Genomic DNA, 46264 nt, shown 5'->3' with positions numbered 1-46264 from the left:
CTTCGGGAGCCTCGCCGTCGGGCCATCTTCATAACGGCGTTATGAAGAGCTCGGGTGCCGAGCAGAGCGGCGCTTCGGGAGCCTCGCCGTCGGGCCATCTTCATAACGGCGTTATGAAGAGCTCGGGTGCCGAGCAGAGCGGCGCTTCGGGAGCCTCGCCGTCGGGCGACCTTCATAACGGCGTTATGAAGAACCCGGCCGTCGACCAGAGCGGCGCTTCAGGAACCTCCCTGCCCGTCCACCTTCATAACGCCGTTATGAAGTCCGGTGCCCAGGCCGTTCCCGAGCCTCGGGAGAACCCGGTCGTTGCCGGGCGGGTGGCGGGTGGTGCCCCCGAGTCGTCGTTGCAGGTGGGGCTGCGGATTCCCTGGCACGACGGTGAGGCCGTCGCCGACCTGCTGCTGCGCAGGATGGACCGGGAGCAGCAGTCGATCCTCCTTGCGCGGCTTCGTGCCGCGCACGACGCCGAGTCCTAGCCTCCGACGCGGATCAGGCTGTCTCGTAGGCAAGGATCACCAGTTGGGCGCGGTCGCGGACGCCGAGTTTCGCGATCGCGCGGGTGACGTGGGTCTTGGCGGTGAGCGGGCTGACGAAGAGCTGTGCGGCGATCTGGGCGTTGGACAGGCCGGTCGCGATCAGGCGGGTCACCTCGCGTTCCCAGGCGGTGAGCACCGCGAGCCGTTCGGCGGTGTCGCCGGGGGCCGCCGGGCGGTGCGCGAACTGCTCGATCACCCGCCGGGCCGTGACCGAGACGGCGGTGAGGGTGGTCAGGGCCGTACGGAGGCCTGGTCGTCGAGCGGCGAGTGTCCCGTGGAGCAGTACGGCGGCGGTCGGCAGGGCGGCGAAGGCGAGGAAGGCGGCGTTGCCGTGGACGAGTTCGGAGGGGGAGGGGCGGTTCCAGTGGCCGGGCGGGTCCGCCGGGAAGAGGACGGCGAGCAGGAGGCCGGCCGTCCACACGAGGAGCGCCGCCCTGCCCGTACGCCGGAACCCTGCGCCGAGCCGTATCGCTAGGACGGCGGAGGCGGTGGCGGCAGCCAGCAGTCCCACTGGGAGGAGCCAGCCCGCCGTGCCGTGTACGTACCGGCTGAGGGTCTCGCTCACCAGGTCGTACCCCGGGTTCAGCATCTCCAGTGTGGCCATCGCGAGCGCCCCGGTGGCCAGCAGGGGGAGCGGGGCCCGTAGTCCCGGTCCCGGTCCCGGTGCCGTGTTTGTCGACGTCATGGCGTCCTCCTCCGTGTTTTTGCGGTGATCCAGAACCTACGGAGGGCGGGTGAGCGGTCACGTCGACCTGATGCAGACATCCGGTCGTACACCGGATGGTGTCCTCCGGTCGGTCGGCTGCACCGTTCGGTGTACGGGCCCGGGGACCGTCGGTACAGCTGGCGGTTCCGGATATAACCCGGTTATGAAGAGCTCGTTCCACGGGCGGAGTGACGCTCCGGGAGACTCGGTACCGGTCTTCATAACGGCGTTATGAAGACCGGTACCGGTGGTGGTCGGTGGCCCGGAGTTATGAGACGGCCGGCACCGAGTCCTCGAAGGTGGTGCCCGCCGAGCGGTACGCGCCGATCCTGGCCGCCACCTGTGCCGGGGTCAGCACCTGGTCCTTGACGTGCAGGACGTAGTCCACCTTCTGGTCGTAGGCGCGCGGGGTCGTCGAGGTCTGGCCGGCCAGGTCGATCAGCCACTGGTTGAAGTTGATGGACATGGGCCGCTCGGGCAGGTACCGGGCGTCGTGGCGGCCGAACTCCTGGCCGTCGACGTAGTAGACGATCGTGTTGTCGTCGATGGTCAGGACGAGGTCGTGCCAGCCCGCGTAGCTCGCCCGGACCTCCGAGTGCTGGTTGACGGCCTCCCAGGGATCGGGCCGGTACGTCTCCCACGACGTCGTGTAGAGGATGTTGGCGGGCTCGCCCCAGCCGCCGTTGGGCAGGTACTCGAAGTCGTACTCGGCGTAGTCGTCCGCCATCGGGGCCTTGAGGTCGTTGATGGTGAAGAAGGTCTGGACGACGCGGTCGCCGTCCGGCCCGGACAGCGGCGCGTCGGAGAAGCGCACGCGCGCCGCGTACGTGCCGTTCTTGAACTTGCTCGCACGGGTGAGGATCTCGGTGTGCTTGGTCGATTCGCCCGTCCCGGCGGTCGAACTCCTGAGGTTCATGATGGAGTTCGTGCCCTCCTTGGCGAAGGTGACGTTCTCCGGGGCCCAGGTGGCACCCGGCACTCCGGGGCCGCCGGAGTTGGACCGCACGCTCCAGCCGTGGGTCGCGATGGCCGGGTCCGTGTGACCGGTGTAGTCGAAGTCGTCGAAGAGCGTGGCTCCCGTGGGCGGGGGAGTGGTCGGATCGGTCGGCGTCGGCGTGGGTTCGTTGCCCGCGGGGGCCGTCCCCCAGACCTGGACGCCGCCGACGGTCGCGGTGACCTTCGACCAGTTGGCGTACGTGGTCTGGGCCGGCCCGAAGGAGTAGTCGTCGTTCTGGTTCAGCGGCTGCCAGTTGGAGCGGTGGAAGCGCAGCTGCATGTCGCCGGTGTCCGCGCCGGGCGCGAGGGAACCGGCGCCGGCGGTGAAGCCGACCTCCAGATAGCGGTCGGCTGTCGCGGTCGGGTTGGCCGGCGTCCCGAAGGTACCGGTCAGGTTCGCGCAGCCCTTCACGGCCCAGGAGCAGGCGTAGGTGTACGAGGCTCCCGCGTCGGCCTTGAAGTAGTACCGCACCTTCACCAGGCTCAACGGCACGCTCGACGTGCCGGTGTTGACCACCTTGAACCAGGGCTCGACCTGGTCGCTGCCGGTCGCGCTCTGCCGGTACTGGACGGTGACGGCCTCACCGGCCGCGGCCGCCGGCAGCGCGGTGAGCGCGGTGGCACCGAGCCCGGTCACCGCGGCCACGGCGAGGGCGGCGCGGATCCGCAGGCCGCCCGCGGTCTTCTTCGTGGGGTCGTTCATGGTGGTGGTTCCTCTCCTCAGGTGGGGACTGATGTGGGCGAGAGACGGCGCGGCACCCCGAGGGCGTCGAGCCGGGTCCTGTGGTGGCTGAGGCGTTCCTGAAAACCGGGCCAGTCGTGGCGGCCGGTCCAGACGACCTCGGCGAGGGCGCAGAGCCGGGGGAACGTCAGGTACTCGGCGTGCGCGGCGGTGGGCACGTACTCGGTCCAGAGCTGGACCTGGGAGCCGAGCACCCGGGCCGACTCCTCGGGGCTCCAGTCCGCCGGCGCCGGATCGTTGCCGTGGACCGCGTGGAGGTCGACGACCTCCCCCGCCTGACCGGGCGGCTCTGCGGGACTGGCGGACTGGGGGTAGTCGAGGTACGTGGTGCGGTGGGGTGCCATGACGACGCGGTGTCCGCGCCGGACGGCGACCCGGCCGTGGTCGGAGTCGCGCCAGGGCATGACGGTGAAGTACGGCGGGAGGTCGGCGCCGTTCTCGGTCCAGCCGAGCGGCTGCCGGCCGGCGTCGAGGAGGTGCCGTCCGATCCGTTCCATGAACCAGCCGTGCAACGCCTCGGGGCCCGCGAGTCCCTCCTCGGCGGCCCGTCGCCGCGCCGCCGGGGAGGCGTGCCACTCGGTGGTGGGGCACTCCTCGCCGCCGATGTGGACGTACGAGGAGGGGAAGACGTCCATGACCTCGTCCAGGACCGTGCGGCAGAAGTCGAGGGCCTCGTCGTGGACGCCGAGGATGTTCTCGCAGACGCCCCACCGGTCCCAGACGTCATAGGTGCGGCCCGGGTGGTTGCCGAGCTCCGGGTAGGCGGCGAGGGCGGCCCGGACATGGCCGGGCATCTCGATCTCGGGCACGACGGTGACGCCGCGCTCCGCCGCGTACGCGACCAGTCCGGTGAGGTCGGCGCGGGTGTAGGCACCGCCGTGCGGCACCCCGCCCATCTCGGTGAGCCGGGGGAGTGCGGCGACCGGCATGCGCCAGCCCTGGTCGTCGGTGAGGTGGAGGTGGAGGACGTTGAGCTTGTGGAGGGCGAGCAGGTCGACGTACCGGCGCAGGTAGGAGACGGGGCGGAAGCGGCGGGCCACGTCGAGCATCGAGCCGCGCCAGGGGAAGCGCGGGGTGTCGGTGATCTGCACGCAGGGCACGGACCACACGACGCCGGGCGCGGGCTCGCCGCCGAAGGCGTCCACGGGCAGGAGCTGGCGCAGCGTCTGGACCCCGGCGAGGAGCCCGCCGGGGCGGGCGGCCCGCAGCAGGATGCCCTCCGTGCCGACGGTGAGGCCGTACCCCTCCTCGCCGAGACCGGTGAGCGCGCTGTCGAGGGCGAGCACGACGGAGCCGTCCGGGCGGGCGGGCAGGGGCAGGCCGGTGGCCGGCCCGAGCAGGGTGCGCAGCAGCCGGGCGGCGGCGTCGGCGCCGGGTGTGACCTTCAGCGCGGTCGTCGTGTCGAAGGTGAACAGGCCCGGCAGCCGCGAGAGATGGGTGGGTTCGGGGACGAGTCGGGGCAGGGGCATCGAGGTGCGTTATCCCTTCACGGCTCCGCCGGTCATTCCGGCGGCGACCCGGCCCTGGAGGACCAGGAAGAGGACGAGGACGGGCAGGGCGAACAGCGTGGAGGCGGCCATGGTGGCGCCCCAGTCGGTGCCGAAGACGTTCGAGAAGGACGAGAGCCAGACGGGCAGGGTGCGGTCGTCCTGGTTCTTGATGATCAACATGTTGGCGAAGGCGAACTCGTTCCAGGCGGTGATGAATCCGAAGAGCGAGGTCGCGAGCAGCCCGGGGGCGAGCAGGGGGAGCGTCACGCGGCGGAAGGCGACGGCGCGGGTGCAGCCGTCGACCTGCGCGGCCTCCTCCAGCTCGGCCGGGACGGCGGTCAGGAAGGAGCGGAGGGTGACGATGGTGAAGGGCAGCGTGATCATGAAGTAGACGAGGCTCAGGGTCACCAGCCGGTCGAGCAGGCCGGCGTCCCGGGCGATGACGTACATCGGGATCAGAAGCGCTTCCCAGGGCGCCACTTGCGCGAGGAACACCATCAGGATGAAGCCCCGTCGGCCGCGCCAGCGCATCCGGGCGACGGCGAAGGCCGCGGCGAGCGCCACGACCAGCGCGAGCAGCACGCACCCGGCGGTCACGAGCAGGCTGTTGCGCCAGAAGATCCAGAAGCCGTCCGCCGCCATGGCCTTCCCGAAGTGCTCCAGGGTGACGGACACCGGGAGGAAGCGGGGGGTCTCGGACTGGATGTCGCGGGTGGGCCGGAAGGCGGTGAGGAGCATCCAGTACACCGGGAAGACGGCCAGGACGAAGACGAGCGCCGCCGCCGTGTTCAGGGGGAGTCGGCGCAGGGCGCGCGGGGTCACCGGTCGGCCTCCTGTCGGAGCAGCTGGCGGAAGTAGGCGATCAGCACCGCCACGAGGAGGAGGACGGTGAGCGTGGACACGGCGGCGCCGAGGTCGTAGCGGTGCAGGGACTGGGCGACCCGGTAGGCGTAGACGGGCAGGGTGGTCGTCGCCTCGCCCGGGCCGCCCTTGGTGACGGCCCAGATCTGGGCGAAGCAGCGGAAGACCCAGATGACTTCGAGGCACAGGACGAGACCGAAGATCGGCCGGAGGATCGGCAGCGTGATCGAGCGGAAGATCCGCCGGCTGCCGGCGCCGTCGAGGCGGGCCGACTCGTACAGCTCGGCGGGGACGGTCAGCAGCGCCGAGTGCAGGGTGATCGCGGCGAAGGGGACCGACTGCCAGACCACGAGCAGGACGAGGACGGTGAAGGCGGCGGGGCCGTCGGCCAGCCACGAGTACCCCTCGAAGGACTCGAAGCCGAGCCGGACGAGCAGCCAGTTGACCACGCCCAGGCGGGAGGCGAAGAGCCATTGGAAGACGGTGGTCGTGGCGATGACGGGGCTCGCCCACGCGAGGACGAGGCCGCTCGTCACCAGGATCCGCATCCACCGGCCGAGCCTCAGCATCATCAGGGCGACCAGTGTGCCGATCACCATGATCAGGACGACGTTGACGACGGTCCACCAGAGGGTGCGGTGCACGACCTCCCAGAACTCGGGGTCGGAGAGGACGGTCGTGTAGTTGCGGAGGCCGACGAAGGGGGCGTCGCCGCGGATGAGTTCGCCCAGGCCGTACCGCTGGAAGGAGATCAGCAGGTTGCGGACGAGGGGGTAGCCGAGGAGGAGGACGCCGCCGAGGACGGTGGGGGCGACGAGGAGGTACGGCCAGAGGGCCTGCCGGTGGGGGAGGCGGGGGAGTCGGGCGGGTCGGGGGAGTCGGGCGGGTCGGAGGGGACTCGGGGGTGCGGGCGGCCTGGCGGGGCGGGGGCCATCGGTGGGCCGGGGGCGCTGATCCGGCAAGGGGCGCTGGTCCGGCAGGGGGCCATCGGCGGGCCGGGGGCCATCGGTGGGCCGGGGGCCATCGGTGGGCCGGGGGCGCTGGTCGGGCTCGGGGACCCTGCGTCTGCTCTTCGGTTCCGGTCGGCTCACGAGCCGAGGGTCTTCGTGATGCTCCGGGACGCGGTCGCCGCCGCCGTCGCGGGATCGGCGCCGGTCAGCACGGCGGTCATGTACTGCTTGATCGGGTTGGTGGCCTCGACGGCCGCCCATTGCGGGGAGTTGGGCGTCGCCCGGCCCCGCGTCGCCCCGGCGGCCATCGCGGCCGTGCCCGCGTCGTCCTGGATGACATGGGCGAGCGAGGTGCGGTTGGGGACGTAGCTCATCGTTCTCGCCATGTCCGTCTGCCACGTGTCGCCCGCCAGCGCCGCCACGACCTCGTACGCGGCCTCCGGGTGGGTGGAGGCCTCCGGGACGATCAGGTCGGAGCCACCGGTGAAGACCGCACCCGGCCGGCCGGCCGTCTTGCCGGGAACGGGGAAGAAGCCGAGCTTGCCCTTGAGCGCGGGGTTGAGCTCCTCGACGATCTTCGCTCCGCCCGGCACGGCGATGATCTGGGCGACGTCGCCCTTGGCGAAGACCTCGGCCTGCGGGGGTTTCGCCTCGTCGGCGTCCTTGGGTCCTTTGCCGAGTGCCTGGAGCCGGCGGTAGAAGTCCATGCCGGCGAGGGCCTGCGGGGTGTCGAGTGCGCCCTTCCACGCCGTGCCGTCCTGGACGGCGAGGTCGCCGCCCTCCTCCCAGACGAAGCCGGAGAGGACGAACCAGTTCTGGCCGGGGAGGTAGATGCCCTGGGTCTTGCCGCGGTTGAGCTTCTCGGTGACGGCGAGCCACTCGGCCTGCGTCTTCGGAGGAGCGGTGACGCCCGCTCGGGAGAAGAGGTCCTTGTGGTAGATCACGACGCGGTTGGCGGCGTACCAGGGGATGCCGTACTGCCTGCCGTCGACCTTCCCCGGCTCGGCGAGCCCCGGCAGCCAGTCCGCGCCGTTCAGCTCGCTCACCTTGTCGCTGAGATCGCGGACGCCGCCGCTCGCCGCGTACTGCGCGACCTGGGTGTTGCCGACCTCGATCACGTCCGGGGCGTCCTTGCTGGCGAGGGCGGCCGTGACCTTCTCGCCGATGCCGTCCCACTCCTGGATCTGGATGTCGAGGTCGATGTCCTCGTGCTCCGCCTCGAAGGCCGTGCGGAAGCGGGCGAGGAAGGAGTCGGTGACGCTGTCCTTCATGATCCAGACGGTGACCTTGTCGGCACCGCCGGACGCCGCGGGGTCGCCCGAGCCGCTGCAGGCGGTGGCGGCGAGGACGGCGGCCACCGCGAGGGCGGCACTACGGGGCAGGGTCTTCACAGGCACCTCGATGGAGAGTTGACCAATTGGTCAAGTGGTCAGGTGTGTGACCAGAAGGTGGCATGGACCAATCGTGCCGTCAATCCCCATGAATAGATGGGCTGTTCAGTCAGTGACAGGTCAACACCACCGACTAATATCCGGCTTACCAGTTGACCAGTGGGGAGAGCGGCATGACGGACGGCACAGCATGAAGGACGGCTCATCCAGCGGAGTGCTGAAGAGGGAACGGGTACGGGAACACCTCCTCGGCCTGATCGAAAGCGGCGGCCCCGGCGACCCCATCCCGTCCGAGCGGACCCTCTGCGCCGCGCTCGGCGTCTCGCGCCCCACCCTGCGCGCCGCCGTCGGCGAACTCGTCGCCACGGGCGCGCTGGTGCGGGAGCACGGCCGCGGCATGTTCGTCGCACCCGCCAAGATCACCCAGCGTCTCGCCCCGGACGACGCGGCCTTCGCCGTCCCCCGCGCCTCCGGCAGCTGGTCCAGCACCGTCCTGGAATCCGCCACGATCCGGGCCGGCGCCCGGATCGGCCGCAGACTCCGTCTCTCGCCAGCCGCCGAGCTGCTCTACATCGCTCGCCTCCGCCTCGTCGACGGCGCGCCCATGGCCATCGAGCACCTGCACATCCCGGTGGACCTGGTGGGCGCCGCGCTCACTCCGGAGGAGCTCGAAGCGGGCGACCTCTACGACCACCTGCGCGACCGCCACCAGGTCCACGTCCAGGAGGCCACCCAGTCGATCGAACCCACCGTCGTCAGCGAGGACGAGGCCGCGCTCCTCGACGTCCCCGTGCTCTCGCCGGCCCTCCTGATCGAACGCCTCACCCTCGACACCGCCGGCCGCCCCGTCGAGTACGTCCACTCCGTCTACCGGGGCGACCGCTACCGCATCGTCTCCCGCCTCGACCTCACGCGCGACGGCCTCGTGACCCCCGCCGCCGAGGGAGATGCATACTGACGCGCAGCCGACCAAACGACGGGGAGGGACCGGGATGGGGCCCAGCGGAGGGGACCGGCCGCGGCCGGACGCGGGAGACACCGTGCGGCCGGACGCGGGGGCCGGGCCGCTGCCGGGCGCCGCCCGGCAGGACGCCGGAGGTCGGACGGAGCTCAAGCGCGAGCGCGTCCGGGAGCACCTCCTCACCGTCATCGACGCGCGCCGCCCCGGCGACGCCATCCCGTCCGAGCGGACCCTCTGCGCCACTCTCGGCGTCTCCCGTCCCACTCTGCGCGCCGCCGTCGACGAACTGGTGGCCACGGGCCTGCTGGTGCGGGAGCACGGCCGCGGCATGTTCGTCGCGCCCGACAAGATCACCCAGGAGCTGGTCGCCGAGCACCACGCCGCCGCAGTGCCCCGCAGCCGGGGCAGCTGGACGAGCACGGTGCTCGAACTCCGTACCGTGCGTGCCGGTGCGCGGATCGGCCGCAAGCTCACGATCTCCCCAGCGGCCGAGCTGGTGCGCGTGACCCGCCTCCGGTACGTCGACGGCGACCCGATCGCCCTGGAGCACCTGCACGTCCCGGCGGACCTGGTGCCCGGCCTCACAATCGCGGACATGGAGGGCGGCTTCTACGCCCACCTGCGCGAGAAGCGCGGGATCCGGACCGCGCAGGCGGTCCAGTCCATCGAGCCGACGGTGCTGAGCGAGGAGGAGGCGGTCCTGCTGACCGTGCCGGTGCTCTCGCCCGCGCTGCTGTTCGACCGGATCACCTCCGACACGGTGGGCAGACCGGTCGAGTACGTGCGCTCCCTCTACCGGGGCGACCGCTACCGCATCGTCTCCCGGCTCGCGCTGCGCGACGGCGCGACCGACCACCCGGCGGCGGACGCGGCCCGCGCCGGAGCGTGGTGGGGGACGGTGGAGTGACGTGAGGGTGGCCCCACCACGTGAGTGACCGGGCGGCTCGGGGCACGGGCACCGCCCCAGGCTGCCGGCTCCCATCCTGCCGGCCCCGGCCTCCGGCAGGATGGTGATCATGAATCACGTGGGGGGAAGCAGGGGAAGCAGTCACACGAGGGCCGAACTGGTCGCCCTGCTGGACCGTGCGGGTCTGGAGATCGCGGGCCGGTGGGGACCGGAGAACGTCCTGACGCCCGCGGCCGCCTGGCGGCCGGTCACCTCGTACGAGACCGTGCCCACGGCGGTCGTACGCGACGACCGTCCCGACCTCGTCCCCGCGCTCAACGCTCAATGGCACCGTCTCGCGCGCGAGCACGGAATCCTCGACACCAAGGGTGAGTTCCTCATCCACGTCGCAGGCGACGACACCTGGGCCAGGGTCCGCCTTACCCCGGACTGGGACCTCGCGGGCGTCCTCGGCGACCGACCGGGGCGGCCCGAGTTCGTGACCCTCTCCCTGGACGGAGAGACCCTGCTCGGAGTGACCGGCGAGGAGTACGAGGTCTGGCTCGTCGCCGTGGGCGGACTCCGGGAGCGGCGCGAGGAGGCGGCCCGCGCGGCGGCACGGGAGACCCCCGAGGGCCGCGAGGCCGCGTGGGAGAGCCTGACAGGCGCTCGGCTGCGGCCCCCGAAGCGGCTCTGGGGGGAGTGGGTGGAGGGGCTCGGCTTCAATGCCGGCGCGAGCGACGAGGTGCTGATCCGGCTGCTCGACCTGGGTGTCGTCCACTTCCTGCACCGCACGCTGTCCGCCACCGTCCTGGACGCCGCTGTCGCCCACCCCGACCGGAGGGTCCGGGGAGCGCTCGCGGAGTACCAGCGGTCCATGGCGCCCGAGCGATGGACCGCGCTGGTCCTGGGCGAGGAGAGCGCGGCACGCCGCGCGCTCCTGGTCGAGATCGCCGCCACCCGTGGGGGCCTGACGGCCGACGGCCACGACAGGATCGCCACCGACCCGTCCCCGCTCGTACGCGCCGAAGCCGCCCGGACCCCGGGCCTTCCGGCGCACCTCCTGGCGGACCTGGCCGACGACCCGATCGCGTCCGTACGGAGAGCCGCCCGCGGAGCGAGCGACGGGGAGAACGGGCGCGACGGGGACGGCAGGGACGGCAGGGACTGGCTTGACGCCGAGCAGGAGGACGGCGGCCAGGACGACCGGGGACGAGCCGGCCGGGGGCGACACGACCACACCACGCATCAGGCCGCGTACGAGGCCCTCGCCGCGGATCGTGGAGCCGTCGCCTCCCGCCGTATCGCCCCCGAGGTCGCCGCGCTGCTCGCGGCGCACCAGGACCCGTACGTACGACGGGCCCTGGCAGCCAACCCGTACGCGGGACCCGAGGCACTCACACTGCTCGCCGCCGACGAGGACGAGGACGTCCGGCGGACCCTTGCCGCTCATCCCTGCCTCCCGGCCGACGCCCTCGCCGCGCTCATCGAGGACGAGAGCGAGCTGGTGCGCCGGGCGGCGTCCGTGCACCCCGAACTCTCGGAGGCGCAACGGTCGAAGTGCCTCACGGGTCTCGATCTGGACGGCATGCGGCGCGACGTGCGGTGGGTGCGGGACCTCCACGGCGACGCAGAGGCCATGCGACGGATCGCCGCCTCCTGCCACCCGCTGCTGCGCTCCACCGTAGCCCGCGCCCGGCGCCTCCCACCGGACGTCGTCGCCCGCCTCGCGCGGGACGAGGACAGGGTGGTGCGCCTCTTCCTCGCGGAGTCCTGCGACGACGCCCCGGCCGACATGCTCCTGGAGGTCTGGCTGTGGTGGAACGGCAGCCTCAGCTTCCCGGGGCGGCCCCGCACGCACCCTAACTTCCCCCGCACCGGCCTGCTCCCCTATGCGACGCACCCCCACCCTCGGCTGCGTCAACTGGCGCTGGACGACCCCGGCTCCACCTCCGCTCTGGTGGAGAGGTTCAGCCGGGACGAGGACGGTGAGGTCCGGCTCCGGGCCGCTGTCGACCCGCGGCTCTCGGCTGCCTCGGCGGTCCGCCTCCTCGACGACGGGAGCGACGCCGTGCGGTACACGGCGGCCCGCCATCCCGCGCTGCCCGCACGGGCGCTGGTCCGAGCGCTGCGCGACGGCGACCTCCGGCGGTGCGCCGTCATGAACCCGGCACTGCCCGAGCCCGTGATGCACTGGATGATCGACACCGCCCTGTCCGGACTGAGGGAGCTCCGAAGGTGACCCCAGCGACCGAAAAAGGCGGCCTGGGTGGATGAGACCGAAGAACAGCTACTGGGGGAGTTTCGGTCGCTTTTGGGTCGCTGAGATGAAAGTGCAGGTCAGGGGGGTCCAGTAAGGCCAAACAGCGACTGAAGCGACTGAAGGCTTCTATCTATGACGCGCACACGCGCACGCGAATGTCCTTATAAAGTCCGAGCTTGGGTCGCTTCGGTCGCTCTTGGGGGGCTGACACGGCTCTGACCTGGGATTTTGTGAAAGCGACTCAACGAAAACTCAGTCGCTGAGGCGCTGGATTCTTCGGTCGCTGGGGGGCCTGCGCCGGGATCGACCCGAGCGACCGAAGGGGAAGAGGGCGGGGGCAGCGACCGAACAGTCGCTGCCCCCGCCCTCTTCTGCAGCAGGTCTCAGGTCTCAGGTCTCAGGCCTCAGGCAGGATCATGCCTAGTTCCCGCATCGCCGCCGACTCCGGGCCGCCCTCGGAGCGCTGGGTCTTGTAGCCCTTGATGCCGGGAGCCACCGTGCGCGGGTCGACGGCCTCGGAGGGCGCGCCGGACGCGTACAGGCCCGTGGGCTGCCCGTCACGGTCGTGGGGGAGCAGCCAGAACACCCGGCGCACGAACGTGCCCGAGGCGCGTGAGGAGCGGGCCTTCGGGCCGAGGATCGCGTAGCCGACCATCCGGCCCGCCCGGTGGTAGGCCGGCTTGCCCCGGCGGGTCGGCAGCCGGTCCAGGGTCTGCCGGACGTAGTCGAGTGGCTCGATGTCCTCCAGCCACACGAGTTCCGTCTCGGAGCTGAGCTGCTCGGGCTCGATGAGCGCGCTCATACCGTCTCTCCCATTTCGGCGTTGAGTCCGATGCCCGGGTAGAACTTCCGCTGGTTCGACAGAATCATCTGCTTGGGCGTGCTGATGCCGATGGTTTCACGTACCCGGGCGGCGAAGGCCCTGGACGACACCGGGTTGGCTCCTTCCAGACGGCACCACCCGGTATAGCTGCTGTACAGCTGGCTCTGTTCCGCCCGCATGGCGGGATCCAGTGTGCAGCACTCGCCCAGGAACCGTCCGGTGTGGTCCTCGGTCTCGGCGTAGGCCGTGGTCGCGGTACGGACCTGCTGCGGGCCGGTCAGGTCGCGGGGGCCGCTCAGGTAGCGGCGGGCGCCAGCGATGAGCCAGTGGAGGATGCCGGGGCCCTCCTCCGTGACCAGGACGTCCGCGAGGTTGTCGATCTGCCGGTCCGCCGCGACGACCCGTTCGAACGGGATCAGCTTCATACGGCGCCAGAAGGCGTATCCGCCGGTGCCGACCTCGGGACGGTGGTTGCCCAGCAGCCACAGCTTGTGGGTCGGGGTGAAGCTGAAGAAGTCCTGCCGCATCCGGCGGGCCTTGATCCGGTCGCCGCCGGTGAGCAGCTTCACCCGGGCCTCGTCGAACCGGTCGCCGGGCTTCAGCTCGGAGCACACGATGATGCGGCGGCCGTGGAGCTCGGCCAGGTCCGTGGGGTGTCCCTCGAAGGGTCGGGCCATGAGGAAGCCGGGCGGGGCGGCGTCCGCGTAGTCCCCGAGGAGCTTGACCATCACGTCCAGGAGGACGCTTTTGCCGTTCTTCCCCTGCCCGTACAGGAACGGCATGATCTGCGCGCCGACGTCCCCGGTGATCGAGTACCCCAGGAGCTCGTGCAGGAAGTCGATGAGCGCCCGGCCGTCCTCGTCGTCGCCGAAGGTGTCGGTGAGGAACCGGTCCCAGCGCGGTGTCGACATCGCGCGGGCGGAGACGCTCGTCGCCCGCGAGTGGAAGTGCTTCTCCGGGTCCGGCGCCGACAGCTGCCCGGTGGCCAGGTCGACCACCCCGTTCGGCGTGCACAGGGCGTACGGGTCGGCGTCCAGGCGTGCCGCGTTGAGCACCATGCCGGGGGCGGCCTTCGCCTGGAGCAGCATCGCCTTCATGCCGGACGTGGACAGGGCCCGGCGCTGGTGGCGGCGGAGCTCCGCGGTGCTGCACCGGCCGCTCGGGTCGTTCTCCGCGAGGGACTCGGCCATCTCGCCGGCGGCCCACACCACGGTGTCGTCCTCGTCCAGGGCCCAGCGGTAGCCGGACCAGCGGTACCAGCCGATGCCCGGGACGTGCCGGAAGTCCCGTCCGTACAGGGCGACGAACAGCTTCGCGTTGCCCCGGTCGCTGAGACTGTCGGGGAGCAGGCCGTGCTCGGTCGCGTGCGGCGGCACGGTGGTGTTCGGCGCCTGGGCCGGTACGGCGGGGTGCGGGGTCGAGCGCAGGATCTGCCGGGCGATCTCCGCCGGGTCGAACAACTCCTCCTGGGGCTCGGGTACTCGGGTCACGAATGGTCTCCCGGCATGAGAGGACGCTGTTGGCCGGCGCTCATTCCGCTGCGGATGATCTGCAGGGCCCTTCGTTCTTGCGTGGGGCGGGCGTGGAGGGCGGCGGCGAGCAGCGCGGACTCGGCGGCGGAGGCGGTCAGATGACCGGCGCTCACCAGCCCGCCCGCGGTGTAGGCGGCCCGGTTGAGTTTGTCGCTGAAGGCGGCCCCCTCGGGGACGGACGCGCAGCCGGACACCGCGGCCAGGACCGTGGCGAGGGTGCGCCCCGCGACCGCCCGGCCGCCGCCCGCCGCGATGACCGCGGCGCGGGCGCGCTGCGGGACGGGGGAGCCGGTGCGCTGGGCCGGCGGTGCGGGCAGGTGCCCGGTGCGGGCGAGTTCCAGGGCCAGCCAGGACGGCAGCGGCGCGGGGCGGCGGGCGCTGCCCACCGCCGTGTACGTCCCCGCGTCGGTGGTGGTGCCGGGGGCGATGATGTAGCCGCCGTGCGCGCGGACGTCGACCTGCCAGGCCAGGGCCCGCGAGGGGCTGGACCCTGCCGAGCACTGCCACGCCTGCCCGGGCTCGGCCGCGTACCAGACGTGCATGCCGCCGGAGGGGGTCCGGACCCGCAGGGTGCTCGTGTCCTCCGCCGGGTCGGGCTGGCCGCGCAGCGCCGCGAGGAGGGCGAGGCTGTGGTACCCGTGGCGCAGCCCGTTGAGGGAGACGGACGGGGGGATGGGGATCCCCGGCAGGAGCCGCTCCCGCTGCGGGGGCAGGGCCTCGTGGGCGTCCACGTCGATGACGACGAGGCCCGCGCCGCCGCAGGCCACGCCCACGCCGAAACCGGGCTGCTGTCCCCACCACTTCTCGATGCGGGCGGGGTCGGTGGTCGCCGCGTGGAAGCCGTGGCACCAGCGGCCGGAGGGGATGCAGGGGCAGTCCTGCGCACTGTGGCTGCGGACCTGACACTGCCGACAATTCGCGCTGGGTGTCTTGCGCCGGGGTGCGAGAGGATGCACGGGCCATCCCTGGCCGGCGCACCACAGGGCGATCTCCAGGGGAGTACCGGGGTGGTCGGCGCGATCCGTGCGAGTGCCGTGGCTGTCGGGGTGGTCGGCGTGGTGAGTGCCCCGGCGATCGGCGTGGCGGTCCGCGTGGTGATCGGCGTGGGTGCCGGGCTGAGCGCGCCGTCTTGAGTCGCTGGTGGATTTCCCCAGGTCAGGGGTCATGCGGAGTTCCTCTCAGCGACCGAAGCGACTCAAAGTCAAAACATGCTTCGAGTAGGTTAGCGGAGGCCGGGACGGAATCCCGTGAGCCCCTGCGGAAACCACGGGTCGCGAAAGGCCGGATGGACCCGACGAGCGGGGGGAAGGCCGGGTCCACCCGGCGGCCCGGCCGATGCCCCGACGGGGAGGCCGGATGTGTCGGGTCAGCTCCAACTACCTCGCACGAGTGGCATGGAGGAGGCGCCGTCACCCTCCGTGCGTACAGCGAGGACCTGGTTGACGCCGATGCTGTTGCGCTCGAAGCCCAGGGCCGATGCCGCCATGTACAGGCGCCAGACCCTGGCCCTGCCCCGCGAGGTGAGACGTTCCGCCTCGGCGAAGTGCTCCTCCAGGTTCCGCACCCACGCCCGCAGCGTCAGCGCGTAGTGCTCGCGCAGCGCCTCCAGGTCACGCACCTCGAAGCCGGCCTGCTCCAGGGAGGAGACCGTCGACCCGACGGGGGAGAGCTCGCCGTCCGGGAAGACGTACCGGTCGATGAACTCGTCCACCCGGTACCCGGCTTCGTCGGCCAGCGGGCGGCGCGCGATCTGGTGGTTGAGGAGACGGCCGCCGGGCTTGACCAGCCGGTGCAGGATCTCCGCGTACTCCCGGTACCGGACCTGGCCGACGTGCTCGGCCATCCCGACCGAGGAGATCGCGTCGTACGGCCCGTCGTGGACGTCCCGGTAGTCCTGGACACGGATCTCCACCCGGTCCGTCAGACCCGCCTCCGCCGCCCGCTTCCGGGCAAGGTCGGCCTGCTCGACGGAGATGGTGATGCCGGTGGCGCGGACGCCGTAGTGCTGGGCCGCGTGCAGGACGAGCGAGCCCCAGCCGCACCCGATGTCGAGCAGGTGCTGCCCGGGGCGCAGCGCGAGCTTGCGGCAGATGAGGTCGAGCTTCGCGTACTGGGCGTCCTCGAGGCTGCCGTCGGCCCGGTCCCAGTAGGCGCACGAGTAGACCATCGAGGGCCCCAGGACGTGCGCGTAGAACTCGTTGCCCACGTCGTAGTGGTGGCTGATGGCCGCCCGGTCCCGGCGCTTGGTGTGCGCCTCGCCCCTGCGCCGGGACTCCTCGGCCGGGGGCGGCGGCGGTACGCCGGGACCCGCGAGCCGGATCAGGCCCGCCGCGATCCGCAGGGCCGTACCTTCGCGGACCATCCGGCGGCCCAGTTCGCGGCCGCCACCGTCCGGGACGACGGCGGTGAGCCGGTCCAGGGCGTCGTACAGGTCGCCCTCGACGTCTATCTCCCCGGCCACCCACGCGCGGGCCAGACCGAGTTCGCCCGGGTGCCACAGCAGACGGCGCAGGGCGCGGCGGCTGCGGACGACCAGGACGGGGGTGTCCTGCGGCCCGGTCTCGCTGCCGTCCCAGGCGCGGAGCCGGAGCGGCAGCGGGGTGCCCAACGCCTGTGCGGCGAGGGCGGCCAGTCGGTGTGCGGCGTCAGGAGCCACGGGGTTGCCTTTCTGTCTCGTCCTCTTCGGAACAGCGGTTGGTACGGGGTGAGGGGCGTGGGGCGTGGGGGGTGGGGGGTGGGGGGTGGGGTGTGGAGGGTGAGGGGGTGGGGAGTGGGGGAGTGCGGCGGCGGTCGTACGGGGTGTAAAGCGGGGGTGTCGGGCGGAGTGGGCGTCACAGTGGCGAGAGGTCCGGGCGCTTGGGGCCCATGCCGTCGCCCGCCGACTGGCCGGTCAGCCGTCGCACCAGCCACGGGAGGAAGTGCAGGCGGGCCCACTGGAGGTCCTCGACCTGGACCGCCGGCCACGGGCGGTGCTCCGGCCCCGGCAGCAAGGCGGACTTCGGTACGGAGGCGGGCTCCGGCTCCGGCGGGAGACCGAGGACCTCGGCGGCCCGCCGGGCGACGTGCTCGTGACCCTCGGAGGAGAGGTGCAGCCTGTCCTCGCTCCAGGCGCCCGGATGCTGGATCGCCCGCAGCGACCACAGGTCGACCACCACGCAGCCGTGCCGGTCGGCGATGGCCCGGATGTGGGCCGTGTAGATGGCGATCTTCCCCCGCAGCCGGCGCAGCACCGGCGTGTCGCGGGGGTCGAAGCCCGTGAAGACGAGGACCGTACCGGCCGCACCGGTCAGCTCGGTGACCGCCGCGTCGAAGCGGGCGGCGATGTCGTCGGGGGAGCTGCCGGGGTGCAGCATGTCGTTGCCGCCTGCGCACAGGCTCACCAGGTCCGGCGCGAAGTCCCGTACGCGCGACACCTGTTCCTCGACGATCTCGTCGAGGAGGCGGCCCCGGACGGCGAGGTTGGCGTAGCGGAACTCCGGCGCGGGGGAGTGCGGGGCCAGCCGGGCGGCGAGCCGGTCGGCCCAGCCGACCACGGCGCCGCCGGGGGTCTCGTCGCCGACGCCCTCCGTGAAGCTGTCGCCGAGGGCCGCGTAGGAGCTGATGCCGGGGCGTGTGTGGCGTGTGTACGGGGCGGTGCTCAGACCGGCGTACGCGCCGGGGTCGAGAGGGGGAGCGAGGACGGTGGACGGGGGCTGGTTCTCTTCCGGCACGTCGCGTCCCCCGCCTCTCGGTTCCGGCCGGCACCGTCGGAGGCACCGGAGCTGTCACGGTGAGGCGGCACGGGGCAGGGGCAGTCAGGGCATGAAAGGACCTGGCCCCGCGCCGTCTCGTGGCCAGAGCTTCACCCGGCGCCCGGCGGGGGGCCAAAGACCGCGCGGCGAGAGTGTCACATTCCGCGCGGTCGGTCTGTTTTGGTGGAGGGCCCTGAGGAGGTTTCTGTTGGTTTGCCCCGGAGGCTTCTTCTGCCGTGGAGACTTCTGTGGAAGTCTCCACGGCGGTCACGGCCGCCGCAAAGGCCTACGAGCGGCCCGTCTCTCACGGCCGCAGGACGACCTTGCCCGTCGTACGCCGCTCCAGCAGGTCGGTGTGGGCCCTGGCGGCCTCGGCGAGGGGGTACTCGGTGCCGGTCACCGGGCGCAGCCGCCCCTTGAGGGTGAGCGCGAACAGCTCCTCCAGCGGCTCGCGCAGCCCCCCGGGCCTCGCCAGGGTGGGCCGCAGCCAGAAGCCGACGACGGCCGCGTTGAGCCGGCTGAGCCGGGCCGGGTCGAGCGCGGCGAAGGCGGTACGGGAGGCGTTGCCGTACGTGACGAGCCGGCCGAAGTCGGCGAGGGAGCCGAGCGCGTGGTCGAAGAGGTCGCCGCCGGCCGCGTCCAGGATGACGTCCGCCCGCAGTGGCAGCGGATACCGCGCGACCTCGTCCGCGCCGAGCTCCAGGGCCAGCCGCTCCTTCTCCGGCGTGGACGCCTGCGCCAGGATCCGGCCCGCCCCGAACTCCCGGGCGAGCTGCACCGCCAGGCTGCCCACGCCGCCCGCGGCGGAGTGCACGACGATGCTCTCGCCCGCCTGCAGCCGGGCCGCGGAGCGCAGCAGGTGCCAGGCGGTGAGGCCCTGCATCAGCAGGGCGAGGGCACGGGGCGCGTCCAGCTCCTCGGGGACCTCGACCAGGGCGGACTCCTTCGCCACCACTTGTTCCGCGTAGCCGTGGCCGACCTTGGCGAGGACCCGGCGGCCGTCCTCGGTCCGGCCGACGACCTCGCTGCCGGGGACGTGCGGCAGCAGGCTCGGGTCGAGGTAGGAACCGTCGACCTGGAGCGTGTCGGCGAAGTTGACGCCGGCGGCCTCCACGGTGATCAGGACCTCGCCGGGCATGGGGACCGGGGCGGGCACGTCGACGGGCGTGAGGACTTCGGGACCGCCGAAACGGTCGAACCGTATAGCGAGCATGAGCAGGCACGGTACCCGCGGGCGGCGGGCGGATGCGCGCCTTCCGGTCCTGGCGCCCGGGCTGTGCGCTCCGGGTGGCGGGGTCTCCGTAGTCGGCCGCCCAGGCCTTCCGCTGCCGACCGCCCCAGCCGGTCCCGGCCGGCCGGCCCAGCCGGTTTCCCGGCCGACCGCCCCAGCCGGTCCCGGCCGGTCGCCGTGGCGCGCCCCCGCCGGTCCCGTCGCCCGGGACACTCCGGCTCCACGCGAAATTCAAGAGCGACTCGCCAAGGTGTGCTCCGACAGTGCCAGGGCGACGAGGAGCGGGGATGGTGCAGCAGCTCACCAGCGAGCGGCCGGCGACGGACACCGGGCAGGGCGACGCCGAACCCGTTCCGGCCTGGTTCGTGAACACCGTGTTCGGCAACCTGCCCCGCTCCGACCAGCGGCGTTGCGCCAAGTCGTACCTCCGGGCGCTGCTCACCTCGCCCGGCCGCAAGACCGTCCGCGCCATGGCCGGTTCCACCACGGACCTCCAGGCCCTCCAGCAGTTCGTCAACCAGAGCCCCTGGGACTGGCGGCCGGCCCGCCGGGCGCTCACCCGCCTCGCGGCGGAGTGGATGAACCCGCGGGCCACCGTCCTGGAGCTCGCCCTCGTACCCAAGTACGGCGAGCAGATCGTGGGCGTCCACCGGCGCCCCACTCCCACCGGGGGCTCCCTCAACTGTCAGGTCGCGCTCGGCATGTTCCTCACCGAACAGGACCGGAGCCTGCCCGTCGACTGGCAGCTCTACCTCAACCGCGCCTGGGGCGAGGACGAACAGCACCGGCGCCGCGCCCGGATCCCCGCCGACGTGCGCCGCCGTCCCCTGGAGGACCTGGCCCTCGACCTCCTCGACCGGGCACCGGAGCCGCGGCGGGGCCGTACGCCCCCCGTGATCCTCGACCTGCGCGGCACCGGGGACACCGCCCGCGCCGCCGCCGGCCTTATGGAGCGCGGAACCGGGTTCCTGCTGTCCCTGGGCGCCGAGGAGCAGCGGCGGGCCAACGTCCTCAAGCCGCCGGTGCGCGGACCGCTCGTCACCCTGGCCTCCCCGGCACGCCTCGACCTGCGGGGCGCCGCCGGAGCGGGACGGTTCCGGCTGCTCGCCGAGTGGTCCCCGGCGCGCGACAGGCCCCGGAAGGTGTGGCTGACGAACCTGCTGGACGGCGCGTCGAACGACCTCCTCGCGCTGCTGCGGCTCAAGGGCACGTCGGGCGCGGCGCTGAAGGCGGTCGACGAGGACTACGGAATGGGCGATTTCACGGGCCGCTCGTACCCCGGCTGGCACCACCACATGACGCTGGTCTCCGCGGCGTACGCGGTGGACACGCTGGAACTCTGCGAGCAGGACGACGGCGATTCCGGCGTTCCCGGCGAGCCCGGCTTCACCGGCCGGCTTCCCGGGGGAATGAGTAACTGACCTGGAAGTACGTACTTCCGCGCGTCTGTGCCGTGACGCATGATGAATGGGGACCCCGAACCGCATCGCCCCGGCTTCCAAGCCCCGGTCGGCCGGGGCGGTGCACGGGCCCCCGTACTCCCGCCGATTCACGCGCGGGTGTTCTTATCCTCACCCGGTGATCACCGGATTCCCCCTGTATTTCGCAGAGTTCCGGATGAGCTTCATATGACCCTGTGTCCGGGAGGATGCGGAGCACTCGCCGCTGCCTTCGGAGCGGGTTTCTCGTAGCTGAGGCAAGGGAGCGAGTCTCATACGGGAAGCGACTGCTGAGGAGTCAGGATGACCAGGAACGACAGCGGTGTCATCGCGGTACTGGACGAGGTGACGGCCCTGGTCCCGGTGCTTCGGGAGAGCGGAATCGAGGGCGAGGAGCGCCGCTGGATTCCGGACGAGAACATCGAACTTCTCGAAAAGGCCGGGGTATTCCGGCTCGCGGTTCCGCGCCGGTTCGGCGGCCTCGGCGTGCCGGTGGCGGACCAGGCCGCGGTCCTGAACGAGATAGCCCGGGCCGATTCGGCCACCGGATGGGTCTCGATGATCTGGGTGTCCAGTTCCTGGGTTCCCAGCCTTTTCCCCGAACAGGCCCAGGAGGAGGTGTACGCGGGGGGCGCGGTCCGTGTCTCCACCGGGTTCACCCCCTCCGGGACGCTGACGGCCGGCACCGCTGACATTGCCGCTGCGGACTCAGGGACCCCGGGCGACTACACCCTCGACGGTTCCTGGAAGTGGATATCCGGCTCCCGGGGCGCGGACTGGGCCGTGCTCGCCGCGCTCCTCACCGGGCCGGACGGGACCCCCGTCCCGTACGCCGCCCTCGTACCGTTCTCCGCGCTCTCCGTCGCCGACGACTGGTACTCCTCCGCGGGCGCCGGGACCGGCAGCTCCACGGTCACCGCCGCCGGCGTCACCGTCCCCGCCCACCGGGTGCTGCCCCTCGCGGACGTCCTCGCCGGCGGGGACTACGCCTTCGTGCCCTACTTCATGGCGCAGGGCGCCGCCGCCTACATCGGCATGGCCAAGGGCGCGTACGAGAGGTTCCTGGAGCGGCTGCCGGGGCGCGGCATCACGTACACCTCCTGGACCGACCAGAGCCAGTCGCCCCTGACCCAGATCCAGGTGGCCGTCGCCGCCAACAAGATCGAGGCCGCCGACGCGCTCCAGGAGCGCTGGCTGCGCCGGCTCCAGGAACACGCCGACGCCGGCACCCAGCCGGACGTGGCGGAGCGGGCCGCCGCCCGCGGCCGCGCCGCGTACGCCGTCCAGCTCGCCAAGGAGGCCGTCGACGAGCTGTTCGAGGCCGGCGGGGCGTCGGTGATCCTGCGCGACGAGCCGCTGCAGCGCTTCCACCGCGACATCCGCGGCCTGTCGCTGCACGCCCTGTTCACCTTCACCACCAACCAGGAGGTGCACGGCCGGGCCATCCTCGGCCTCGCCCCCGACACGCCGTTCCTGTGACCGCCCCGGACCATCCGAACCGGCCACCCCAGGAAGGCGCAGCGCCGCGATGACCTCCATGACGACCATGACGACGAAGACCGACGACGACCACTCCGACATGACGGTGCTCGTGCTCGGCGGGACCGGCAAGACCGGCCGCCGGCTCGTGCCCCTCCTCCAGGACCACGGCGCGAGCGTACGGGCGGCCAGCCGCCGGGGCCCGGTCCGGTTCGACTGGGACCGCCCGAACACCTGGGAGCGCGCCCTCGAAGGCGCCGACGCCGTCTACCTCGTGGACGCGCAGGACCGGCCGGGGCAGTGGGACGCCGAGGGCTGCATCCGCGCGTTCGCCGACCTCGCCGTGGACCAGGGGGTGCGCCGGATGGTGCTGCTCCAGGCCCGCGTGACCGAGCGGGTCGGCGGCAAGTCCCTGATCGCGGGGGAGCGGGCCGTGCAGGAGTGCGGGGCCGAGTGGACCGTGCTGCGGCCCAACTGGTTCTTCCAGAACTTCGACGAGGGCGTCTTCCTCGACTGCCTGCTCGCGGGCGAGCTGCCGCTGCCCGCGGGGGAGGGCCGGGAACCGTTCGTGGACGCCGAGGACGTCGCCGCGGTGGCGGCGGCCGCGCTCCTCCAGGACGGCCACGCCGGTGAGACGTACGAACTCAGCGGCCCGCGCGCCCTCAGCTTCGGCGAGGCCATCACCTCGATCGCGCACGCCACCAACCGGGACATCCGGTACTCGCCCGTCGGGCACCAGGACTACGTCGACGAACTCGTCTGCTACGACGTGGCCGCCGACTACGCCCTGTTCCTCGCGGAACTGGTCGCCCAGATCCGCGACAACAAGAACTCGGCCCCGACGGACACGGTGCGCCGGGTCCTGGGGCGCGAGCCGCGGGACTTCGAGGACTACGTGAAGGACGCGGCGTCGCGGGGGGTCTGGGACCTCTGAGCGGCGACTTCGGAGCCGGGACCGCCGAGCCGGGACCCCTCGCTCACCGACCCCACGACCCGACGACCCGACGACCCGACGACCCGACGATCCGACGGCCGGGGCCCGGCCCGGCCGCCCCGTTCAAGCATCAGCCAGCCGCCCCTTTGAAGCATCAGATCGAGCATCAAACCGAGCATCAGGAAGACCTCATGAGCGACGCATCCGCCCACATCGGTGTCACCGGCCTCGCGGTCATGGGCCGCAACCTGGCCCGCAACTTCGCCCGCCACGGCTTCACCGTCGCCGTCCACAACCGCACCCCCGCCCGGACGCGGGCCCTCGTCGACGAGTTCGGCCACGAGGGCACCTTCGTCCCGGCCGAGACCGCCAAGGAACTGGTGGCCGCCCTTCAGCGTCCCCGTCGCCTGATGGTCATGGTGCAGGCCGGCGAGGCGACCGACGCCGTCATCGACGAGTTCGCCCCGCTCCTGGAGACGGGCGACATGATCATCGACGGCGGCAACGCCCACTTCGCCGACACCCGCCGCCGCGAGGCCGCCCTGCGGGAGCAGGGCATCCACTTCGTCGGCACCGGCGTCTCCGGAGGCGAGGAGGGCGCCCTGAACGGCCCGTCGATCATGCCCGGCGGGTCCGCGGAGTCCTACGCGGTGCTCGGCCCGATGTTCGAGGCCATCAGCGCGAAGGTCGACGGCGAGCCGATGAGCACCCATGTCGGCACCGACGGCGCCGGGCACTTCGTCAAGATGGTCCACAACGGCATCGAGTACGCCGACATGCAGCTCATCGCGGAGGCGTACGACCTGCTGCGCCAGGTCGGCCGGTACACCCCTGCCGAGATCGCCGACATCTTCCGTACGTGGAACACCGGCCGCCTCGACTCCTACCTCATCGAGATCACCGCCGAGGTCCTCGCCCACACCGACTCCGGCACCGGGCTGCCGTTCGTCGACATCGTCGCCGACGCGGCCGGCCAGAAGGGCACCGGCCGCTGGACCGTGCAGAGCGCCCTCGACCTCGGCTCCCCGGCCACCGCCATCGCCCAGGCCACCTTCGCCCGCGCCGCCTCCTCGCAGCAGGCCCTGCGCACGGCCTACCGGGAACTGCCCGGCGGGGTCAGCCCGGACCTCACGCGCAGCGAGGCCGCGCGCTTCACCGCACAGGTCGAGCAGGCGCTGTACGCGTCGAAGGTCATCGCGTACGACCAGGGCTTCACGATGATCCGCGACGCGGCCGACGAGTACGGGTGGGACATCGACCTCGGCGCCGTCGCCGGGATCTGGCGGGCCGGCTGCATCATCCGCGCCGCCTTCCTCGACCGCGTCCGCGCCGCCTACGCCGAGTCCCCCGCCCTGCCGAGCCTGCTCTCGCAGCCGGAGTTCGCGGCGGAGATCACCGCCGCCCAGGTCCCCTGGCGCGAGACCGTCGCGTCCGCCACGCGCCGCGGCATCCCGGTGCCCGCGCTCTCGGCCGCCCTCGCCCACTACGACACCCTGCGCGCGGACCGCCTGCCGGCCGCCCTGCTGCAGGGCCAGCGCGACTACTTCGGCGCCCACACCTACCGGCGCACGGACCGCGACGGCACCTTCCACACCCACTGGGCCAAGGAGGACCGCCCCGAAACCCAGTCCTGACCGGCTCGCTCTCGGGCCGGGCGGCAAACGGGGCAGCCGCTCTTCCGGAGCCTGCCCGGGCCCTCGCCGTATCGACCGGCGAGGGCCCGTGGACGGGTCTCCCTGCGGGCCGCCGACCGATGAGTCCGCATCAGGATCCGCGTACCAGCACGAGTACGAGTACGAGACGAACCCGGGCCGAGCCTGCACGACAGACCTCGACCCCTTCCTCGCCGGCGTGCCTGGACGCGAGCCACCGAAAGCCAGCCACGACGGCGCGGAGGTTCGACGACGGCCGCAAGGAGGTCACCTGAGCCACGTCCGGCATCAGCCACCCTGCCCATCGACCGGCGCCCAGCCCACCGCGAGCCAGAGCGGCTCGGACGGCGGGCGGTGACGACACGAGTTCCGGCGTACGGCCTCCCGTGGTTGCGGTTCCTCCGTATACGTACAGAGGGCGCAGCCACCCGGAGCGTTTGACCTGCGGAAACGCGGTTTCGATAGGCATCCTACGATGCCTATATCGGCATCCTAGGATGCCGATACATGTCGCTGAGCGACATGTCGCCAGGCGACATCGAGAGAATCCCTGGGTTCGTTCGATGACCACTCACGACATGTCGTCTGGGGTAATCTCTGAGTGTTCGGGAGGCGCAGGTCAGGGGTTGTCGGTGCGGAACCACACGCGCAGCACTCACCGGAGTCTGGTGAACAGGGAGACCGGGGAGGTCTACGACTTATGGGAGAACGAGCCTGATCCTTCACGGCGCCGGTCGTACAGTCTCGGCGGCCGGTTCGGACAGATCTCGTTCGACCGTGTTCTCGCGATGCTCGCCTACGAGTCCGGTCTCACGGGAGACGACATCCGTGTCTTCTTCTACTGCGGGATCATGACCTACGAGAAGGGCGGCGCCAGCGCGGGCGAGGCTGCCCGGCACCTCGGGCTCACTCCTCAGGCGACGCGGCGCATCGCGAAGAGACTGGCGGACAACAAGCTCTTCCTGGTCACCGAAGTCGTGGGCCGGACGATCACATACCGTGCGAGCCCGCACATCATCTCCAGCCTGACCGGGGAGGAGCAGTCCGAGGAAGCCGCGGCCTATCATCTGCCGACACTGCCGGGCAGACCCGACGCGGAGAAGAAGGAGACGACCGATGGGACGTCACAGTCCGTACCCCGAGCTCGCCGAGCTTCAGCGTCGGATCAGCGAACTGCCGCACCTCAAGCAGAACATGCTGATGACGTACGCGGTGCACGGCGGACTCGATCACGCGGTGGAGAAGACGGCGGCCGAGCTGGCTGAGCTTGTCGGAGCGCCCGCGCCCCACTTCTCCCGTGCCCGCCGGGAGCTCGCTCAGGACGGCTGGCTGGAGTACACCCACAGCGAGGGCCAGGTGAAGTTCTTCCGCCTCGGCGAGAAGGCCACCGGCAAGAAGGTCGTCGTACCCATACGACGCAGCGGCTGAGCCGGGACCCTGTTGCGGGCCCAGCTTCCAAGGGTCGTCTTGGGCCTAGGGTGCGATCAACGCGATCTTGATTGCGAGGGCGCCGAGCGGCTGCGTACGCCGCGCTCGTCGGCTGGCTCTATCAGGACGCCGGTGACCTGAGCGCGGCAGCTTTCTGGCGGGGCGTCACCCAGGAGATAGCGCTCCGGGCCCGCGATCCGCATCTCATCGGCTACGCCATGATCAACTCGGCGCCGAGGCCGACCGGATCCTGCCCCGGGTCGACGACGACCTTCCCTGGGGTAACGCCTGCCGCCGAACCCCCGGGTACCTGGAGGTGCAGCGCGCCACCTGCTACGGCCGGCTCGGCCTCGGCGCCGAAGCGAGCGCCCTGTGAGGGCAGGTGCTCGGCGTCGTCCCCAAAGAGGCACGACGGGACCGCGGGGTCTACATGGCTCGGCACGCGACGGCGTCCGCGACCGCGCGCGAACCGGAGCAGGCCGTCGCGATCGCCCGGGATGTTGCGGTGATCGCCGTCGAGACGGGATCTGCGCGGATGCGGCGTGAACTGGCCACCCTGAAGCGGGCCATGCAGCCATGGCATCCCGCCCCGGTCGGGCGGGACCTCACCGAGGCCCTGGCGCCCGTGACCGAGGGGAGCTGACATGGGCGTGCCTGAGCCGCTGACCGAGACGGAGATCGCGGCCGCACTGGCTGGTGTGCCGGGGTGGGAGCGCGATGGGGACACGATCAGTCGTACGTACCCGATCCGGTATCACGCGGCCGTGGCAGCGATCGTGACCATCGCGGACCGATCGCGGCGAATTCAGCACCATGCGGACCTGGACCTGCGGATGGACCACCTGCGGGCGGCCATCACGACACACGACGCGGGGTACCGGCTCACCGCGGCAGACTTCGACCTTGCGCAGCGGATCGACGCGATCGTCGCGGCGCACCAGTCTCTTCCGCTCGACTGACCCAGGGACACGACGAAGCCCGCCCCTCCGCCCGAAGGCGGAAGGCGCGCGGTGTTCAGCGGGCGGACTGCTCGACGGCAGCCGGGGCGGACGGGGGCGGGATGGTCATCGGCCGCCTCCGTTGGCGTCGACAAGGACGAGTCTTCAGCGGTCGAGGGGCCTCGGCGGACGGCAGGGCCATGGACGTCGGCGAGATCGCCAACGACGGGGCGAGGGCTGCGGCGGGCACGACATGTTGTCAGAGGTAACGGGCGATCTTGGTGGACCCCGCTTGGACACGAGCCACCGAAAGCCAGCCACGACGGCGCGGAGGTTCGACGACGGCCGCAAGGAGGTCACCTGAGCCACGTGCGGCATCAGCCACCCTGCTCATCGACCGGCGCCCAGCCACCGCGAGCCGAAGCGGCTTCGACGGCGGGTGGTGACGACACGAGTCCGGCGTACGGCCTCCTGTGGTTGATCGGCATCCCAGCGTGCCGATATATGTCGCTGAGCGGCATGACGCCAGGCGACATCGAGGGAACCCCGGAGTCCGTCGGTGACCACGTCGGCGGTGGTCCGTGTCTTACAGAAGGAGTCCGCAGGGCGCATGCCTCTGACCTGCGACGGTGCCAGGCAGAGCATTCCTCCAGGAGGAATATTTGACGGCTCTCGGACCCTCGCAATATTCCTGTAGCGGAATATTGAGCAAGGGGCAAGCCTCGCCCTGCCCAACCTGCAATTCTTGCCGTTTTTGCTAAGATCTGGCTACTGAGCAACCAGGGAGGGGCAGGTCATTGGCTGCACCAGCGCGGCAGAGGAATACTCCACCGCTTCCCACCAGGAGTCGGCACGCCACTGCCGTGCTGCCTGCTCCCGCGCTGCCGCCGGAGCCGACAGACCGCGCTCGGGCGATGGTCGAAGCACTGGACCGGGTCTCCCAGTCCGGTGGCATGGTCTCCTTCGACGGCCGGAAGCGTTCGTACGGCTTTCCTTCGAAGCAGCACATCAACATGGACCACGACCTGTGGCTGAACCTTCACCGGTTCAAGATGTCCGCCACCGCCGGGCGCCTCTTCACCTTCCTCGTGGGCACGCATGACGAGGAGGGGGAAGTCCATGGGACCCAGGCCGAGTTCGCCGACGAACTGGAGTGTTCACAGGGGGCGCTGAGCAAGGCTCTCAAGCAGCTCGACGGCCACAACCTTGCCTGGCCCGCCCGGAAGAAGGTCATCCAGCTCAACCCGCTGGCGGCATACCGGTTCCGGAGCGACAAGCATCATCGGCTCATTGCGACAATGGGAGCCGAGCTGCAGAACCGTACGATCGAGATCCCGCGAGGAAGGCGGCAGTCATGACCGAGCCTGTGCGCACCAGCGGCGTCCGGCACCCGGACTACTTCGAGAACATGGCTGACGCAGAGCTCACCAAGACCGGAACGAAGGTCTGGAACATACTGCAGAGCCGCCAGGAGTACGCCGGGACAGTCCGGCTGCGGCAGAAGGACCTCTCCCAGCGTCTGGGGCTCACGGAATCGACGGTGTCGCGCGCGCTCGACGAGCTGAAGGAGCGCGGCCTCGTCCATCCTCAGGGCACGAAGCGCGGCGTCATCCTGATCAACCCGCTCTTCGCAGCGTACGAGTCGACAGCCCACATGGTGAACCATCTGGCCGACCCTTCCACGTACATCTGGCCTGTCACCTTCCCCGAGCGTACGATCCGGCGCCGTGTCTCCGACCCCCGGACCGGCACGGGTTTCGACCCGGACCCGGACGGTGGTGAGGAGGCGTCGGCTCCCCAGGAGCAGCGGCCGAACCTGAGGCTCGCGGGCTGAGGGCCCGAGGGGGCCCGCTCCATGCTGAGCCCGGGCCCCGTCATGGCGGGGCGTCTGTTCAGACCGCTGTTTCCGGCAGGAGGGAGCGTCCCCGCTGTCGGAGGTCGGCCGCCTCCGGAATGTGTGTGTACCGGTCGAGGCGTACGGCCATGTCGTTCGCGGCTTCGGCGATCTTCACGGAGCGGATGCCGTCCGCACAGTCGACGAATGCCGTCCAGGTGGACAGTGCGGCGTCGATGTCGCCTTGGCGCAGGTGGACCTGGCCGAGGTCTGCGAGGACGATCGCGCGGCTGCGGCGGCGGTCGAGCCCGTGGATGTCCAGGGCCTGGCGCAGGTGCTCGGTCGCCGCGTCCAGGTCGCCGAGCCGGGCGAGGATCATGCCGGAGTGGTGGGCCCAGCGGCCGATGCTGAAGTGCGATGCCCATGATTCGCCAGGCGGCGCCTCCGGCATCTTCTCGATGGCGGTCTGGGACGCCGTGAGCGCGCGGATCGCGAGCCGGCGATCGCCGTCGAGCGCGACGGCGTCCGCGAGGGTGGTCTGGTAATACGAGACGGCCCGCGGGTCGTCGAGGCTCTTGGCCTCCTCGACGCACCGTTCGGACAGGCGCAGAGCGACGGCGTGGGATTTCGGGCCGAGGCCGATCGCCTGGACGGCCAGACCGCGCAGGGCGGTCGAGGCCGGTTCCGGGGCGCCGGCCTCGGCGGCCAGGCGGTAGGCGTGGACGTAGTACCGCTGAGCCAGGCCCTCGTTCCCTTCGTCCTGGGCCATCCACCCGGCCAGGTGGGCGAGCTGGGAGGAGGCAGCGAACAGCTCCCGGCCCGTCTGCTCCGTGTAGGTGCCGTTCAGCCAGGGTCCGACGTCCTGGACGAGGTAGCGCACGGCAAGGTGCCGGGCGTGGCCGCCGCCCAGCTCGGCCGCAGCGTCGCCCAGGCCCTTCGTCATCTGCCGGACGGCGGCGACCTCACCGGCGCCGACCCGGCCGGCGCCGGCCTTGTTCGCCCGGCGAGTGACGCTCTCGGCGTCGGGCAGGTTCAGAGCGCCGAGGGCGTATGCGCTCGTCGCGGCGATGAAGTTCCGCCGAAGCACGTCGCTCCTGCCCCAACTGGACTACTGACGCCACGGTATCCATGTCGAACCTCGTGGGCGCGGAGGATTCGGTGGCCTGGGCCGAGCGTGCGTCGAGTCCGAGACCCCGGCCTTCTGATGTCCCACTCAACGGGCGCGTTCGGTGGGCCCGCTTGGACGCGAGCCACCGAAAGCCAGCCGCGACGGCGCGGAGGTTCGACGACGGCCGCAAGGAGGTCACCTGAGCCACGTGCGGCATCAGCCACCCTGCTCATCGACCGGCGGCCGGCCACCGCGAGCCGGAGCGGCTTCGACGGCGGGCGGTGACGACACGAGTCCGACGGACGGACATGACGCCAGGCGACATTGAGGGAACCCCAGGGTTCGTTCGATGACCACTCGCGACATGTCGTCCGGGTGGCGGGCGAGCTTGGAGCGAAGCGCCGCCGGGAGCTTGTTGTGAGTGGAGCGCACGCGCCACGGGAAGCCGCCGTGGTTGCGGTGGTTTCCATGTATGAAGAGCGCGCAGCCCCCGCAGGGCGCTGACCTGCGAAAACGCCCGAGGCGATCCGATCCGTGAGTAGGGAAACCCGATCCTGGGAGCGGGTAACCCGATCCCAGGATCGGATCATCCCGATTCCAGGATCGGATCACTTGCCATTTTGGTAATTACTGTGGGGGTAAGCGATCAGTTCGTGCGGGAGGGTCGCTTACCAAACTGGTAATGACCTTTCTGGTAAGCGACGGGCGATTCGGGGGGCCTCATGGCGGCAGCGAGAGGGAGGGTCCTCGCGTTCGTGGATCCGGCCACGGGCGAGATGGAGGAGATCCCCCAGGCGCCGTACGCCTTCGACGGGCCTCACATCAACGTGGGAATCCGCCGGGGCCGCGAGCTCGCCTCCAAGGGATCGGGGCTGAGTGACCGGGAGTTCCGTGTGCTGGTCTGGTACTGGTTCGCCACGGAGGAGGCGCAGGGGCCCGTTCAGATGACCGGTGCCGATGTCGCCAAGGAGATGGGTATGAGTCCTGATGCCCTCGGCCGCACCGTGAAGATGCTCAAGGCGTCCCGCCTCCTGGTCGAGGCAGGAGGTATCGGCAGGACCACGTTCTACCGCACCAACCCGCACCTGGCGTTCATCGGCTCGGGGTTCGCTCACCGGGAGGCCGTCAAGGAGTGGAACCCGCCTGCCGTCCAGGTGGGAACCCCGGCCGAGCGCCGGGTGAAGAAGCAGACGAAGGGTGATGCGTCATGAGGATCCACGACCGCGAGGACGTCCTGTACCTGCTCAGACGGACCGGCCGGGTGCTGACCCCGAACCAGCGTCTCGTCGTCCTCGAGTACGCCGCTTCGGAGCAGCGTGCCGACGGTGGGGTCATGGTGAAGGCCACGGAGATGGCGGAGCTGCTCGGTATGACGGCTCCCGTGTTCTCCCGGACTCGGAAGGAACTCGTCGCCCTCGGCTGGCTTCGGGAGGTCGGCAGTGTCGGACAGGTGAGGATCTACGCCCTCGACCCGCGTATAGAGGAGGAACGTGGCCGCGCCGGCGGCCACCTTCGCGCCGTCGGCGGGTAGCCGCCGTCGGCGGGCGGTGGCCGCCCGCCGACCGGGGGGCTCAGGCCTTGATGTCGCAGAGGGGGGCGCCTGAGGTGACCGACGAGCCGATTTCCGCTGACAGGCCGATCACGGTGCCGGACTTGTGGGCGTTCAGGGGCTGTTCCATCTTCATCGCTTCCAGGACGACGATGAGGTCGCCCTCCTCGACCTCCTGGCCCTCCTCGACCGCGATCTTCACGATCGTGCCCTGCATCGGGGAGGCGAGGGTGTCGCCCGAGGCGGCCGGGCCCGACTTCTTGGCCGCGCGGCGCTTCGGTTTCGCGCCCGCCGCGATGCCCTGGCGGGCCAGGGTCATGCCGAGGGAGGCGGGGAGGGAGATCTCCAGGCGCTTGCCGCCGACCTCGACCACGATCGTCTCGCGGTCCGACTCGTCCTCGTCCGTGTCCGTGCCGGCGGGGGTGAAGGGTGCTATGTCGTTCGCGAACTCCGTTTCGATCCACCTCGTGTGGACGCGGAACGGGTTCGCCGTGAACGCCGGGTCCGCCACGACCGCCTGGTGGAACGGGATCGCGGTGGCCATGCCCTCCACCTTGAACTCCGCCAGGGCGCGGGCCGCGCGCTGGAGCGCCTGCTCGCGGGTCGCGCCCGTCACGATCAGTTTGGCAAGGAGGCTGTCCCATGCCGGGCCGATGACCGAACCCGACTCGACGCCCGCGTCCAGGCGGACGCCCGGGCCCGTCGGCGGCTGGAAGAGGGTGACCGTACCGGGGGCCGGGAGGAAGCCGCGGCCCGGGTCCTCGCCGTTGATGCGGAACTCGAAGGAGTGTCCCCGGATCTCCGGGTCGCCGTAGCCCAGTTCCTCGCCGTCGGCTATGCGGAACATCTCTCGGACCAGGTCGATGCCCGTGACCTCTTCGGTCACCGGGTGTTCCACCTGCAGGCGGGTGTTCACTTCGAGGAAGCTGATCGTGCCGTCGGTGCCGACCAGGAACTCGACCGTTCCGGCGCCGACGTAGCCGGCCTCCTTCAGGATCGCCTTCGACGCCGCGTACAGCTCCGCGGTCTGGTCGGCCGTCAGGAACGGCGCCGGGGCCTCCTCCACCAGTTTCTGGTGGCGGCGCTGGAGTGAGCAGTCTCGGGTGGAGACGACGACGACGTTGCCGTGGGTGTCGGCCAGGCACTGGGTCTCGACGTGGCGGGGCTTGTCGAGGTAGCGCTCGACGAAGCACTCGCCCCGGCCGAAGGCCGCCACCGCCTCGCGGACTGCGGAGTCGTACAGCTCCGGGATCTCGTCCAGCGTGCGGGCCACCTTCAGGCCGCGGCCGCCGCCGCCGAAGGCCGCCTTGATCGCGATCGGCAGGCCGTGGGCCTCCGCGAAGGCGACGACCTCGTCGGCGCCCGAGACCGGGTCGGGGGTGCCCGCGACGAGCGGGGCGCCCGCGCGCTGCGCGATGTGACGGGCCGCGACCTTGTCGCCCAGGTCACGGATCGCCTGCGGCGGCGGGCCGATCCACGTCAGGCCCGCGTCCAGGACGGCCTGCGCGAACTCCGCGTTCTCCGACAGGAAGCCGTAGCCCGGGTGCACCGCGTCGGCGCCCGTCTCGCGCGCCGCCTCCAGGACCTTGGCCACGTCCAGGTAGCTGGTCGCCGGGGTGTCACCGCCCAGGGCGAACGCCTCGTCGGCGGCCCGGACGTGCAGGGCGTCCCGGTCGGGCTCGGCGTACACGGCCACGCTGCCGATGCCGGCATCCCGGCAGGCACGGGCCACACGGACAGCGATCTCGCCACGGTTGGCGATCAGGACCTTGCGCACGACGGCTCCTCACACCTGTGTCTCATATTCGGGCGGCCCATATGCGTGCCGATCCGTGCCGGTGCGGTCGCAGCGGCAGGTGGGCCTCCACATGGGTCCCCTCGGCCGGCGAGCTGCTGACGGTCAGCCGGCCGCCGGCGTCCTCCATCCGCTCCGCCATGGAACGGAACCCCTGATGGGGATGGCCGGGCCGCAGCACCCGATCGACGTCGAAGCCGCGGCCGTCGTCCTCCACACTCGCGTACGCCCACCAGCGGGTGGACCGTACGGAGACCTTCACGCGCCCAGCACCCGAGTGCGTGAAGCTGTTGCGCAGCGCCTCACGGACCGTGAGGTACAGATCCCGGCGCCGTACGTCGGGAAGGAGGCCCTCGTCGCCCGTCACCTTGACGGTCACGCGGACCCCGGCCGGGGCGGCCTCGGCGGCGAACGCGCGCAGCGCCATGTCGAGCGGCGGCACCGTCGACCGCTCCCGTACGCCGCCGACCAGGGCGCGCAGCTGCGCGTCCGTGGCCCGCAGCGCTTCGCGGGCGACCGCGATCCGTTCGGCGGCGACCCGCTGCGGCAGTTCGTCCCAGTCCTCCAGGGCCACCCGGGCCGCGGCGACGTCGTCGCCGACGGCGTCGTGCAGCTCGCGGGAGATCCGGCGCTGTTCCTGCCAGCAGCACACGGCCTGCTCCACCGGGCCGCCGTTCTCGTCGGCCCGGCGGACCGCCTCGGCGAGGGCCCGCACAGACCCCTCGTCGAGGCGGCCGCTCTCGAGCATCTGGAGTACGGCGCACTCCATCAGCAGGACCGACACCGCCGCGCTGTGGTGCGGCGCGAGCTGCGCCGGCGCGACGGACGACACCGCCACGGACTCCCGGTCGGCGCCTTTGCCGATGCCGGGGCCGATGCCGGTGCCGGTGCCGAAGGCGGCGGTGAGGACGGCGCGTGCCCGGTCGTTCAGCGCCTGGCGTACGGAGCTGTCCCAGCGTTCCGTCGTGGTCAGGATCGCGGGCAGCGCCGACTCGAAGCGGCGCAGCACCGCGTCCAGGTAGGCGGGACCGGGCCCCTGGGGGGCGCTCTCCGGCATCCTGGGGACGAGCTGGTGTGCGGGGGGCGGCCCCGGGGACGCCTGCTTCGCCACACGGACGAGCCCCTGCTGCAGGGCCTCGGCGAAACCGGGGCCGATGACGGACTCCCAGCCGCCGACCGTGGGGGCGGTCATCGGGATGGGGAGTCCGCGCGCTGGAACGCGCCGTTGAAGAAGAGCAGTGCGTCCTCGGCCTCGCCGCGGCTCGCTCCGACCACGTCGCCGATGAAGACGGTGTGGTCTCCCGACTCGTAGGCGGCGGAGACCTCGCACTCCAGCCAGGCCATGGACCCGCTCAGGAGGGGCGCGCCCGTCTGGGGGCCCTCCACCCAGTCGACGCCGGTGAACTGGGTGGGGCCGAGGGGCCGCTTCTTGTCGGCGAAGAACCGGGCGAGGCCCTCCTGGCCGGCCTCCATGATGGAGACGCCGAAGTGCCCGGCCTTCGTGATCGCCTCGTACATCACCGCGTTGTGCGCTATGCAGCACAGGACGGACGGCGGGTCGAGGGAGACCGACGCGAAGGCGTTCGCCGTCATGCCGTGGATGTGCTCCCCGCCGACGGACAGCACGGTGACACCGGTCGCGAACAGGGACATGACCTCGCGCAGGGGGGCGGGATTCGCCGCGGGCCCCCGCGAAATGGCGACGTCAGTGGATACGGAATTCATGCCGCGCCTTTCATGTAATCCATGGGAAGAAATGTAAGGGCGGCGTCCCGCGGGTCAGGAACCGTCGAGTAACTGTCCGCTCAGCAGTGCGCGGAGGAGCGGAGGATTACCGTCTCGTGAGCGGGTGTTCATGGGGGGTTACTTCCCCGTGGGTAGGATCTGGGCGTTTCGGTCAGGGCACTATTTGGTGAGGGGTGGCATGAATACCGTCTCTGCTGATCCGCAGCTCGCGGAACCGTATCTGCTCGGATGGCTGGCTTCACTCGGACTCGACGTCGATTACGTACGGGCCGAGGGAAATACTCTCTATTACCTCGGGGAGAGCGGCGAGGAGATTCCCGTCCTCGATTTCGCGGGCGGGTACGGTTCGCTGATCCTCGGACACAACCATCCGGAGATCACGGAGTACGCGCAGCGGCTGATCGCGTCCCAGACGCCGGTGCACGCGCAGTTCTCCCGCCATCCGTACGCGAACGACGTCGCCGTCGCGCTCAACCGGATCCTCCAGCGGGAACTGGGCACGGACGAGAACTACTCCGCCATCTTCGCCAACACCGGCGCGGAGGCGGTCGAGGCGGCCGTCAAGCACGCCGAGCTCGACCGCGGGCTCCGGCTCGCCGAGCTCCGCTCACGCCTTGCGGAGAACCTGGCCGCCGCCCGTGCCGCGGTCGCCGGCGGGGCGGCCGTGGCGGCGGAGGCGTACCGCCTGGTGGGCGTGGAGGCGCGGGACGGGGCGGCGGGCTTCGAGGCGCTCGCGGCCGAGATCGAGCGGCGCAACGCCGAGCAGACCGGCCGGCCGCCCGTTCTCCTCACCCTGGAGGGCGGCTTCCACGGCAAGCTGGTCGGCAGCGTCCAGCTCACCCACAACGAGGGCTACCGGGCGCCGTTCGCCGCGCTCGCGACGCCCGCCCGGTTCATCCCGGCCGGCAGCGCGCAGGCCCTCAAGGCCGTCCTCGAGAGCGAGCGGGCGACCGTGTTCGACCTGGTCGTCGACGGCGGCACGGTCTCGGTGGCCGAGCGGAACTCCCCGGTGTTCTGCGCCTTCGTCCTGGAACCCATTCAGGGCGAGGGCGGCATTCGCGTCCTCTCCGACGAATTCGCCCAGGAGATCCAGCGGGCGTGCGCCGAGGTCGACTGCCCCGTCATCGTGGACGAGGTGCAGAGCGGAATGGGCCGCAGCGGTGATTTCCTGGCGAGTTCGGCGATGGGCCTGCGCGGCGACTACTACGCGCTCGCCAAGAGCCTGGGCGGCGGAATAGCGAAGACGTCCGTCATGCTCACCCGCCAGTCCCGTTACCGCTCCGAATTCGAGCTGGTGCACAGCTCGACCTTCGCGAAGGACGCCTTCTCGTGCTCCATCTCCAGGAAGGTCCTGGAGATGCTCGAGGCCGATGACGGCGCCGCGTACCGGACCGTGCGCGAGCGCGGCGAGAAGCTGCTCGGCATGCTGGAGGCCGTACGCGCCGACTTCCCCGACGTGGTGAAGGACGTGCGGGGGCGGGGCCTGATGCTGGGTCTGGAGTTCCACGACCAGTCCGGTTCCGGCTCCGAGACGATCCGGGAGGCCGCGCCGCTGCTCGGCTACTCGGTCGCCGGCTATCTGATGCGCGAGCACCGGATCCGTACGTTCCCGACCGCGAGCGCCGTGAACACCCTGCGGTTCGAGCCCTCGCTGTATCTGACCGACGCCGAGATCGAGCAGCTCGACGGGGGACTGCGGGGCGCCTGCCTGCTCTTCCGCACCCACGACGGGGCCGGTCTCACCGGGACGGCCGCCGAGGTCTGAGCGGGCCGGGCCCCGACGGGGTACGCGGGTCGGGCCCCGACCGGGTCCCGGCCCCCGCCCGGCCGGATCAGACCCGATCGGATCAGACCCGATCGGATCTGGCTCCGACCGGATCAGACCCCGACCGGGCTCGCCAGGGCCGCCTTCCGCGCCGCCTGCACGGCGGCCGGGGGGTGGTTCGCCGGCGGCAGCAGCGTGAGCGTGGAGACCCGGCGCCGTCCGCCGCCCCAGCCGGGGCGGCGTTCGAGCAGTTCCGGCCGGGCCGTGGCGACGACGATCAGCGGCACGGACCCGGCCCCGTCGGCGAGCTGCTCCAGCCGGTCGAGGAGCGCGTCGTCGGCGCGGTGCACGTCGTCGAGGACCACGACCAGCGGTTCGAGCGCGGCGGCCACGGCGAGGAACTCGCTCCACACCGCCAGGACCTCCGGCATCCTGACCTGCTGCGGCGCCGGCATCCCCGGCAGCAGCGGCAGCAGTGTCCGGCGCAGTCTGCCCCGGCGCTCCTCGGTGACCGGCAGCCGCCACAGGGCCGCCGTGAGCTTCTCCCGCACCACGCGCGCCGGGTCGCCCGGCAGAATCCCGCTGTACTCGGCGAGGATCTGTCCCGGCATCGTCTCGGGCCCGTCCTGCGCGGTCGGCCCGCGGGCGACGAGGATCCGGCCGGTGGTCTCGGGCTGCCGGGCGATGCTGTACCCGAACTCCCGCAGCAGGTGGGACTTGCCGACGCCGGGCGCGCCGAGCACCGTCACCAGGTGCGGTACGGAGCGGTTCCTGGCCCAGTCGAGCAGGCCGTTGAGCACGCCGAGCTCGTAGGCGCGGTCGGGGACGCCGCCGGTCTCCTGCCGGGCGAGGGAGACGGCCTGCCAGGCGTCCGGGATGTCCCCGGCCGGCCGGGCGACGACCGCGGTGCCGGTGGCGCGCCGGGTGGCGCCGCTCATCCACACCTCGCCCTCGGGCACCCGGGTGAGCAGGGTCCTGCCGTCGTCGAGGACGGAGCCCGCCGCCGTCAGCGGGGACGCCCCTTCGGCGCCGCTGCGGAGCCGTATCAGCGCCTGACCGGTGGTCACCGCGGCCCGCAGCGAGGGTTCCTGGTCGTCGGCGAACCGTTCCCTCAGGGTGAGCGCGGCCCGTACGGCGCGCTCGGGGTCGTCGTGGCGGGGCCCGTGCACCCCGAAGAGGGCGAGCGAGACGGAGCCGATGGAGGCCGTGACCGTACCGCCGAACCGTTCGACGACCTGGCCGACGACGTCCTCGGCGCTGCACAGCGTGCTGTTGATCTCGCCGGGGGCCGCGTCGTCGAGGCCGTTGTGGCGGACGTTCACGAGGACGGCGGTCACGGCGATGCGCTGGGTCACCGTGGTGGGCGCGCCGCCGGTGCGGGCCGGCGCGGGGGCCGGCCGGGGCTCGTCCTGCGGTCCCGCGGGTACGGGGGCCGGCTGCGGCGTCTCGGACGGCGCCGGGGCCAGGGTGGTGGAGGACCTGCGGATCACGGGCCACCCGACCTCCTGGGTCAGTGCGGCGTCGTGGGTCAGTATCGAGCGCTGAAGCATCCGCAGGCCGTGCCCCGGCTCCAGGCCGAGGTTGTCCACCAGGGCGGAGCGGGCCCGGTCGTAGACGTTGAGGGCGTCGGCCTGGCGGCCGCAGCGGTAGAGGGCGATCATCAGCTGGCCGCAGGCGCGTTCGCGCAGCGGCTCGGTGTCGACGAGCGTCGTCAGGTCGCCGATCACCGAGTGGTGCCGTCCGCACGCCAGTTCGGCGTCGAAGAGATCCTCGAGGGCGTCGAGGCGGGTCCTGCGGGTCGCCTCGATCTCCGGCCAGGCGAAGCCCGACTCGGCGAGGTCGGCGAGGACCGGGCCGCGCCACAGGTCGAGGCCCTCCCGCAGGAGCTGCGCGGCCGTCTCGGGGGCGTCGGCGGCGAGCGCCGCCCGCCCCTCGGAGACGCGCCGCTGGAAGACGGACAGGTCGAGGTGGTCGGGGTCGACGCGCAGAACGTAGCCCGGGGTCCGGGTCACCAGGGCCGGCGGGTTCCCGAGCACCGGGGCGGGTAACGAGGCCAGCATCGAACGCAGTCCCCAGATCGCGTTGTGCAGGATCTTCCGGGCCGTGACCGGGGCGTCGTCGGAGTCCCACAACGCCTGCACGAGCTCGCTGGCGGCGACGACCCGGTTGGTCCGCAGCAGCAGATAGCCCAGGGTCGCCCGTTGCTTCGTCCCCCCGAGTGGAACGGGCTCCCCCTCGGCCGTCACTTCCAAAGGCCCCAGCAATCCGAACTGCATAGCCCCCCGCTCTCCGGGAACAGAACATTCCCTCTCATCGAATGGCTCTCCGACCCGAATCGGAGTGGAAATTCTTGGAGCATCAGATGGCCCGAGTCGCCCCGGTCGGAGGATTCGGCTCGAAGTATGGCAGGGGCTTCTTGAGGTCCCCTTGAAGTCCTTCCCGCCCGTCTGGTAAGCGCGTTCGGGCGCGCGCGGAGGGTATCGGGAGGTCCGCGGGACGGTATCCCCTGGATAACTCACTGACCTGAAAGTGCGTGGTTCCGTGAACGGCGGGACTGCTGCATGCTTGATCCGTGAGGCGCCCCCCGGCCCACACTCAACCCCCCTCAGCCTGTCCGAAGGAATCGCCATGGCCGTCAAGGTGGAGACATTCTCGGAGATCGAGGGGGAATTCTTCGACTACGTCAGGGACATCGTCTACTGCACCATGATCACCGTGGACAGGAGGTCCCGGCCGAGGGCCCGGGTCCTGCTGCCGGTCTGGGAGGTCGTCGACGGCCGGCCGGTCGGCTGGCTCGCCGTCCACCGGACGCCCGTCAAGACGGCCCATCTGGCCAACAACCCGCACACCACGTACTCGTACTGGAACCCCCGGCAGAACGCGGTCTTCGTCGACAGCGTCACGACGTGGGCCCCGGAACCGGAGATCCGGCAGTATGCCTGGGAGCTCTACCGCAAGGGGAGCCCGCCGGGGGTCGGCTACGACCCCCGCAACTTCTGGCGCGGCGGGCCCACCGACCCCGAGTACCACGTGTTGCGCATCGACCCGTGGCGGGTCCAGGTGCTGCGCGGCACGGACCTGTCCAGCCGCATGTGGACGGACGAGTCCGAGCGCTGAATCGCTGGTACGCGGACGTCCGAGCGCTGAGCCCCCGGTACGCGGTCAGCCGATGCCGCGGTCAGTCGATGCCGCGGACGATGTGCGTCTCGCCGGGGCGCTCGTCGTCGCAGCCGGCGAGCTGCAGCGGCGGGTGGAACACGGTGCGCCGCAGCGCCTCGGGGAGGGCGTGGCCCTCGCGGAGCACATGGAGCAGCGCCTCGGGGAACGCATGGTCGACATCGGGCTCGTACAGATCGCGCATCATGTCCTCCGGTCGTCGGTGGGGGATCGGATCCGGCGCCAGGGCCTGTCCTCCGGATCAGGCCGGGCCGGGGCCGGACGTCGTGTGCTGCGCGGGGCGCAGGCCGATGGCGGTCACCACCAGCCCGTTCCCCGCGCGCCACCGTCCGTCGAAGGCGGTGATCCGGACGCCGTCGACCACCGGTCCCGGGACCAGGAGTTCGGCGCGGAAGGTGCCCGCCGACGGATCGGGTGTGATCACGGCCTCGTCGAAGTCCAGAGGCCGCCCGGTGAGAGGGAACCAGGTTTTGTAGACGCTCTCCTTGGCGCTGAACAGCAGCCGGTCCCAGGAGACGCCGGGCCGCCGCGCGGCGAGTTCGCGCAGCCAGACCCGCTCCTGGGGGAGCGAGATGAGTTCGAGCACGTCGGGGGAGGGCAGGGGCGCGTTCGGCTCTGCGTCGCAGCCGATCGCCACCAGGTCGGCGCGACGGGCCACCGCGGCCGCCCGGTAGCCCTGGCAGTGCGTCATGCTGCCGACGACGCCGTCCGGCCACCGGGGCGCTCCGCGCGGGCCCGGCAGCAGCGGCGCCGGCGGCAGCCCGAGGCTGCCGAGCGCCCGGCGGGCGCAGGCCCGCACCGAGGCGAACTCCCTGCGGCGGGAGGCGACCGCCCCCGCCACGACCCGCTCCTCCTCGGGGAAGAGACCGAGCGGCTCGGGCACGTCGTGGAACAGCTCGGCGGTGGCGGCCCGCGGGGGCAGCAGCGACGCGATCATGCCTGCCTCCCCGTGCTCCCCGGGCTCGGCGACGCGGTCACGACGGGCCCCCCGTCCCCGGTGACGATCACCACGGCCTCCCCGCGTCCGGTGCCGTGGCCGGCAGGATCCGTACGGGGCGGCCCGGTGCGGTCGAGCGGTGGCGCCATTCGCGGGGGTAGCCGAGCGACACCTCGTGGTGCGGGACGCCCTGCTTCCGGATCAGCCGCGGGATGTGCAGGTGCCCGTAGACGACGGCGGCCGCCCGGTACCTGACGGGCCAGTCGGCGGTGGACTCGGTGCCGCACCACAGGGCGAACTCCGGGTAGCGCAGCACCTCGGTGGGCTCGCGCACCAGGGGGAAGTGGTTGACGAGCACGGTCGGCAGGTCGGCGGGGAGCGCCGCCAGGCGTTCGGCGGTGCGCAGGACGCGGGCCCTGCACCAGTCCGCGACCGTGGGGTACGGGTCGGAGTGGAGCAGGAACTCGTCGGTGGCGACGACCCCCGCCTCGTCCGCGCGCCGCAGCGCCTCCTCGGCCGTGCGTACGCCGGGCTGCCGGAAGCTGTAGTCGTAGAGGAGGAAGAGCGGGACGACCGCCGCCGGCCCGCCGGGCCCCCGCCACACGGGGTACGGGTCCTCGGGGGTGGTGACGCCCAGGTCGCGGCAGAGGCGCACCAGGGCGTCGTAGCGGGCGGCGCCGCGCGCCTGGACCGGGTCGTCCGGCGGGGTCCAGAGCTCGTGGTTGCCGGGCGCCCAGACGACCTTGCGGAAGCGGGCGGCGAGCGTGGCGAGGGCCCATTCGACGTCCGCCATGTGTTCGCCGACGTCGCCGGCGACGAGCAGCCAGTCCTCGTCCGATGAGGGCCGCAGCGCTTCGACGACGGCGCGGTTCTCCGCGTAACGCACGTGCAGGTCGCTGACGGCCAGCAGGCTGCCGGTGGGGGAGGGGCCGTCAGGGGGTGGCGGTGTCACGCCGCCGAGCCCGCGGCGAGCAGGCCGTTCGTGATGATCTCGCAGACGTCGGCGGTGCGGTCGTCCAGGTAGAAGTGACCGCCGGGGAGGATCTCGAGACCGAAGTCGCCGGTGGTGTGGTCGTGCCAGGCCGCCGCCTCGTCGATCGCCACCACGGGGTCCGCGTCGCCGACGATGGCGGTGACGGGGGAGTCGAGCGGGGGCCCGCCGTCCCAGGTGTATGTGCCGAGGGCGCCGTAGTCGGCGCGGAGGGCCGGCATCACCATGTCGAGCAGCTCGGGGTCGTCGAGCACGGCGTGGCCGGTGCCGCCGAGGCCGCGCACCGCGGCCAGGATCTCGGCGTCGCTGCCGAGCCGGTCGTGCGCGTTGGGCAGCCTGGAGGGCGCTCCGCGTCCGGAGAGGAAGACCCTGCGCGGCCCCGGCCGTCCGGCCGCGGCGAGCCGGCGGGTCGTCTCGTACGCGAGGACCGCGCCCATGCTGTGCCCGAACAGGGCGTACGGCTCGTCGGTCAGCGGCGAAAGGGCCTCGGCGAGGGCGTCGGCGTGGGCGGTGATGGCGTTGTACGGCTCCTCGCGGCGCCGGTCCTGACGGCCCGGGTACTGGACGGCCAGCACGTCGAGACGCCCGCCGAGCGCCCGCGACAGGGGAAGGAACGAGCTGGCCGCGCCGCCCGCGTGCGGGAAGCACACCAACCGCATGCGGCCCTCGGGGGCCGGCCCGAAGCGCCTGAACCACGTGCTATCCATTACGTCCCTTTCTGCGGGCCGGTACCCGGCGGCACCAGACGGGGGAGCATGAACTGCCAGAACTGGCCCAGCCGTTCCTGGGAGAGCCAGGCGGGATCCTTGCGGCCGAGCGCCTCGAAGCCCACGGTGGACGCGGCGACGACCGTGACGACGTCCTCCGGCTTGGTGCCGTCGGCGAGCGCGCCCAGGTCCGAGGCGTGCCGCAGCGCGGACTCGATCCAGTCCCGCCACTGGCCGTGCAGGTCGACCCGGCTCTGCCACGAGGGCTCGCAGCCGAGGGTGAACCCGGCGCGCAGGACGACATCGTTGTTCAGCTGGTCGAAGAGCCGCCTTGAGGTGTCGACGAGGTTCTGGATCGGGTCGACGTCCGCAGGGGACGCCTCGGACCGCTCGTCGGCGCCCGGGTCGGGGCCGGTGATCAGTCGCAGCCGCTGCTCGGCCGCCTGCTCGATCGCGTCCGCCAGTGCCCCCTTGCTGGCGAAGTGGAAGTGCAGGGCGCCACTGCTCACTCCGGCCCGGTTGCAGATGGCGGAGAGCGAGGCCGACACGAATCCGTCGGTGTCGAAGATCTCCGCAGCGGAGCGGAGGAGCGCCTCGCGTGTACGAACAGCGCGTTCCTGCTTAGCCATGTGCACTCCGTGGATGCCTGGGGACTCTGCTGACGGCCCCTCAAGAACGTCCAGCGTAATGAACCGCGCTTGCGGTTTGCTATCGCCCGACAGGAAGGGCGTCTTGAAAGAACCACCCAGCCGGAGCGCGAGAGTCCGGATCCTGGCCTGCCCGGGCGGGGGAAGGACCGGGCAGGCCAGGAGAAGGGGGCCCTACTGGGGCAGCAGGGTGCCGGCGACCGGACGGTCGATGGACATCAGCCACCGGCCGTCCTCGCCGAGGCGGAGCACGTCGGTGCAGTTGCCCTCGATGCGGACGGGCTCACCGTCGGGGCCCGTGCTGTCGACGCTGAACTTCACGCCGATCAGGGCCACGTCGCCGGCCACGTACGCGTGCGTGATCTCGGCCTTGAGGAACGGCTTCGGCGCCAGGAATTCCTTGAAGAACTCCGTGCGCTCCTTCCCCGTGAGCGGCGAGCCGGAGAAGTTCGAGATCGCGTCATCGCGGTAGAGGAGGTCGAACAGGGCGCCGTCACCGGAATTGAACAGCTGGATGAAGATCTCGTTCTGAGTGTCCGAGTCGCCGGTCAGATCCGGGTTGTCGACATCGAAGTCGACCGTGATACCGGGAATGCTCATGGTCTGCGACACCACTTTCTTTGGTCAGGGGATGGCTGCGGAGCCTGGCACGACGGGGAGCGGTCAGTTCTGCTCGCCGTACGGGTCGTCGATGGCGTAGCGCCAGTTGCCGTCGTCCCCCTTGCGCAGCACGTCGACGCCGACGCCCGTGAGGAGCTCGGGGTCGCCCGACTCGTCGACCGTCGCTATGGACCAGTCGACGATCAGGAGCGCGGTGTCGCCCGTGACGAACGTCTGACGCGGCTTGGCGCTCATCTTCGGCTTGAGAGCCAGGAACTCCTTGACGGAGTCCTTCCGGGCCTGGCCCGTGAGCGGCTTGCCCGGCTCCCAGACCGCGACGGCCTCGTCGGTGTACATCGCGTTCACGGCGTCGACGTCGCCGGCGTTGAAGGCCGCTTCGTACAGCGCGGTGTGCTTTTCGACATCGCTGGTGAGATTGCTCATGGCGAGACCATTCCTGCTTTCTTCCGGCATGGCACCCGGGAATACGAGGAGTTTCACGCAGATCTGTCCTGAACTTAACGGGTCGATGCTCACCGGCCGCCCACCGATAGGTAACGGACCGGCCACCTGATGGCCGAAACGCACGGTTACCCGTGCATGAGCCGGTATTGAGAGGAAACGGGCCGACGAGACTTAGGGTCGACAATGCGGGGTTCCATATCCGGGATACTCAGGCCGCTTCGAAATCAGTCTGGAAAGGGCAGCCGAGCGCCATGACGACTAATCGCAATTCTGTGGAGAGCCGGGCGTCGCGAGGCGACGACAAGGCCATCGCCGTCATCGGCATGTCCTGCCGGCTCCCCATGGCCTTCGGCCCGGCCGACTTCTGGCAGCTGCTGCACGGCGGCACGGGCGCGATCACCGACGTGCCGCCCGGCCGCTGGGACACCACGGAACCCCCCGCCGGATCCGGCGTCCGCCGCGGCGGATTCATCGACGGCATCGGCGACTTCGACGCCGCCTTCTTCGGGATCTCGCCCCGCGAGGCCGCCGCCATGGACCCGCAGCAGCGACTCGTCCTCGAACTGGCCTGGGAGGCCCTGGAGGACGCCGGCGTCGTCCCCGCCCGGCTGCGCGACTCCCGTACCGCCGTCTTCGTCGGCACCCTCCGCGACGACTACACGAGCCTCGCCAACCAGTACGGCGAGCAGGTCATCACCCAGCACTCCATGACCGGCCTCAACCGCGGCGTCATCGCCAACCGCGTCTCCTACTACCTGGGCCTGCGCGGGCCGAGCCTCACCGTCGACGCCGCCCAGTCCTCCTCGCTCGTCGCCGTCCACCTGGCCTGCGAGTCCCTGCGGTCGGGCGAGTCCACCACCGCCATCGCCGCGGGCATCAACCTCAACATCCTCGGTGAGAGCGCCGTGACCGAGGAGCGGTTCGGCGGCCTCTCCCCGGACGGCACCGCCTACACCTTCGACGCCCGCGCCAACGGCTTCGTACGGGGTGAGGGCGGCGGCGCCGTCATCCTGAAGCCCCTGGCCCGCGCCGAGGCCGACGGCGACCGGATCTACGGCGTCATCCGGGGCAGCGCGGTCAACAACGACGGCGCCACACCCGGACTCACCGTGCCCAGCCGCGAGGCCCAGCGCGAGGTCGTCCGCGAGGCCTACGAAAAGGCCGGAATTAGCCCCTCCGATGTTCAGTACGTCGAACTGCACGGCACCGGCACCCCCGTCGGAGACCCGATCGAGGCCGGCGCCCTCGGCGACGTCTTCAGCTCCCACCGCGCGCCCGGCGACCCCCTGCTCGTCGGCTCGGCCAAGACCAACGTCGGGCACCTGGAGGGCGCCGCCGGCATGGTCGGCCTGCTCAAGGCCCTTCTCAGCCTCACGCACCGCGAGATCCCCGCGAGCCTCAACTTCGAGACCCCGAACCCGGCGATCGACCTCGACGGCCTCGGCCTCTCCGTGCCGCGCGAACTCACCGCCTGGCCGCACCCCGACCGCCCCCTGGTCGCGGGCGTCTCCTCCTTCGGCATGGGCGGCACCAACTGCCACGTCGTCCTCACCGAAGCGCCCGCCCCGGAGACCGCGGACGCGGGGCCGGCCACCGTGGACGCCGCGGACGCCCCGGACGCCTCCTTGGCCGTACTGCCCTGGATCCTCACGGGCCGGGACGCGGACGCGCTGCGCGCCCAGGCCGCGAAGCTGCGCGCCTTCGCCGCCACGAGCGAGGCCGGGACCGCCGACCTCGGCTGGTCCCTGCTGACCACCCGCACCACCTTCGACGAGCGCGCGGTCGTCCTCGCGGACGGGAAGGACGCCTACCTCGCCGGCCTCGACTCCCTCGTGGACGGCACACCGGGCGCCGGAGTCGTCACCGGACACGTACGGGACGGCCGGCTCGGCTTCCTCTTCACGGGTCAGGGTGCGCAGCGGGTCGGGATGGCGCAGGAGTTGTACGCGTCGTTTCCGGCGTTCGCGGCGGCGT

General features: G+C 71.6%; 41 protein-coding genes and 1 pseudogene. 18 read left to right on the top strand and 24 right to left on the bottom strand.

The annotated features are described in order from the left end of the window. Positions 1–476: pseudogene (locus ACIA8N_RS35195) on the top strand (hypothetical protein); the annotation flags it as partial. A 13-nt stretch (positions 477–489) separates the two neighbouring features. On the opposite strand, the gene ACIA8N_RS35190 reads toward ACIA8N_RS35195, so the two are convergent. The 6 genes from ACIA8N_RS35190 to ACIA8N_RS35165 form a co-directional block, all read right to left on the bottom strand. Continuing rightward, positions 490–1221, bottom strand: coding sequence for a response regulator transcription factor (locus tag ACIA8N_RS35190; protein ID WP_365782936.1), 732 nt, complete (start codon positions 1219–1221; stop codon positions 490–492). 289 nt (positions 1222–1510) lie between these two features. Beyond that, a complete protein-coding gene (locus tag ACIA8N_RS35185) occupies positions 1511–2941 on the bottom strand; it encodes a cellulose binding domain-containing protein (RefSeq protein ID WP_365782934.1) in 1431 nt (476 codons plus the stop codon). Between the two features lie 17 nt (positions 2942–2958). Beyond that, complete coding sequence (locus tag ACIA8N_RS35180; protein WP_365782932.1) at positions 2959–4449, bottom strand: beta-N-acetylhexosaminidase; 1491 nt, start codon at positions 4447–4449, stop codon at positions 2959–2961. Between the two features lie 9 nt (positions 4450–4458). After that, positions 4459–5292, bottom strand: coding sequence for a carbohydrate ABC transporter permease (locus ACIA8N_RS35175; RefSeq protein WP_365782930.1), 834 nt, complete (start codon positions 5290–5292; stop codon positions 4459–4461). After that, positions 5289–6293, bottom strand: a complete 1005-nt coding sequence (locus ACIA8N_RS35170) for a sugar ABC transporter permease (RefSeq protein WP_365782928.1) — start codon at positions 6291–6293, stop codon at positions 5289–5291. Before ACIA8N_RS35170 ends, ACIA8N_RS35175 begins: the two co-directional genes overlap by 4 nt. Positions 6294–6418: 125 nt before the next feature. Further along, positions 6419–7678, bottom strand: a complete 1260-nt coding sequence (locus ACIA8N_RS35165; RefSeq protein ID WP_365782926.1) for an extracellular solute-binding protein — start codon at positions 7676–7678, stop codon at positions 6419–6421. A gap of 184 nt (positions 7679–7862) precedes the next feature. Between ACIA8N_RS35165 and ACIA8N_RS35160 the strand changes: the two genes are divergently transcribed. The 3 genes from ACIA8N_RS35160 to ACIA8N_RS35150 all read left to right on the top strand — a co-directional run bounded on the left by ACIA8N_RS35160 (position 7863) and on the right by ACIA8N_RS35150 (position 11761). Beyond that, positions 7863–8630 carry a GntR family transcriptional regulator gene (locus tag ACIA8N_RS35160; RefSeq protein WP_365782924.1) on the top strand — a complete coding sequence of 256 codons (768 nt, stop codon included), beginning with the start codon at positions 7863–7865 and terminating at the stop codon, positions 8628–8630. A 34-nt stretch (positions 8631–8664) separates the two neighbouring features. Continuing rightward, positions 8665–9540, top strand: a complete 876-nt coding sequence (locus ACIA8N_RS35155) for a GntR family transcriptional regulator (protein ID WP_365782922.1) — start codon at positions 8665–8667, stop codon at positions 9538–9540. Between the two features lie 109 nt (positions 9541–9649). Beyond that, the gene (locus tag ACIA8N_RS35150; RefSeq protein ID WP_365782920.1) at positions 9650–11761 is read left to right on the top strand and encodes a PE-PGRS family protein; all 2112 of its coding nucleotides are present in this window, start codon (positions 9650–9652) and stop codon (positions 11759–11761) included. 418 nt (positions 11762–12179) lie between these two features. Here the strand turns inward: ACIA8N_RS35150 and ACIA8N_RS35145 are convergent, their stop codons facing one another. The 6 genes from ACIA8N_RS35145 to ACIA8N_RS35120 all read right to left on the bottom strand — a co-directional run bounded on the left by ACIA8N_RS35145 (position 12180) and on the right by ACIA8N_RS35120 (position 19081). Further along, positions 12180–12584, bottom strand: a complete 405-nt coding sequence (locus ACIA8N_RS35145; RefSeq protein ID WP_030556108.1) for a DUF6009 family protein — start codon at positions 12582–12584, stop codon at positions 12180–12182. Then, complete coding sequence (locus ACIA8N_RS35140; RefSeq protein ID WP_365782918.1) at positions 12581–14095, bottom strand: phage/plasmid primase, P4 family; 1515 nt, start codon at positions 14093–14095, stop codon at positions 12581–12583. The genes ACIA8N_RS35145 and ACIA8N_RS35140 overlap by 4 nt, the downstream gene beginning before the upstream one ends. After that, positions 14092–15303 carry a bifunctional DNA primase/polymerase gene (locus tag ACIA8N_RS35135; protein WP_365782916.1) on the bottom strand — a complete coding sequence of 404 codons (1212 nt, stop codon included), beginning with the start codon at positions 15301–15303 and terminating at the stop codon, positions 14092–14094. Before ACIA8N_RS35135 ends, ACIA8N_RS35140 begins: the two co-directional genes overlap by 4 nt. A gap of 200 nt (positions 15304–15503) precedes the next feature. After that, positions 15504–16793 carry a cyclopropane-fatty-acyl-phospholipid synthase family protein gene (locus tag ACIA8N_RS35130; RefSeq protein ID WP_365782914.1) on the bottom strand — a complete coding sequence of 430 codons (1290 nt, stop codon included), beginning with the start codon at positions 16791–16793 and terminating at the stop codon, positions 15504–15506. A gap of 175 nt (positions 16794–16968) precedes the next feature. Then, positions 16969–17778 carry an SGNH/GDSL hydrolase family protein gene (locus ACIA8N_RS35125; protein ID WP_365783022.1) on the bottom strand — a complete coding sequence of 270 codons (810 nt, stop codon included), beginning with the start codon at positions 17776–17778 and terminating at the stop codon, positions 16969–16971. 394 nt (positions 17779–18172) lie between these two features. Then, positions 18173–19081 (bottom strand): zinc-binding dehydrogenase, encoded by a 909-nt coding sequence (locus ACIA8N_RS35120; protein WP_365782912.1) that lies wholly within the window; start codon positions 19079–19081, stop codon positions 18173–18175. 305 nt (positions 19082–19386) lie between these two features. Here ACIA8N_RS35120 and ACIA8N_RS35115 point away from each other — a divergent pair, with 305 nt between their 5' ends. From ACIA8N_RS35115 to ACIA8N_RS35075, 9 genes are all read left to right on the top strand, one after another. After that, entirely contained in the window at positions 19387–20520 is a 1134-nt protein-coding gene (locus ACIA8N_RS35115) for a transposase (RefSeq protein ID WP_365782910.1), read from the top strand. A gap of 321 nt (positions 20521–20841) precedes the next feature. Further along, positions 20842–22017: an acyl-CoA dehydrogenase family protein gene (locus ACIA8N_RS35110; RefSeq protein ID WP_365782908.1), complete on the top strand. Its 1176-nt coding sequence runs from the start codon at positions 20842–20844 to the stop codon at positions 22015–22017. A gap of 67 nt (positions 22018–22084) precedes the next feature. After that, positions 22085–22951 (top strand): NAD(P)H-binding protein, encoded by an 867-nt coding sequence (locus ACIA8N_RS35105; protein WP_365782906.1) that lies wholly within the window; start codon positions 22085–22087, stop codon positions 22949–22951. 191 nt (positions 22952–23142) lie between these two features. After that, positions 23143–24585: an NADP-dependent phosphogluconate dehydrogenase gene (gndA, locus tag ACIA8N_RS35100; protein ID WP_365782904.1), complete on the top strand. Its 1443-nt coding sequence runs from the start codon at positions 23143–23145 to the stop codon at positions 24583–24585. 1134 nt (positions 24586–25719) lie between these two features. Next, a complete protein-coding gene (locus ACIA8N_RS35095; RefSeq protein WP_365782902.1) occupies positions 25720–26031 on the top strand; it encodes a hypothetical protein in 312 nt (103 codons plus the stop codon). A gap of 430 nt (positions 26032–26461) precedes the next feature. Continuing rightward, entirely contained in the window at positions 26462–26674 is a 213-nt protein-coding gene (locus ACIA8N_RS35090) for a hypothetical protein (RefSeq protein WP_365782900.1), read from the top strand. 1 nt (position 26675) lies between these two features. Next, on the top strand, positions 26676–26990 hold the full coding sequence (locus tag ACIA8N_RS35085) for a 4a-hydroxytetrahydrobiopterin dehydratase (protein WP_365782898.1): 315 nt from the start codon (positions 26676–26678) through the stop codon (positions 26988–26990). Between the two features lie 893 nt (positions 26991–27883). After that, the gene (locus ACIA8N_RS35080) at positions 27884–28327 is read left to right on the top strand and encodes a hypothetical protein (protein WP_365782896.1); all 444 of its coding nucleotides are present in this window, start codon (positions 27884–27886) and stop codon (positions 28325–28327) included. After that, complete coding sequence (locus tag ACIA8N_RS35075; protein WP_365782894.1) at positions 28324–28803, top strand: replication/maintenance protein RepL; 480 nt, start codon at positions 28324–28326, stop codon at positions 28801–28803. The genes ACIA8N_RS35080 and ACIA8N_RS35075 overlap by 4 nt, the downstream gene beginning before the upstream one ends. 58 nt (positions 28804–28861) lie before the next feature. Here the strand turns inward: ACIA8N_RS35075 and ACIA8N_RS35070 are convergent, their stop codons facing one another. Further along, positions 28862–29890 carry a tetratricopeptide repeat protein gene (locus tag ACIA8N_RS35070; protein ID WP_365782892.1) on the bottom strand — a complete coding sequence of 343 codons (1029 nt, stop codon included), beginning with the start codon at positions 29888–29890 and terminating at the stop codon, positions 28862–28864. A 743-nt stretch (positions 29891–30633) separates the two neighbouring features. Here ACIA8N_RS35070 and ACIA8N_RS35065 point away from each other — a divergent pair. Beyond that, a complete protein-coding gene (locus ACIA8N_RS35065) occupies positions 30634–31122 on the top strand; it encodes a MarR family transcriptional regulator (protein WP_365782890.1) in 489 nt (162 codons plus the stop codon). Continuing rightward, entirely contained in the window at positions 31119–31442 is a 324-nt protein-coding gene (locus ACIA8N_RS35060) for a replication initiation protein, RepL2 (protein ID WP_365782888.1), read from the top strand. The genes ACIA8N_RS35065 and ACIA8N_RS35060 overlap by 4 nt, the downstream gene beginning before the upstream one ends. Positions 31443–31482: 40 nt before the next feature. On the opposite strand, the gene ACIA8N_RS35055 is transcribed toward ACIA8N_RS35060, so the two are convergent. Genes ACIA8N_RS35055 through ACIA8N_RS35045 form a run of 3 tightly spaced genes read right to left on the bottom strand, consistent with a single transcriptional unit; the run spans position 31483 to position 34980 of the window. Next, positions 31483–33237 carry a biotin carboxylase N-terminal domain-containing protein gene (locus ACIA8N_RS35055; protein ID WP_365782886.1) on the bottom strand — a complete coding sequence of 585 codons (1755 nt, stop codon included), beginning with the start codon at positions 33235–33237 and terminating at the stop codon, positions 31483–31485. A 22-nt stretch (positions 33238–33259) separates the two neighbouring features. Beyond that, on the bottom strand, positions 33260–34447 hold the full coding sequence (locus ACIA8N_RS35050; protein ID WP_365782884.1) for an ATP-binding protein: 1188 nt from the start codon (positions 34445–34447) through the stop codon (positions 33260–33262). Continuing rightward, the gene (locus ACIA8N_RS35045) at positions 34444–34980 is read right to left on the bottom strand and encodes a flavin reductase family protein (protein WP_365782882.1); all 537 of its coding nucleotides are present in this window, start codon (positions 34978–34980) and stop codon (positions 34444–34446) included. The genes ACIA8N_RS35050 and ACIA8N_RS35045 overlap by 4 nt, the downstream gene beginning before the upstream one ends. Before the next feature lie 199 nt (positions 34981–35179). Between ACIA8N_RS35045 and ACIA8N_RS35040 the strand changes: the two genes are divergently transcribed. Next, positions 35180–36766, top strand: a complete 1587-nt coding sequence (locus ACIA8N_RS35040) for an aminotransferase class III-fold pyridoxal phosphate-dependent enzyme (RefSeq protein WP_365782880.1) — start codon at positions 35180–35182, stop codon at positions 36764–36766. A gap of 113 nt (positions 36767–36879) precedes the next feature. Here ACIA8N_RS35040 and ACIA8N_RS35035 read toward each other — a convergent pair whose 3' ends face one another. After that, positions 36880–39042 (bottom strand): BTAD domain-containing putative transcriptional regulator, encoded by a 2163-nt coding sequence (locus ACIA8N_RS35035; protein WP_365782878.1) that lies wholly within the window; start codon positions 39040–39042, stop codon positions 36880–36882. Positions 39043–39394: 352 nt separating this feature from the next. On the opposite strand from ACIA8N_RS35035, the gene ACIA8N_RS35030 reads away from it, so the two are divergent. Further along, positions 39395–39883, top strand: a complete 489-nt coding sequence (locus ACIA8N_RS35030; RefSeq protein WP_365782876.1) for a pyridoxamine 5'-phosphate oxidase family protein — start codon at positions 39395–39397, stop codon at positions 39881–39883. 61 nt (positions 39884–39944) lie between these two features. Here ACIA8N_RS35030 and ACIA8N_RS35025 read toward each other — a convergent pair whose 3' ends face one another. The 7 genes from ACIA8N_RS35025 to ACIA8N_RS34995 form a co-directional block, all read right to left on the bottom strand. Continuing rightward, positions 39945–40130, bottom strand: a complete 186-nt coding sequence (locus ACIA8N_RS35025; protein WP_365782874.1) for a hypothetical protein — start codon at positions 40128–40130, stop codon at positions 39945–39947. A gap of 54 nt (positions 40131–40184) precedes the next feature. Continuing rightward, the gene (locus ACIA8N_RS35020) at positions 40185–40880 is read right to left on the bottom strand and encodes a 4'-phosphopantetheinyl transferase superfamily protein (protein ID WP_365782872.1); all 696 of its coding nucleotides are present in this window, start codon (positions 40878–40880) and stop codon (positions 40185–40187) included. 67 nt (positions 40881–40947) lie between these two features. Further along, positions 40948–41832 (bottom strand): metallophosphoesterase, encoded by an 885-nt coding sequence (locus ACIA8N_RS35015; RefSeq protein ID WP_365782870.1) that lies wholly within the window; start codon positions 41830–41832, stop codon positions 40948–40950. Then, complete coding sequence (locus ACIA8N_RS35010; RefSeq protein ID WP_365782868.1) at positions 41829–42578, bottom strand: alpha/beta fold hydrolase; 750 nt, start codon at positions 42576–42578, stop codon at positions 41829–41831. The genes ACIA8N_RS35015 and ACIA8N_RS35010 overlap by 4 nt, the downstream gene beginning before the upstream one ends. Beyond that, entirely contained in the window at positions 42578–43207 is a 630-nt protein-coding gene (locus ACIA8N_RS35005) for a ScbR family autoregulator-binding transcription factor (RefSeq protein WP_359212196.1), read from the bottom strand. Before ACIA8N_RS35005 ends, ACIA8N_RS35010 begins: the two co-directional genes overlap by 1 nt. A 192-nt stretch (positions 43208–43399) precedes the next feature. After that, positions 43400–43825 (bottom strand): nuclear transport factor 2 family protein, encoded by a 426-nt coding sequence (locus tag ACIA8N_RS35000; RefSeq protein WP_365782865.1) that lies wholly within the window; start codon positions 43823–43825, stop codon positions 43400–43402. A 63-nt stretch (positions 43826–43888) separates the two neighbouring features. Then, positions 43889–44269: a nuclear transport factor 2 family protein gene (locus ACIA8N_RS34995; protein WP_030222816.1), complete on the bottom strand. Its 381-nt coding sequence runs from the start codon at positions 44267–44269 to the stop codon at positions 43889–43891. A 272-nt stretch (positions 44270–44541) separates the two neighbouring features. Here ACIA8N_RS34995 and ACIA8N_RS34990 point away from each other — a divergent pair. Beyond that, the coding region (locus tag ACIA8N_RS34990; RefSeq protein WP_365782863.1) for a beta-ketoacyl synthase N-terminal-like domain-containing protein at positions 44542–46264 on the top strand (1723 nt) is incomplete at its 3' end.

Origin of the sequence: Streptomyces sp. NPDC051822 (assembly GCF_044452745.1) — a bacterium.
Taxonomy (GTDB): Bacteria; Actinomycetota; Actinomycetes; order Streptomycetales; family Streptomycetaceae; genus Streptomyces.
This window is presented reverse-complemented; position numbering and strand designations above follow the sequence as displayed.

What these genes read in the sequence shown, in the direction of transcription:
- ACIA8N_RS35190 (WP_365782936.1), bottom strand. Translation starts at nt 1,221, where the DNA reads ATGACGTCGACAAACACGGCACCGGGACCGGGACCGGGACTACGGGCC.
- ACIA8N_RS35185 (WP_365782934.1), bottom strand. Translation starts at nt 2,941, where the DNA reads ATGAACGACCCCACGAAGAAGACCGCGGGCGGCCTGCGGATCCGCGCC.
- ACIA8N_RS35180 (WP_365782932.1), bottom strand. Translation starts at nt 4,449, where the DNA reads ATGCCCCTGCCCCGACTCGTCCCCGAACCCACCCATCTCTCGCGGCTG.
- ACIA8N_RS35160 (WP_365782924.1), top strand. Translation starts at nt 7,863, where the DNA reads ATGAAGGACGGCTCATCCAGCGGAGTGCTGAAGAGGGAACGGGTACGG.
- ACIA8N_RS35155 (WP_365782922.1), top strand. Translation starts at nt 8,665, where the DNA reads ATGGGGCCCAGCGGAGGGGACCGGCCGCGGCCGGACGCGGGAGACACC.
- ACIA8N_RS35150 (WP_365782920.1), top strand. Translation starts at nt 9,650, where the DNA reads ATGAATCACGTGGGGGGAAGCAGGGGAAGCAGTCACACGAGGGCCGAA.
- ACIA8N_RS35145 (WP_030556108.1), bottom strand. Translation starts at nt 12,584, where the DNA reads ATGAGCGCGCTCATCGAGCCCGAGCAGCTCAGCTCCGAGACGGAACTC.
- ACIA8N_RS35135 (WP_365782916.1), bottom strand. Translation starts at nt 15,303, where the DNA reads ATGACCCCTGACCTGGGGAAATCCACCAGCGACTCAAGACGGCGCGCT.
- ACIA8N_RS35120 (WP_365782912.1), bottom strand. Translation starts at nt 19,081, where the DNA reads ATGCTCGCTATACGGTTCGACCGTTTCGGCGGTCCCGAAGTCCTCACG.
- ACIA8N_RS35115 (WP_365782910.1), top strand. Translation starts at nt 19,387, where the DNA reads ATGGTGCAGCAGCTCACCAGCGAGCGGCCGGCGACGGACACCGGGCAG.
- ACIA8N_RS35110 (WP_365782908.1), top strand. Translation starts at nt 20,842, where the DNA reads ATGACCAGGAACGACAGCGGTGTCATCGCGGTACTGGACGAGGTGACG.
- ACIA8N_RS35105 (WP_365782906.1), top strand. Translation starts at nt 22,085, where the DNA reads ATGACGACGAAGACCGACGACGACCACTCCGACATGACGGTGCTCGTG.
- gndA (WP_365782904.1), top strand. Translation starts at nt 23,143, where the DNA reads ATGAGCGACGCATCCGCCCACATCGGTGTCACCGGCCTCGCGGTCATG.
- ACIA8N_RS35095 (WP_365782902.1), top strand. Translation starts at nt 25,720, where the DNA reads ATGGGACGTCACAGTCCGTACCCCGAGCTCGCCGAGCTTCAGCGTCGG.
- ACIA8N_RS35090 (WP_365782900.1), top strand. Translation starts at nt 26,462, where the DNA reads ATGGCTCGGCACGCGACGGCGTCCGCGACCGCGCGCGAACCGGAGCAG.
- ACIA8N_RS35085 (WP_365782898.1), top strand. Translation starts at nt 26,676, where the DNA reads ATGGGCGTGCCTGAGCCGCTGACCGAGACGGAGATCGCGGCCGCACTG.
- ACIA8N_RS35080 (WP_365782896.1), top strand. Translation starts at nt 27,884, where the DNA reads ATGGTCGAAGCACTGGACCGGGTCTCCCAGTCCGGTGGCATGGTCTCC.
- ACIA8N_RS35075 (WP_365782894.1), top strand. Translation starts at nt 28,324, where the DNA reads ATGACCGAGCCTGTGCGCACCAGCGGCGTCCGGCACCCGGACTACTTC.
- ACIA8N_RS35065 (WP_365782890.1), top strand. Translation starts at nt 30,634, where the DNA reads ATGGCGGCAGCGAGAGGGAGGGTCCTCGCGTTCGTGGATCCGGCCACG.
- ACIA8N_RS35060 (WP_365782888.1), top strand. Translation starts at nt 31,119, where the DNA reads ATGAGGATCCACGACCGCGAGGACGTCCTGTACCTGCTCAGACGGACC.
- ACIA8N_RS35050 (WP_365782884.1), bottom strand. Translation starts at nt 34,447, where the DNA reads ATGACCGCCCCCACGGTCGGCGGCTGGGAGTCCGTCATCGGCCCCGGT.
- ACIA8N_RS35045 (WP_365782882.1), bottom strand. Translation starts at nt 34,980, where the DNA reads ATGAATTCCGTATCCACTGACGTCGCCATTTCGCGGGGGCCCGCGGCG.
- ACIA8N_RS35040 (WP_365782880.1), top strand. Translation starts at nt 35,180, where the DNA reads ATGAATACCGTCTCTGCTGATCCGCAGCTCGCGGAACCGTATCTGCTC.
- ACIA8N_RS35035 (WP_365782878.1), bottom strand. Translation starts at nt 39,042, where the DNA reads ATGCAGTTCGGATTGCTGGGGCCTTTGGAAGTGACGGCCGAGGGGGAG.
- ACIA8N_RS35030 (WP_365782876.1), top strand. Translation starts at nt 39,395, where the DNA reads ATGGCCGTCAAGGTGGAGACATTCTCGGAGATCGAGGGGGAATTCTTC.
- ACIA8N_RS35025 (WP_365782874.1), bottom strand. Translation starts at nt 40,130, where the DNA reads ATGATGCGCGATCTGTACGAGCCCGATGTCGACCATGCGTTCCCCGAG.
- ACIA8N_RS35020 (WP_365782872.1), bottom strand. Translation starts at nt 40,880, where the DNA reads ATGATCGCGTCGCTGCTGCCCCCGCGGGCCGCCACCGCCGAGCTGTTC.
- ACIA8N_RS35010 (WP_365782868.1), bottom strand. Translation starts at nt 42,578, where the DNA reads ATGGATAGCACGTGGTTCAGGCGCTTCGGGCCGGCCCCCGAGGGCCGC.
- ACIA8N_RS35005 (WP_359212196.1), bottom strand. Translation starts at nt 43,207, where the DNA reads ATGGCTAAGCAGGAACGCGCTGTTCGTACACGCGAGGCGCTCCTCCGC.
- ACIA8N_RS35000 (WP_365782865.1), bottom strand. Translation starts at nt 43,825, where the DNA reads ATGAGCATTCCCGGTATCACGGTCGACTTCGATGTCGACAACCCGGAT.
- ACIA8N_RS34995 (WP_030222816.1), bottom strand. Translation starts at nt 44,269, where the DNA reads ATGAGCAATCTCACCAGCGATGTCGAAAAGCACACCGCGCTGTACGAA.